Annotated in this window: 44 protein-coding genes (1 of these 44 cut by a window edge); 15 read left to right on the top strand and 29 right to left on the bottom strand. The window is 70.8% G+C overall.

The features are described 5' to 3' along the window. Positions 1-146: 146 nt before the first annotated feature. The 5 genes from ACZ4TG_RS21700 to ACZ4TG_RS21720 are packed head-to-tail and all read right to left on the bottom strand — an operon-like array spanning position 147 to position 4,563. A complete protein-coding gene (locus ACZ4TG_RS21700) occupies positions 147-1,145 on the bottom strand; it encodes an ABC transporter permease (protein WP_468165173.1) in 999 nt (332 codons plus the stop codon). Beyond that, positions 1,142-1,972, bottom strand: coding sequence for an ABC transporter ATP-binding protein (locus ACZ4TG_RS21705; RefSeq protein ID WP_468165175.1), 831 nt, complete (start codon positions 1,970-1,972; stop codon positions 1,142-1,144). Before ACZ4TG_RS21705 ends, ACZ4TG_RS21700 begins: the two co-directional genes overlap by 4 nt. A gap of 9 nt (positions 1,973-1,981) precedes the next feature. Continuing rightward, a complete protein-coding gene (locus tag ACZ4TG_RS21710; RefSeq protein WP_468165177.1) occupies positions 1,982-3,022 on the bottom strand; it encodes an ABC transporter substrate-binding protein in 1,041 nt (346 codons plus the stop codon). Positions 3,023-3,047: 25 nt separating this feature from the next. Beyond that, positions 3,048-3,605, bottom strand: a complete 558-nt coding sequence (gene ssuE, locus ACZ4TG_RS21715) for an NADPH-dependent FMN reductase (protein ID WP_468165179.1) — start codon at positions 3,603-3,605, stop codon at positions 3,048-3,050. Between the two features lie 25 nt (positions 3,606-3,630). After that, positions 3,631-4,563 carry a TauD/TfdA dioxygenase family protein gene (locus ACZ4TG_RS21720; RefSeq protein ID WP_468165181.1) on the bottom strand — a complete coding sequence of 311 codons (933 nt, stop codon included), beginning with the start codon at positions 4,561-4,563 and terminating at the stop codon, positions 3,631-3,633. Between the two features lie 1,539 nt (positions 4,564-6,102). On the opposite strand from ACZ4TG_RS21720, the gene ACZ4TG_RS21725 reads away from it, so the two are divergent. The 4 genes from ACZ4TG_RS21725 (at position 6,103) to meaB (ending at position 12,487) form a co-directional block, all read left to right on the top strand. Further along, positions 6,103-7,296 carry an ROK family protein gene (locus ACZ4TG_RS21725; RefSeq protein ID WP_468165183.1) on the top strand — a complete coding sequence of 398 codons (1,194 nt, stop codon included), beginning with the start codon at positions 6,103-6,105 and terminating at the stop codon, positions 7,294-7,296. 151 nt (positions 7,297-7,447) lie between these two features. Next, the gene (locus ACZ4TG_RS21730) at positions 7,448-9,307 is read left to right on the top strand and encodes a methylmalonyl-CoA mutase family protein (protein ID WP_468165185.1); all 1,860 of its coding nucleotides are present in this window, start codon (positions 7,448-7,450) and stop codon (positions 9,305-9,307) included. Beyond that, positions 9,304-11,493, top strand: coding sequence for a methylmalonyl-CoA mutase (gene scpA, locus ACZ4TG_RS21735; RefSeq protein WP_468165187.1), 2,190 nt, complete (start codon positions 9,304-9,306; stop codon positions 11,491-11,493). Before ACZ4TG_RS21730 ends, scpA begins: the two co-directional genes overlap by 4 nt. A 10-nt stretch (positions 11,494-11,503) precedes the next feature. Further along, complete coding sequence (gene meaB, locus ACZ4TG_RS21740) at positions 11,504-12,487, top strand: methylmalonyl Co-A mutase-associated GTPase MeaB (protein WP_468165189.1); 984 nt, start codon at positions 11,504-11,506, stop codon at positions 12,485-12,487. 73 nt (positions 12,488-12,560) lie between these two features. Here the strand turns inward: meaB and ACZ4TG_RS21745 are convergent, their stop codons facing one another. Continuing rightward, positions 12,561-13,562: an asparaginase gene (locus ACZ4TG_RS21745; RefSeq protein ID WP_468165191.1), complete on the bottom strand. Its 1,002-nt coding sequence runs from the start codon at positions 13,560-13,562 to the stop codon at positions 12,561-12,563. 124 nt (positions 13,563-13,686) lie between these two features. Between ACZ4TG_RS21745 and ACZ4TG_RS21750 the strand changes: the two genes are divergently transcribed. Further along, complete coding sequence (locus ACZ4TG_RS21750; protein ID WP_468165193.1) at positions 13,687-14,142, top strand: Lrp/AsnC family transcriptional regulator; 456 nt, start codon at positions 13,687-13,689, stop codon at positions 14,140-14,142. A gap of 84 nt (positions 14,143-14,226) precedes the next feature. Here ACZ4TG_RS21750 and ACZ4TG_RS21755 read toward each other — a convergent pair whose 3' ends face one another. Together ACZ4TG_RS21755 and ACZ4TG_RS21760 are read right to left on the bottom strand one after the other, a co-directional pair. After that, the gene (locus ACZ4TG_RS21755; protein ID WP_468165195.1) at positions 14,227-15,558 is read right to left on the bottom strand and encodes a class I SAM-dependent RNA methyltransferase; all 1,332 of its coding nucleotides are present in this window, start codon (positions 15,556-15,558) and stop codon (positions 14,227-14,229) included. Between the two features lie 110 nt (positions 15,559-15,668). Then, the gene (locus ACZ4TG_RS21760; RefSeq protein WP_468165197.1) at positions 15,669-17,723 is read right to left on the bottom strand and encodes an APC family permease; all 2,055 of its coding nucleotides are present in this window, start codon (positions 17,721-17,723) and stop codon (positions 15,669-15,671) included. A 209-nt stretch (positions 17,724-17,932) separates the two neighbouring features. On the opposite strand from ACZ4TG_RS21760, the gene ACZ4TG_RS21765 reads away from it, so the two are divergent. After that, complete coding sequence (locus ACZ4TG_RS21765) at positions 17,933-18,601, top strand: potassium channel family protein (RefSeq protein ID WP_468165199.1); 669 nt, start codon at positions 17,933-17,935, stop codon at positions 18,599-18,601. Next, entirely contained in the window at positions 18,598-19,263 is a 666-nt protein-coding gene (locus ACZ4TG_RS21770) for a potassium channel family protein (RefSeq protein ID WP_468165201.1), read from the top strand. The genes ACZ4TG_RS21765 and ACZ4TG_RS21770 overlap by 4 nt, the downstream gene beginning before the upstream one ends. 95 nt (positions 19,264-19,358) lie before the next feature. On the opposite strand, the gene ACZ4TG_RS21775 is transcribed toward ACZ4TG_RS21770, so the two are convergent. From ACZ4TG_RS21775 to ACZ4TG_RS21805, 7 genes are all read right to left on the bottom strand, one after another. Next, positions 19,359-20,081 (bottom strand): DUF3159 domain-containing protein, encoded by a 723-nt coding sequence (locus ACZ4TG_RS21775; protein WP_468165203.1) that lies wholly within the window; start codon positions 20,079-20,081, stop codon positions 19,359-19,361. Between the two features lie 3 nt (positions 20,082-20,084). Continuing rightward, entirely contained in the window at positions 20,085-20,504 is a 420-nt protein-coding gene (locus ACZ4TG_RS21780) for an OB-fold nucleic acid binding domain-containing protein (protein WP_468165205.1), read from the bottom strand. Between the two features lie 24 nt (positions 20,505-20,528). After that, complete coding sequence (locus ACZ4TG_RS21785; protein ID WP_468165207.1) at positions 20,529-21,209, bottom strand: response regulator; 681 nt, start codon at positions 21,207-21,209, stop codon at positions 20,529-20,531. After that, a complete protein-coding gene (locus tag ACZ4TG_RS21790) occupies positions 21,206-23,851 on the bottom strand; it encodes a DUF4118 domain-containing protein (protein ID WP_468165209.1) in 2,646 nt (881 codons plus the stop codon). Before ACZ4TG_RS21790 ends, ACZ4TG_RS21785 begins: the two co-directional genes overlap by 4 nt. A 180-nt stretch (positions 23,852-24,031) precedes the next feature. Beyond that, positions 24,032-24,814: a DUF3710 domain-containing protein gene (locus ACZ4TG_RS21795; protein WP_468165212.1), complete on the bottom strand. Its 783-nt coding sequence runs from the start codon at positions 24,812-24,814 to the stop codon at positions 24,032-24,034. A gap of 1 nt (position 24,815) precedes the next feature. Next, positions 24,816-25,358, bottom strand: a complete 543-nt coding sequence (gene dut / locus ACZ4TG_RS21800) for a dUTP diphosphatase (RefSeq protein ID WP_468165214.1) — start codon at positions 25,356-25,358, stop codon at positions 24,816-24,818. Next, on the bottom strand, positions 25,358-25,942 hold the full coding sequence (locus ACZ4TG_RS21805) for a PaaI family thioesterase (protein WP_468165216.1): 585 nt from the start codon (positions 25,940-25,942) through the stop codon (positions 25,358-25,360). The genes dut and ACZ4TG_RS21805 overlap by 1 nt, the downstream gene beginning before the upstream one ends. A gap of 58 nt (positions 25,943-26,000) precedes the next feature. On the opposite strand from ACZ4TG_RS21805, the gene ACZ4TG_RS21810 reads away from it, so the two are divergent. Beyond that, positions 26,001-26,489, top strand: coding sequence for a DUF3093 domain-containing protein (locus ACZ4TG_RS21810; RefSeq protein ID WP_468165218.1), 489 nt, complete (start codon positions 26,001-26,003; stop codon positions 26,487-26,489). 80 nt (positions 26,490-26,569) lie between these two features. On the opposite strand, the gene ACZ4TG_RS21815 is transcribed toward ACZ4TG_RS21810, so the two are convergent. The 4 genes from ACZ4TG_RS21815 to ACZ4TG_RS21830 all read right to left on the bottom strand — a co-directional run bounded on the left by ACZ4TG_RS21815 (position 26,570) and on the right by ACZ4TG_RS21830 (position 30,101). Next, positions 26,570-27,502 carry a hypothetical protein gene (locus ACZ4TG_RS21815; protein ID WP_468165221.1) on the bottom strand — a complete coding sequence of 311 codons (933 nt, stop codon included), beginning with the start codon at positions 27,500-27,502 and terminating at the stop codon, positions 26,570-26,572. A 12-nt stretch (positions 27,503-27,514) separates the two neighbouring features. After that, entirely contained in the window at positions 27,515-27,811 is a 297-nt protein-coding gene (locus ACZ4TG_RS21820) for a DUF4193 domain-containing protein (protein ID WP_468165223.1), read from the bottom strand. 383 nt (positions 27,812-28,194) lie between these two features. After that, positions 28,195-29,442 (bottom strand): sensor histidine kinase, encoded by a 1,248-nt coding sequence (locus ACZ4TG_RS21825; protein ID WP_468165225.1) that lies wholly within the window; start codon positions 29,440-29,442, stop codon positions 28,195-28,197. Positions 29,443-29,447: 5 nt separating this feature from the next. Next, positions 29,448-30,101 carry a response regulator transcription factor gene (locus ACZ4TG_RS21830; protein WP_030036265.1) on the bottom strand — a complete coding sequence of 218 codons (654 nt, stop codon included), beginning with the start codon at positions 30,099-30,101 and terminating at the stop codon, positions 29,448-29,450. Positions 30,102-30,351: 250 nt separating this feature from the next. On the opposite strand from ACZ4TG_RS21830, the gene ACZ4TG_RS21835 reads away from it, so the two are divergent. Next, a complete protein-coding gene (locus ACZ4TG_RS21835) occupies positions 30,352-30,519 on the top strand; it encodes a hypothetical protein (RefSeq protein ID WP_361599620.1) in 168 nt (55 codons plus the stop codon). 140 nt (positions 30,520-30,659) lie between these two features. On the opposite strand, the gene ACZ4TG_RS21840 is transcribed toward ACZ4TG_RS21835, so the two are convergent. Next, positions 30,660-31,463 (bottom strand): inositol monophosphatase family protein, encoded by an 804-nt coding sequence (locus ACZ4TG_RS21840; RefSeq protein WP_468165228.1) that lies wholly within the window; start codon positions 31,461-31,463, stop codon positions 30,660-30,662. A 72-nt stretch (positions 31,464-31,535) separates the two neighbouring features. Next, positions 31,536-32,696, bottom strand: a complete 1,161-nt coding sequence (locus tag ACZ4TG_RS21845) for a ferrochelatase (RefSeq protein WP_468165230.1) — start codon at positions 32,694-32,696, stop codon at positions 31,536-31,538. Positions 32,697-32,863: 167 nt separating this feature from the next. Between ACZ4TG_RS21845 and ACZ4TG_RS21850 the strand changes: the two genes are divergently transcribed. Continuing rightward, positions 32,864-34,123: an MFS transporter gene (locus tag ACZ4TG_RS21850; RefSeq protein ID WP_468165232.1), complete on the top strand. Its 1,260-nt coding sequence runs from the start codon at positions 32,864-32,866 to the stop codon at positions 34,121-34,123. Continuing rightward, entirely contained in the window at positions 34,068-35,411 is a 1,344-nt protein-coding gene (locus tag ACZ4TG_RS21855) for a D-arabinono-1,4-lactone oxidase (protein ID WP_468165234.1), read from the top strand. The genes ACZ4TG_RS21850 and ACZ4TG_RS21855 overlap by 56 nt, the downstream gene beginning before the upstream one ends. A 7-nt stretch (positions 35,412-35,418) precedes the next feature. Here ACZ4TG_RS21855 and ACZ4TG_RS21860 read toward each other — a convergent pair whose 3' ends face one another. Then, positions 35,419-36,267, bottom strand: a complete 849-nt coding sequence (locus ACZ4TG_RS21860) for a hypothetical protein (protein ID WP_468165236.1) — start codon at positions 36,265-36,267, stop codon at positions 35,419-35,421. Between the two features lie 538 nt (positions 36,268-36,805). On the opposite strand from ACZ4TG_RS21860, the gene sepH reads away from it, so the two are divergent. Beyond that, positions 36,806-37,813 carry a septation protein SepH gene (gene sepH / locus ACZ4TG_RS21865; RefSeq protein ID WP_468165238.1) on the top strand — a complete coding sequence of 336 codons (1,008 nt, stop codon included), beginning with the start codon at positions 36,806-36,808 and terminating at the stop codon, positions 37,811-37,813. Between the two features lie 66 nt (positions 37,814-37,879). Here the strand turns inward: sepH and ACZ4TG_RS21870 are convergent, their stop codons facing one another. Continuing rightward, positions 37,880-38,725 carry a sulfurtransferase gene (locus ACZ4TG_RS21870; protein WP_468165240.1) on the bottom strand — a complete coding sequence of 282 codons (846 nt, stop codon included), beginning with the start codon at positions 38,723-38,725 and terminating at the stop codon, positions 37,880-37,882. 196 nt (positions 38,726-38,921) lie between these two features. On the opposite strand from ACZ4TG_RS21870, the gene ACZ4TG_RS21875 reads away from it, so the two are divergent. After that, a complete protein-coding gene (locus ACZ4TG_RS21875) occupies positions 38,922-39,707 on the top strand; it encodes a VOC family protein (RefSeq protein ID WP_468165242.1) in 786 nt (261 codons plus the stop codon). Between the two features lie 72 nt (positions 39,708-39,779). Here the strand turns inward: ACZ4TG_RS21875 and ACZ4TG_RS21880 are convergent, their stop codons facing one another. After that, complete coding sequence (locus ACZ4TG_RS21880) at positions 39,780-40,544, bottom strand: hypothetical protein (RefSeq protein WP_468165244.1); 765 nt, start codon at positions 40,542-40,544, stop codon at positions 39,780-39,782. Positions 40,545-41,130: 586 nt separating this feature from the next. Between ACZ4TG_RS21880 and ACZ4TG_RS21885 the strand changes: the two genes are divergently transcribed. Next, a complete protein-coding gene (locus tag ACZ4TG_RS21885; protein ID WP_468165246.1) occupies positions 41,131-41,580 on the top strand; it encodes a DUF2690 domain-containing protein in 450 nt (149 codons plus the stop codon). 147 nt (positions 41,581-41,727) lie between these two features. After that, positions 41,728-47,220, top strand: coding sequence for a sacsin N-terminal ATP-binding-like domain-containing protein (locus ACZ4TG_RS21890; RefSeq protein WP_468165248.1), 5,493 nt, complete (start codon positions 41,728-41,730; stop codon positions 47,218-47,220). 177 nt (positions 47,221-47,397) lie between these two features. Here ACZ4TG_RS21890 and ACZ4TG_RS21895 read toward each other — a convergent pair whose 3' ends face one another. From ACZ4TG_RS21895 to ACZ4TG_RS21915, 5 genes are all read right to left on the bottom strand, one after another. Continuing rightward, complete coding sequence (locus tag ACZ4TG_RS21895) at positions 47,398-49,587, bottom strand: AIPR family protein (RefSeq protein WP_468165251.1); 2,190 nt, start codon at positions 49,585-49,587, stop codon at positions 47,398-47,400. 132 nt (positions 49,588-49,719) lie between these two features. Beyond that, positions 49,720-51,150, bottom strand: a complete 1,431-nt coding sequence (locus ACZ4TG_RS21900; protein WP_468165253.1) for an HsdM family class I SAM-dependent methyltransferase — start codon at positions 51,148-51,150, stop codon at positions 49,720-49,722. 163 nt (positions 51,151-51,313) lie between these two features. After that, complete coding sequence (locus ACZ4TG_RS21905; RefSeq protein WP_468165255.1) at positions 51,314-52,888, bottom strand: class I SAM-dependent DNA methyltransferase; 1,575 nt, start codon at positions 52,886-52,888, stop codon at positions 51,314-51,316. Further along, positions 52,885-54,303, bottom strand: a complete 1,419-nt coding sequence (locus ACZ4TG_RS21910; RefSeq protein ID WP_468165257.1) for a restriction endonuclease subunit S — start codon at positions 54,301-54,303, stop codon at positions 52,885-52,887. The genes ACZ4TG_RS21905 and ACZ4TG_RS21910 overlap by 4 nt, the downstream gene beginning before the upstream one ends. Beyond that, a protein-coding gene (locus ACZ4TG_RS21915; RefSeq protein WP_468165259.1) for a DEAD/DEAH box helicase family protein crosses the window boundary here: on the bottom strand, positions 54,300-57,671 show its 3' portion. Its footprint extends 315 nt past the window's final position; 3,372 of the gene's 3,687 nt are visible here — the last part of the coding sequence; the start codon falls outside the window, past its right edge — the gene reads right to left on this strand; its stop codon occupies positions 54,300-54,302. The genes ACZ4TG_RS21910 and ACZ4TG_RS21915 overlap by 4 nt, the downstream gene beginning before the upstream one ends.

Consider the following 57,671-nt stretch of genomic DNA (forward strand, 5'->3'; position numbering starts at 1 on the left):
TTGCCCGGGCGGGGTTGCCCGGGCGGGGTTGCCCGGGCGGGGTTGCCCGGGCGGGGTTGCCCGGGCGGGGTTGCCCGGGCGGGGTTGCCCGGGCGGGGTTGCCCGGGCGGCAGCGCCCGGGCCGGGTCCAGCAGGCCCGCAGGGCGTCAGGCCGGGACGCGCCAGACGCTCAGGCGGCGTTCGATCGCGACGAGGAGCTGGTTGAAGGCCAGCCCGATCGCGGAGATCGTCACGATGCCCGCGTACATCTGGGGGATGGCGAAGTTGAACTGCGAGGCGTTGATCAGATAGCCCAGCCCCGCCTTCGCTCCGATCATCTCGGCGGCGACGAGGACCAGGATCGACACCGCCCCCGCCAGCCGGATCCCGGTGAAGATCGCCGGCACGGACGACGGCAGGATCACCTTCTGGAAGAGCCTCGGGGTCGACAGGTCCATCGACCGGGCCAGTTTCACGAGCGTCGGGTCCGCGTTGCCCACCGCGCTGATGGTGTTCAGCAGGATCGGCCAGACGCAGGCGTAGACGACGATGGACACCTTCGAGGTCTCCCCGATCCCCAGCAGCAGCACGAAGACCGGCAGCAGCGCGAGCGCCGCCGTGTTGCGGAAGACCTCCAGCAGCGGCCCGAGCAGGGCGGCGACCGGCCGGTACCAGCCGATGAGCAGGCCGAGCGGGACCGCGACGACGACCGCGATGCCGAAGCCGCCGAAGGAGCGGGCCAGGCTGGCCTTGGTGTGCTCGGCGAGCTGGCCGTCCCCGAGCAGCTCCCACCAGGCCTTGGCGACCTCGCTGACCGGCGGCAGGAACGTGGCGTCGACGAGGCCGAGCCGGGGCGCCGTCTCCCAGAGGGCGAGCAGGGCCAGGATGGCCGCCGAGCGCAGCGCGACGGCGCTCAGCCCGCGCCCGACGGCGGCCAGCGGGCCGCGCCCGGCACGCCGTACGGGGGCCTTGGCCGCGGCGGGCCCCGGCGTCGCGGCCTCGGCCGCTTCCGGCGCGGCCGCTTCCGGCGCGGCCGCTTCCGGCGCGGCGGGCTCCGGCGTGGCCTGCGGCTCCGGGCGCGCGGGCGCCCGTACGGGATCCGCGACCTCCGGCGGCGGTGTCAGGCCCGCCAGGGCGGCGGCGGTGATGTCGGTTCCGGTGGTCATACGGCGGCCTCCTCCTTCTCCAGTTGCTGGGCGCGGGCCACCTCGTCGTGGAGCAGGGTCCAGATCTCGTGGCGGTAGCGGGCGAACTCGGGGCTGGAGCGCAGGTCCTCGCCCGTGGCTCCGGCGGCGCGGTCCCCGAAGGAGACCGGGACGACCTCCTTGACGCGGCCGGGTCGGGAGGTGATGACGGCGACCTTCTGCCCGAGGTACACGGCCTCTTCGATGCCGTGCGTGATGAACACGATCGTCTTGCCGGTGCGCTGCCAGATGCGGCGCAGCTCGTCCTGGAGGGATTCGCGGGTCTGCGCGTCGAGCGCCGCGAACGGCTCGTCCATGAGCAGCACGTCCGGGTCGTACGCGAGCGAGCGCGCGATCGCGACCCGCTGGCGCATCCCGCCGGAGAGCTCGTGCGGATGCCGGTCCTCGAAGCCGGTCAGGCCGACGAGTTCCAGGAACTCCCGCGCCTTCGCCGTGCGTTGGCGTCGCGGGACGCCAGTCGCCTCCAGGCCGAACTCGATGTTGCCCAGCGCCGTCCGCCACGGCAGCAGCGCGTACTGCTGGAAGACGATGCCCCGGTCCAGGCCGGGCCCGGTGACCGGCTTGCCGTCGAGCAGGATCCGGCCGGAGGTCGGCCGGGTCAGACCGCCGAGGAGGTCCAGGAGGGTCGATTTGCCGCAGCCGCTGGGGCCGACGACGACGAGGAACTCGCCCGCCTCGATCTCCAGGTCGATGCCGTCGAGAGCGGTGAACTCCTCCCTGCCCCTCCTGTTCTTCCTGTCCTTGGTCGGGAAGGTCTTCGTCACGGATTCGAACACGATTTTCGCCATGGCAGCCGGTCAGCCCTTCCCCTGCGCGTTGAACTCGTTGGTGTAGAGGTCCGAGGCCTTGAGCTGGCCCTTCTTGACCTCGCCGCGGTCGCCCAGCCAGTCGAGCCAGAGCTGGAACTCCTTGTCCTCGATCCGGCCGCCGGTCTCGGCGACCCCGTACGAGTGCCAGTACTGGAGGGTCGAGGTGTCCTCGTTGCGCCCCCGCTTCTTGACGATCTCGGTCATCCGGGCGATGACCTCCTCCCGCGGGGTGGTGCGGGACCACTCGATCGCCTTGGCGACACCGGTGGTGAAGGTGCGGGCGGTGTCCGGGTTCTCCTTGATGAAGCGCTGGGTCATCACGTACGTGCCCGCGCTGAAGGCGCCCAGCAGCTCGAAGTCGGTGAACAGGGGGCGGATCCCGCCGGCCGCGAGGGCCTTGTCCCGCAGGACGCCGCCGAGCACGCCCACCTCGATCTGCTTCTGGCGCAGGGCCTGTTCGGTGTTGACGGGCGGGATGACGAGGGACTCCACCTTGCCCGCGTCGGTCTTGGAGAGGCCGTTGCGGCTCAGGTAGATGTCGAGGATGGCCTGGGAGTGCGCGCCCAGGGTGTTCATGCCGACCTTCTTGCCTATCAGGTCGCGGGCGGACCGGATCGGGCTGTCCTCCAGCACGTAGTAGCCGCTGTACGCGTACTGGTCGGAGCCGTAGTAGGAGACGACGGCCTTGATCGGGGCCTTGCTGGCGGCGAGTTTGACGACCGCGCCGTTGAAGGCACCTCCGAAGTGGGTCTGGCCGGTGGCGGCGGACTGGATGTCCTGGGGGCCGCTGATGGTGTTGCCGACCCAGTCGAGGGTGACGTCCCCGAGGTAGCCGAGGTCGGCGGCCAGTTCGGGCAGGGTGACCGCGCCGACCGCGCCCTGGTACTTGAGGGACTTGACCTGCTTGCCGGAACCGCCGGAGCCGCCGGAGGCGGTGGCCGTGCCGCAGCTCACCGCTGCCGCCGAGATGCCGAGCAGGGTCAGGAACTGGCGTCGGGAGGTGGAGCGCGTGGCGAAGGCTGCGGGCATGACGGGTCCTTGTCGGTTACGCGGGTCAGTGAGCGGAGGTGAGGGCGCTGGCCTCGGCGGCGCGCAGCGCGTCGGCGAACTCGTCGACGGCCTGGAAGAGGTCCAGTTCCGCCTCGGGCCTCAGCCGGTCGGGGCCGTCCCCGCGCTCCACGGAGGAGTCCAGGACGAACCGGCCGGCGGTGACGTGCCGGGCGCCGAGCGCGGAGAGGACCGGGCGCAGGGCGTAGTCGATGGTCAGTACGTGCGCGAGGCTGCCGCCGGTGGCGATCGGCAGGACGGTCTTGCCGGCCAGGCCGTCCTGCGGGAGCAGGTCGAGGAAGGCCTTCAGCAGGCCGGTGTACGAGGCCTTGTAGATCGGGGTCGCGATGACCAGGCCGTCGGCTTCGGCGACGGCCTCCAGGGCGCGGCGGATCTCCGGCTCGCCGCGGCGGGCGGAGAGGAGGTCGGCGGCGGGGAGCTCCCGTACGGAGAGGTGCGCGGTGTCGAACCCGGCGTGGGACAGGCGCCGCAGCACGTGGTCGGCGACGACGGCGGTGCGGGAGTGGACGGAGGGGCTGCCGGTGAGGGCGAGCAGTCGGGGCACGGGGCTCTCCTTGAGCGGCGGGTGGTCAGGCGGAGGTGGTGGAGGCGCCGGAGGCGATGCCGAAGGCCGGGTCCGGGACGGCCTCGGGGCTGATCAGCCGGGACGCGGCGCCGTCGGGTCCGACCGGGACGTCGCCGTCGACCGTCACGCGGCGCAGGGTGCGCTCGTGGTCGTCGGAGTCGTCGACGCCGTAGTGCTGGGTGGCGCGGTTGTCCCAGATCGCCACGTCGCCGGCCTGCCACTGCCAGCGGACGGTGTTCTCGGGGCTCTCGATGTGCGCCTGGAAGAGGTCCTGGAGGACGCGGGAGTCGCGGCCGGTGAGGCCCTGGATGCGCTGGACGAAGTTGCCGAGGAGCAGGGTGCGTTCACCGGTCTCGGGGTGGACGCGGACCACCGGGTGCTCGGTGAGGAACTTGGTGGAGGTGAACACCTCGCGGTACTGGGCGAGCGCCTCGGGGAGCGCGTCGGGCCTGAGCGCGGCGTAGTCGTACTCGTTGGAGTGCACGGCGCGCAGGCTGTCGGCCAGGGCGCGCAGCGGCTCGGGGAGGTGGGAGTAGGCGGTGGCGGTGTTGGCCCAGAGCGTGTTGCCGCCGTACGGGGGGATGGTGACGGCGCGGAGGATGGAGAAGGCCGGGTAGGCGGGTACGAAGGTCACGTCGGTGTGCCACTGGTTGGCGCGGGCGCCGTGGTGGGAGTCGATGCCGAGGGCGTAACGGCCGTCCGCGGAGGGCACGGTGGGGTGCGCGACCGGTGCGCCGAGCAGCTGGGCGAAGGCCTCGTGGCCGGCCTCGTCGAGGTGGTCCTGGCCGCGGAAGAAGACCACCTTGTGGGCGAGGAGGGCGGCGCGGATCTCGCCGACGGTCTCGGCCGGCAGCTCGCCGCCCAGGCGGACGCCGCCGATCTCGGCCCCGATCCGGCCGCCGATCTTGCTGACGGAGACAGCGGTGACAGTGGTCATGGGAACTCCCAGGTCAGAGATTTATTTCCGCAGAGGAAGAAATGCCGTGACGAAGACGGCTCGCTGCGCGCGGCAAGGCGGCGCGCACACGGGGAGACGGGCGATCGGCCGAGGCCGGCCAGGGGGTCACTCGACCCCGGGGGCGGCGCTCAGGCGCGGCGGGGGGCCGGACAGCGGCCCTGACACTCGCCCGGCGCGGTACAGAGGCCGGGGGTGTGGAGCCGCGGGGCGAGGTGCTCGATCGCGGACATGGCTCGGAGCCTGTCAGCGCCCCCGCCCGCGGTCAACCCCCGCCGGACTCCCCCCGCCGCACCTCGCCGGCCACCCCCCGCGCCCACCCTGACCAGCCGATTCCCCACCCCGGGAGCCCCCGGCACGACCCCGCCGACGGCCGAAAACCGTGGCCGGATTTCACGCCCCCGCAACGCCACCGCCATGTGCCCTGGCCGGGCGGGGAGGGGAGGGGGTCGGGGTGTCCCCGTGGCCCCGGGACCGTTGCCCTGGCCGGGCGGTTAACGGGTTCGGGTTGCCCCTGCGGGGCGGGGCTCGTTTGCAGCTCGGCTGCTGCGGGGCGCCTCAAGCGCCGGCCGGTGCCCTGGCCGGGCGGTTGAGCTGGTCGCCTGCGGCGCCGTTGCTTCCGGCCCCGGGCTGCGCCCGGGCGCCTCAAGCGCCGGCGGGGCTGGGTTTGGCTGCGGTCTGGGCGGGGTGCCGGTGGCGCCGACCGGGCTGGGTTTGGCTGCGGTCTGGGCGGGGTGCCGGGGACGACGCCGGGGTGGGGTGTGGTCCGGGGCAGGCATGATTTATGGCGCCCGATCCGAGTCCCCAGTCGCGGAGCGGCACAGGGCGCCAACAAATCACGTTTTAGCCCCGGACAACACCCCACCCCGACACCCCCGCCCACGAAGCCCAACCCCCACCGTGAGGGGCAAAGAACACCCGACCACCTGGGTCGGTGACGGGGCCGGGGTGGGGTGTCGACCGGGGCTAAAACGTGATTTGTGGCGCGCAGAAGCCCGAACTTCAAGGCCCTGAACAGGCGCCATAAATCATGCCCGCCCCGGACGACACCCCACCCCGGACCCGGCACCGACCCACCACCCCAGCCCCGCCGGCGCTTGAGGCGACCCGCAGCAGCCGAGCTGCAAACCGACCCGGCCCGGCACGGGCAGCCCGAACCCCGCCACCCGCCCGGCCAGGGCAACGGCAGCCGAGCTGCAAACAGGCCCGGGGCACCGGGGACACCCCGAACCCCGCCACCCGCCCGGCCAGGGCACCGGCAGCCGAGCTACAAACCGGCCCGGCCCGGCACGGGGCAGCCCGAACCCCGTAAACGCCCGGCCAGGGCACCGGCCCCGCCGGCGATTGAGGCGACCACGCTGCCGAGCAGCAGACCAAGCCCGGGGTACCGGGGACACCCCGAACCCCGGAAACCGCCCGGCCAGGGCACCGGCAGCCCGAGCTGCAAACAGGCCCGGCCCGGCACGGGCACCCCGAACCCCCCGTCAACCGCCCGGCCAGGGCAACGGCATGATCGGCCCCATGCCCCCTACCCCCGGCGACAGCCGCGCGGCCGCCAACGCCGCCACCGTCTTGCGGACCGTGCTCGAGCACGGCCCCGTCGCCCGCAGCGGGATCTCGACGCTGTGCGGTCTGAGCCCCGCCGCCGTCTCGCGGCAGACCACCGGCCTGCTCCGCGGCGGCCTGCTGCGCGAGCTCCCGCCCCCCGCCGCAGCCGCCGACACGGCCGGCCGCCCCCGGATTCCGCTCGACCTGCACACCGGCCCCATCGGCGGCCCCCTCGTGGCGGGGCTGCACATCGGCGTGCCGTCCTCCACCTTCAGCCTCGTCGACCTCCGCGGCCGGATCCTGGCCCGCCGCAACCTCCCCCACATCCCCCGCCAGTCCCCCGCTCCCGCCCACCTCGCCGGGGAACTGACCCGCTTCCTCCGCGACTCCGCCGCCCACACCTCCCGCCGCCCCCTCCTCGGCGTCGGCGCCGCCCTCGGCGGCTGGATCCGCCCCGCCGAGGGGGTCGTGGTCCGGCACGAGGCGCTCGGCTGGCACCACAAGCCCCTCGCCGCCGAGCTCTCCGCCGCCCTCGGCCTCCCCGTGCACGTGGACAACCACGCCCGCGCCGTCGCCCGCGCGGAAATCCTGTTCGGGCACCCCGCGGCCCGCCGCAGCCTGGTCCACCTCTTCATCGGCAACGTCGTCGACGCCGCGTTCGGGATCGAGGGCACCGTCCACCAGGGCCCCGGCGCCGCCGCCGGCGACGTCGCGCACCTCCCGGTCCCCGGGTCGCAGGCCCCCTGCGCGTGCGGACGTACGGGCTGCCTCCAGGCGACCGCGTCCGATACGGCCCTGGGAGCCGAGGCCGTGCGCCGCGGGATCGTTCCCGACCCGGCCATCGGTCTGATCGTCGACGCCGCCGCCACGGGCGATCCCCGCGCCGACCGGCTGCTGCGCGAGCGCGCCCGGGCGGTCGGGCGGGCCGCGGCCCTGCTGCTGGACATCTTCAACCCGGCCGTGATGCTGGTCTCCGAGCTGTCGAGCATCCTCCACGACGGCTACCTCGACGAGATCCGCGAGGCGGCGACCGCCCAGTCGCACGTCTGCGACGACCCCGCCCGGATCATCGCCCCGCACGCCGGTCCGGCCGTCCTCTCCGAGGCCTCGGCGACCGTCCTGCTGGGCCCGCTCTTCCAGGACCCCGCCGCCCTGACCGCCCCGTGACCGCCGCCCTGCCGTCGTCCCCCGTCCGCCGCCCCCGCCCCAACCCCTCCCCATACCCCTACCACGGAGTAACTCATAGCCTGACCTGCGAGTGCGAGATCACATCCGGCGGTTATGGTCTCGATTGAGCGGCCCCCCTAGCATTCGAGCCATGACGGTCCTGCCTGACGACGGGCTCTCCCTGGCCGCCGAGTTTCCTGACGCGACACATGAGCAGTGGCAGCGCCTGGTTGAAGGCGTACTGCGCAAGTCGGGCAAGGAAGCATCCGGCGAGGCAGCTGAAGACGCGTTGTCCACCACACTCGAGGACGGGCTCCGCACCCGCCCGCTGTACACCGCGCTCCCCGACGGGGAGGACACCGGATTCCCCGGTTTCGCCCCCTTCGTCCGGGGCGGCAAGCCCGAGGGGACCAGCGCGTCCGGCTGGCACGTCCTGCAGCGGCTCGCGGGTACCGACCCCGTACGGGTGAACGAGGCGGCCCTGGCCGACCTGGAGAACGGCACCACCGCCCTCTGGCTGACCGTCGGCCGCGCCGGCCTCCCGCTGGACGGGCTCGCCCGGGCCCTGGACGGCGTCTACCTCGACCTGGCCCCGGTCACCCTCGACGCCGGCGCCGAGTACGCCGACGCCGCCCGCGCGCTGCTGCGCCTGTACACCGAGCGCGCAGTTGCCCCGGAGGCCGCCCGCGCCTGTCTCGGCGCCGACCCGCTGGGCCACGAGGCCCGTACGGGTGAACGGCTCGACCTCGCCGAAGCGGCCGTCCTCGCGCACGGGACGGCCGAAGCCTGGCCCCACGTACGCACCCTGACGGCGGATGCCCTGCCGTACCACGAGGCGGGCGGCAGTGCCGCCGAGGAGCTGGGGCTGTCCCTGGCCACCGGCGTCGCCTACCTCCGCGCCCTCACCGAGGCCGGACTGAGCACCGAAGCCGCCTTCGGGCAGCTGGAGTTCCGCTACGCGGCGACCGCCGACCAGTTCCTCACCATCGCCAAGCTGCGCGCGGCCCGCCGCCTGTGGGCCCGGATCGGCGAGGCCTGCGGGGTCCCGGAGGCCGGCGCCCAGCGCCAGCACGCGGTCACCTCACCGGTGATGATGACCCGGCGCGACCCGTGGGTGAACATGCTGCGCACCACCGTCGCCTGCATGGCGGCGGGCGTGGGCGGCGCGGATTCCGTCACCGTCCTCCCCTTCGACCACGAGCTGGGCCTGCCGGACGCGTTCGCGCGCCGCATCGCCCGTAACACCTCCACGATCCTGCTGGAGGAATCGCACCTGGCACGGGTGATCGACCCGGCGGGCGGCTCGTACTACGTGGAGCAGCTGACCGACGAACTCGCGCACGCCGCCTGGGAGTTCTTCCAGACCGTGGAAAAGGCCGGCGGTCTGCCCGGCGCGCTGCGCTCCGGTCTGGTCGCCGAGCGGCTGGCCGCCACCTGGGCCGAGCGCTCCAAGAAGCTGGCCAAGCGCCGCGAACCCATCACGGGCGTCAGCGAGTTCCCGCTGCTGGCGGAGAAGCCGGTCGTCCGCGAGCCCGCGCCCGAGGGACCCACCGGGGGCCTGCCGCGCGTGCGGCGCGACGAGGCGTACGAGGCCCTGCGCGCCCGCGGCGACGCCCACCTGGCGGCGACCGGCGCGCGGCCGAGGATCTTCCTGGCCGCGCTGGGTCCGGCGGCCGCGCACACCGCGCGGGCCACCTTCGCCTCGAACCTGTTTCAGGCGGGCGGCATCGAGCCGGTGCACGACCCGGTGTCCGTGAACCCGGAGACGGCCGCCGCGGCCTACGCCGCCAGCGGCGCGGACGGCGTGGCCGTGGTGTGCTCCAGCGACGCGCTGTACGAGGAGCAGGCCGAGGCGGTGGCCGCGGCCCTGCGCTCGGCGGGCGCGACGACCGTGTTCCTCGCCGGGAAGCCCGGCACCGCCGGTCAGGCCGTGGACGAGTACGTCTTCGCCGGCTGCGACGCGGTCGCCGTGCTGTCCTCCGTACTCGACCGGATGGGAGTGGCGTCTTGAGCAGCATCCCCGACTTCTCCGAACTCGCACTGAACGGCTCCGGACCGGCCGCCGGGTCCGAGGAGCAGTGGCGGACCGCCGTCAAGGAGTCCACCGGCACCGGCGTCTCCGACCTGCTGTGGGAGACCCCGGAGGGCATCGGCGTCAAGCCGCTGTACACCGGGCGGGACCTGGAGGGCCTGGACTTCCTGCGGACGTACCCGGGCGTGGCCCCGTACCTGCGCGGCCCGTACCCGACGATGTACGTGAACCAGCCCTGGACGATCCGGCAGTACGCCGGATTCTCCACGGCCGAGGAGTCGAACGCCTTCTACCGGCGCAACCTGGCGTCCGGCCAGAAGGGCCTGTCGATCGCGTTCGACCTGCCGACGCACCGCGGTTACGACAGCGACCACCCGCGCGTCACCGGCGACGTCGGCATGGCGGGCGTGGCGATCGACTCGATCTACGACATGCGCCAGCTGTTCGACGGGATCCCGCTGGACAAGATGACGGTGTCGATGACGATGAACGGCGCGGTGCTGCCGGTCCTCGCGCTCTACATCGTGGCGGCGGAGGAGCAGGGCGTCTCCCCCGACAAGCTCGCCGGGACCATCCAGAACGACATCCTCAAGGAGTTCATGGTCCGCAACACCTACATCTATCCGCCGAAGCCCTCGATGCGGATCATCTCGGACATCTTCGCGTTCACCTCGCAGAAGATGCCGCGCTACAACTCGATCTCGATCTCGGGCTACCACATCCAGGAGGCCGGCGCGACGGCCGACCTGGAGCTGGCGTACACGCTCGCGGACGGCGTGGAGTACCTGCGGGCCGGTCAGGCCGTCGGGCTGGACGTGGACGCGTTCGCGCCGCGGCTGTCGTTCTTCTGGGCGATCGGCATGAACTTCTTCATGGAGGTCGCGAAGCTGCGCGCCGCCCGCCTGCTGTGGGCGCGCCTGGTCAAGCAGTTCGACCCGAAGAACGCCAAGTCCCTGTCGCTGCGCACGCATTCGCAGACCTCGGGCTGGTCCCTCACCGCGCAGGACGTCTTCAACAACGTCACCCGCACCTGCATCGAGGCGATGGCCGCGACCCAGGGGCACACGCAGTCGCTGCACACCAACGCCCTGGACGAGGCCCTCGCCCTGCCGACGGACTTCTCGGCGCGCATCGCCCGCAACACCCAGCTGCTGCTCCAGCAGGAGTCGGGGACCTGCCGGTCGATCGACCCGTGGGGCGGCAGCGCGTACGTCGAGAAGCTGACGTACGACCTGGCGCGGCGGGCCTGGCAGCACATCGAGGAGGTCGAGGCGGCGGGCGGCATGGCGCAGGCCATCGACGCGGGCATCCCGAAGCTCCGGGTGGAGGAGGCCGCGGCCCGCACCCAGGCGCGGATCGACTCCGGCCGGCAGCCGGTGATCGGCGTGAACAAGTACCGCGTGGAGAACGACGAGCAGATCGACGTGCTCAAGGTCGACAACTCCTCGGTGCGCAGCCAGCAGATCGCCAAGCTGCGGCGGCTGCGCGAGGAGCGCGACGAGGCGGTCACGCAGGACACGCTCCGGGCGCTGACGAACGCGGCCGGCCGCGGTGACGGCAATCTCCTCGCGCTGGCGGTGGACGCGGCGCGCGCCAAGGCCACCGTGGGTGAGATCTCCGACGCCCTGGAGAAGGTGTACGGGCGGCACGCGAGCCAGATCCGTACGATTTCGGGTGTGTACCGCACCGAAGCAGGCGAGTCCCCGTCCCTGGAGCGCACCCGTGCGCTCATCGACCGGTTCGAGGAGGCGGAGGGCCGCCGTCCGCGCATCCTGGTCTGCAAGATGGGGCAGGACGGTCACGACCGCGGCCAGAAGGTGATCGCGTCCGCCTTCGCCGACCTGGGCTTCGACGTGGACGTCGGCCCGCTGTTCCAGACTCCGGCGGAGGTGGCCCGCCAGGCCGTCGAGGCGGACGTCCACGTGGTGGGCGTCTCGTCGCTGGCGGCCGGCCACCTGACCCTCGTACCGGCGCTGCGGGAGCAGCTGGCGGAGGAGGGGCGCGAGGACATCATGATCGTGGTGGGCGGGGTGATCCCGCCGGCGGACGTGCCCACGCTGCTGGAGATGGGCGCGACGGCGGTCTTCCCGCCGGGCACGGTGATCCCGGACGCGGCCCACGACCTGGTGACGCGGCTGGCCGCGGATCTCGGGCACGAGCTGTAGGCGGGCGTCGATGCCGAAGATCGACATCGAGGCCTACGCGAAGGGGGTGCTCGACGGGAAGCGCGCGTTCATCGCGCGCGCCATCACCCTCGTCGAGTCCACCCTGCCCGCTCACCGGGCGCTGGCGCAGCAGCTGCTGACGGAACTGCTCCCGCACTCGGGGCGGGCCCGGCGGATCGGCATCAGCGGTGTGCCGGGGGTGGGCAAGTCCACGTTCATCGATGCGTTCGGCACGATGCTGACCGCGCTGGGGCACCGGGTGGCGGTGCTGGCCGTCGACCCCTCGTCGACGCGTACGGGCGGCTCCATCCTGGGCGACAAGACCCGGATGGAACGGCTGTCCGTGGACCCGGCGGCCTTCGTCCGCCCCTCGCCCTCGGCGGGCACGCTGGGCGGGGTCGCCAAGGCGACCCGGGAGTCCATCATCGTGATGGAGGCGGCCGGGTACGACGTGGTCCTCGTCGAGACGGTCGGTGTCGGCCAGTCGGAGACGACGGTGGCGGGCATGGTCGACTCCTTCCTCCTGCTCTCCCTGGCCCGTACGGGAGACCAGCTCCAGGGCATCAAGAAGGGCGTGCTGGAGCTGGCGGACGTACTGGCGGTCAACAAGGCGGACGGCCCGCACGAGCGCGACGCGAAGGCCGCCGCGCGTGAACTGGCGGGCGCGCTGCGCCTGATGCACCCGGCCGACGCGGCCTGGACCCCGCCGGTCCTGACCTGCAGCGCGCGGGAGTCGGCGGGTCTGGACGAGATCTGGAACCGCCTGGAGCAGCACCGCCGCCTGCTGGACGCGGGCGGCCGCCTGGCGGCGAAGCGGGCCGCGCAGCAGGTGGAGTGGACCTGGTCGATGGTCCGCGACGAGCTGCTGGAGCGCCTGCGCGCCAGCCCGGCCGTACGGGAGCTGGCTCCGGACCTGGAAGCCTCGGTCCGCGCGGGCACCCTGACGCCGACCCTGGCGGCGGACCGCATCCTGGGCGCGTTCAGCGGCGCCTGACCAAACACCGGGAACGGCGAAGGGCGGGGACCGGGTCCCCGCCCTCCCCACACCCGGTTCACGCGTCCAGCCGTCAGGCCTCGACGAGCACCGGGCCCTCGGCGGACAGCGTTTCGCGCAGCACCCGTACCCGCTCGCCGGGCTCATCGGCGGCCAGCAGCGCCGCCAGTACGGCGATCCGCGCCTGCCCCGCCCGCAGCGTGCCGGTCGGCACGGCCCCGGCGGCCACCAGGTCCACCGCCCCGCCGTGCGTGTAGATCTCCGTCACCGGGCCGGCCGCGACCCGCGTGGTCAGCGCGACCAGCACGCCCCGCGCCACGGCGCCCCGTACCGCCTCCACGATCTCCGGGGTCGCGTTGCCGGCCCCGGTGCCGATGAGGACGATGCCGCGCGCCCCCGCCTCGACGGCGGCGTTCAGCAGGACCGGGTCGCCGTCGGCGTGGTGCATCACCATGTCCACGCGCGGCGGCAGCTCCGGCATCGCGGGCAGCGCGAGCGGGGCCGGCCGCTGCGGCTTGCGCAGCATGGCGACCTTGCCGAAGCCGATCTTGCCGAGCAGTTCCTTCGAGGGGTCGGCGAACGCGTCCAGGGCCACGGCCTGCGTCTTCACGGTCCCCCGCGCGGCGTGCACCCGTCCGGCGAAGGTGATCAGTACGCCGAGCCCGCGCGTGGTGGCGGCGGTGAGCAGCGCGTCGTAGAGGTTGCCGGGCCCGTCCCCGTCGGCGGAGCCCATGGGCAGCTGCGAGCCGGTGAACACGACCGTGCGCGGGTCGTGGTGGTGCAGGTCGACCAGGAAGGCCGACTCCTCCAGGGTGTCGGTGCCGTGCGTGACGACGATGCCGTCGACGCCGGGGTCCGCGAGCACCTCGTGGACGGTGCGCAGCAGGGTGAGCTGGTGGGCGGTGGTGAGCCGGGGGCTGTTCACGCTGAACAGGTCGACCACCTCGACGCTGATCCCCTCGGGCAGCGGAGCGGTGGCCATCACCTCACTGCCGTCGGCATCGGCGGCGAAGCCGGATCCCTTCCAGCGACTGGCTATCGTCCCGCCCGTGCTGATGACGACGATGCGTCCCATGCCCGCCCTTCCCCTCACGCTACTCGTACAGAATTCCTATATACGGCAATGATAGTGAGATCTACGCGCAATACGATTGCCTCTTTAAGCTCTCACGTAACACTCACTGGGTGATAATTGCGCAATGGACGCCATCGATAGAGAAATCTTGCGCGAGCTCCAGCAGGACGGTCGCCTCAGCAACCAGGAGCTGGCCCAGCGCGTGGGCCTGACCCCCTCCCCCTGCATGCGCCGGGTCCGCCAGCTGGAGCAGGACGGGGTGATCCAGGGGTACCGCGCGGTCATCGACCCCGAGGCCGTGGGCCGCGGCTTCGAGGTCCTGGTCTCGGTCGAGGTGCGCCGCGACCGCGACGCGGTGGAAGCCTTCGAAGCCGCCCTCCAGGACATCCCCGACGTCATCGAGGCCTACCGCCTCTTCGGCAGCCCCGGCTGCCTGCTCCGCATCGCGGTGGCCGACCTGCGCGCGTACGAGCGCCTCTGGATCGAGCAGCTGACCGCCCTCTCCGGAGTCACGGAGGTCAACTCGCAGATCATCATGAAGCGCATCAAGGACCACACGGGCCTCCCGGTCACCACCTGACCGCCCCCAACCACGCAACAGGCCCGGCCGCATCCACAGATGCGACCGGGCCCGCTGAAGGAACGCTCCGCTCACTCAGCCAATTCAGGCGTCCTCGCGCACCGGCTCCAGGATCGCCACGCACTCCACGTGGTGCGTCATCGGGAAGAGGTCGAAGACGCGGAGCGTGCGGACGCGGTAGCCGTTCTCCTTGAAGTAGCCCAGGTCCCGGGCCAAGGCCGCCGGGTCGCAGGCCACGTAGGCGATGCGGCGGGCGGAGAGGCCCGCGATGTGGCGGACGGTCTGCTTGCCGGCGCCGGCGCGGGGCGGGTCCAGGACGACCAGGTCGCACTCGGTGATGCCGGTCTTCGGGAGGATCTGCTCGACCTTGCCCTGCTCGACGCGGACCCGGGGGAAGTCCGCCAGGTTGTGCCGGGCGTCCTCGACCGCGCGCTTCGTGGACTCGATGCCGAGCACCGCGCCCGTGTCGCCGAGGCGCTCCGCCAGCGCGCCCGCGAAGATGCCGACGCCGCAGTAGAGGTCCAGGGCCATCTCACCCTTGCGCGGCATCAGGCCCTGCATGACGGCCTTGATCAGGGTGTCGGCGGCCTGCGGGTGGACCTGCCAGAAGCCGCCCATGCCCACGCGGTACGTACGGCCGTCCGCGCGCTCGCGCACGAAGGGGCGGCCGTGGACCCGGTGGACCCCGCCGTCCTTCTCCTCGACCCGCAGGACCGAGACCGGCTTGTCCAGCTCGACGAGCGGGAGGCGGCCGCCGGGACGGGGAGTGAGGACGACCTGGCGGTCCTGGGAGCCGGTCGCCGCGATCGCCTCGACCGACGCCATCTGGGGCCAGTCCTGCTGCTCGATGCCCAGTTCGCTGACGCCGGGAGCGGCGATCATGCAGCGGTCGATCAGCTCGATGTCGTGCGAGCGGTGCTTGCGCAGGCCCACCCGCCCGTCCTCGTCGATCGCGAACTGGACCCGGGTGCGCCACTGCGGCACCTGCCCGGCCGGGAGCTTGTCGCCCTCGGCCGGCATGACCGTGCCGTCCCAGCCGGCCTCCTCCGGGGTGAGCCCGGCGAGCCGCTTCAGCTGCTCGGCGACGACCTCGCCCTTGAGCCGGCGCTGGGCGCCCGGCTTGGCGTGCTGCCAGTCGCAGCCGCCGCACTTGCCGGGACCGGCGTACGGGCACGGTGCCTCGACGCGGTCCTTGGAGGCGTCCAGCACGGTGATGGCGTCGGCGCGCAGGAAGCGGGAGTCCGTCTCGCCTTCGGTCACGCGCGCGACGACCTTCTCGCCGGGCAGTGCGTGGCGGACGAACAGGACCCGGCCCTCGGCGGTGCGGGCGATGCAGTGGCCGCCGTGCGCGACGGGACCGACCTCGACCTCGTACTCCTCCCCGACCAGTGACTGCTTCTCGTTCTGCTCGGTCATGGTGGGGAGACTCCAAAAAATGAAAAAAGGGAACGGCCGGACGACCGACCCACCAGTTTACGTGGATCTCGTCCGGCCGTTCACCAACCGGGGTGCGGCCTCCGTCCGGGCTACTTGCCCGCGTTGTCCTTCGGCCGCGGCCGCGGGGTGTCCACCGGCCCGCGGCGCACCGCGCCCGGGGCGTTCCACTCCTGCCGCTTCTTCGCCCGCCGCTTGGCGAGCTCCGAGGACTCCAGCTGGTACGGCACCGAGGTGACCATCACGCCGGGCGTGAAGAGCAGCCGGCCCTTGAGCCGCAGCGCGCTCTGGTTGTGCAGCAGGTGCTCGTACCAGCGGCCGACGACGTACTCCGGGATGTACACGCTGACGGCGTCGCGCGGGTTCTCGCTGCGCAGGCCCTTGACGTACTCGACCACCGGGCGGGTGATCTCGCGGTACGGGGAGTCGAGGATCTTGAGCGGGACGTTGATGCCCCGCCGCTCCCACTCCTCGCGCAGGGCCTTGGTCTCGGCCGGGTCGACGCTGATGCTCAGCGCCTCCAGGGTGTCCGAGCGGGTCAGCTTGGCGAAGGCCAGGGCCCGCAGCGTGGGCTTGTGGACCTTGGAGACCAGGACGATCGAGTGGACCCGGGAGGGGCGCACGCTGTCGTCGCTCGGGCCTTCGGCGGCGGCGATCTCCGCGGCGACCCGGTCGTAGTGCTTGCGGATCGCGGTCATCGTTCCGTAGAAGATCACCATGCCGAGCAGGGCGACCCAGGCGCCGTGCGTGAACTTGGTGGCCAGGACGACGACCAGCACCAGGCCGGTGAAGATCGCACCGAAGGTGTTGATGGCGCGCGAGCGGTGCATCCGGCGGCGGGCGGCCTGGTCCCGCTCCGTGCGCAGGTGGCGGTTCCAGTGCCGGACCATGCCGATCTGGCTCAGCGTGAAGGAGACGAAGACGCCCACGATGTAGAGCTGGATCAGCTTCGTCGAGTCGGCGTCGTAGACCCACACCAGCAGCATGGCGGCGCCCGCGAGCAGCACGATGCCGTTGGAGAAGGCGAGCCGGTCGCCGCGGGTGTGCAGCTGGCGCGGCAGGTAGCGGTCCTGGGCGAGGATCGAGCCGAGCAGCGGGAAGCCGTTGTACGCGGTGTTCGCGGCCAGGAACAGGACGAGCGCGGTGGCCGCGGCGAGGACGATGAAGAGGAAGCTGCCGGCGCCGAAGACGGCCTCGGCCACCTGGGAGATGACCGGGTGCTGGACGTAGTCGGGGCCGACCGGGGTGCCGTCCTCCAGCAGGTCGGTGGCGGGGTTCTCCGACATTCGCACGTTGGTGGCCATGGCCAGGCCGATGATCCCGCAGAACATGGTGACGGCCAGGCCGCCCATGAGGGCGAGGGTGGTGGCGGCGTTCTTGCTCTTGGGCTTGCGGAAGGCGGGCACGCCGTTGCTGATGGCCTCGACGCCGGTGAGGGCGGCGCAGCCGGAGGAGAAGGCCCGCAGCAGCAGGAAGACCAGCGCGAAGCCGGCCAGCCCCTCGTGCTCGGCCTTGATCTCCAGATCGGCGGTCGGGGCCTCCATGGTGTCCCCGAGGACGATGCCCCGCCAGGCACCCCAGGCGATCATGACGAATACCGCTCCGACGAAGATGTACGTCGGAATGGCGAAGAGGTTCCCCGATTCCTTCACGCCGCGCAGATTCATCAGCGTGAGCAGCAGAATCATGATCATCGCCGAGAGCACCTTGTGCTCGATCACGAAATCGACGGCCGAGCCCAGGTTCTCCACCCCGGAGGAGATGGAGACGGCGACCGTGAGGACGTAGTCGACGAGCAGGGCGCTCGCCACGGTGAGACCCGCCTTGGGCCCGAGGTTGGTGTTGGCGACCTCGTAGTCGCCGCCGCCGCTGGGGTAGGCGTGGACGTTCTGCCGGTAGGAGGCGACGACGGTGAACATGAGCACCACGACCGCGAGGGCGATCCAGGGGCTGAAGTGGTACGCCGACACACCCGCGATCGACAGGACCAGCAGAACCTCGCCCGGGGCGTAGGCCACGGACGAGAGCGGGTCGGATGCGAAGACGGGGAGGGCGATCCGCTTGGGGAGGAGCGTTTCTCCGAGGCGGTCGCTGCGTAGCGCCCGGCCGATCAGGATCCGTTTGGGCACGTCGGTCAGTTTGGACACGCAGAGGATCGTAAGCGTTCGAAATCTGCCTGACGAACCCCCCGCCCCATTACAAGGCAATCCGCAGCCAATGAGGCGCCACCTGCACCCCAAATGGTCACACCGGTGACCGCCCGTGTGTAGCTTGGGCCATGGTCTGAGACCCTGTTTAGCCAGAGCATGCAATGAGGCTGGTCATCAGCGAGCCGCTGTCAGCCGGAAGGACGGCCGTGCACATCGTCATCATGGGTTGCGGAAGAGTGGGCTCCGCCCTCGCGCAGACCCTGGAACAGCAGGGTCACACGGTCGCGGTCGTCGACCAGGACCCCACCGCATTCCGTCGACTGGGGGCATCGTTCGGCGGCCGCCGCGTCACGGGGGTCGGCTTCGACCAGGACACCCTGCGGGAGGCCGGCATCGAGGAGGCAGGCGCCTTCGCGGCCGTCAGCAGTGGTGACAATTCCAACATCATCGCCGCCCGCGTGGCCCGCGAGATGTTCGGCGTCGAGAACGTCGCCGCCCGCATCTACGACCCCAAGCGCGCCGAGGTCTACCAGCGCCTCGGCATCCCCACCGTCGCGACCGTACGGTGGACCGCGGACCAGATGCTGCGCCGGCTGCTGCCCTCGGGCGCGGAGCCGCTGTGGCGGGACCCGAGCGGCGGTGTCCAGCTCGCCGAGGTGCACACCTCCCCGGCCTGGATCGGGCACAAGGTCAGCAAGCTCCAGGAGGAGACCGGGGTCCGCGTCGCCTTCATCACCCGTCTGGGCGAGGCCGTCCTGCCCACTTCGGCAACCGTGCTCCAGGAGGGCGACCTCGTCCACGTGATGATGCGCACGGACGAGATCGACAAGGTCGAGGCGGCCTTCGCCGAGGGTCCTGAGGAGGCACACGCATGAGGGTCGCTATCGCCGGAGCGGGCGCCGTCGGCCGCTCCATCGCGGGTGAGCTGCTGGAGAACGGCCACGAGGTGCTGCTGGTCGACAAGGCGCCGACCGCCATCTCCGTGGAGCGGGTGCCTCAGGCCGAGTGGCTGCTGGCCGACGCCTGCGAGATCACCTCGCTGGACGAGGCCGCGCTGCAGCGCTGCAACGTGGTCATCGCCGCCACGGGTGACGACAAGGTCAACCTGGTCGTCTCCCTCCTCGCCAAGACCGAGTACGGGGTCCCCCGGGTCGTGGCGCGGGTCAACAACCCGAAGAACGAGTGGCTCTTCAACGAGTCCTGGGGCGTCGACGTCGCGGTCTCCACTCCGCGACTGATGTCGGCCCTGGTCGAGGAGGCCGTCAGCGTCGGCGACCTGGTGCGGCTGCTGCGCTTCAGCCACGGCGACGCCAACCTGGTCGAGCTGACCCTGCCCGCCGACTCCTCGGTCGCGGGTACGCAGATCAGCGAGATCAGCTGGCCCGAGGACACCTCGCTCGTCACGATCATCCGCGGCAACCGGGTGCTCACCCCGCACGGCGAGGAGACCCTGGAGCCGGGCGACGAGCTCCTCTTCGTGGCCGCCCAGGCCCGTGAGGAGCAGCTGGAGGACCTCCTCCAGGCCCGTCACCCGTGACGCGGCGGCACTGACGCGGGAACAGGCGAAGGGGCGGGGCGGCCATCGGGCCGCCCCGCCCCTTCGCGTTGGTGTGCGCGTACCTCCGCCGTCCGTCAGCTCGCGGCGGACTTACGGGCCTTCTCCGCGGCCTCCTCGGCCTCCCACTCCGCGATCACGTCGATCGGCGGCGGCGCCTTCGCCAGGAACACCCACGTGAAGTAGACCGCCAGCACCATCGGCGGCAGCTTCAGCGCGATCAGCACCCAGCCCAGCTGCGTGTCGTCCCCCCACCAGTACAGCGGGAAGAGGATCGCGTACTTGGCGAGGAAGATGAGCCCCCACGCCAGGCTCGCCTTGGTGTACGCCTTCTTGCGCCCGGGGTTGCGGGTCCGCCACGACAGGTTCTCCTTGAACACCGGTCCGAGGATCACCCCCAGCAGCGGGAAGCCCACCAGTGCCGAGATCGTGAACGCGGCGCCCAGACCGACGCCGTAGATCATGCCGGGCAGGTAGAAGCCCTTGGCGCTGCCCGTGAAGAGGGCGAAGGCCACGCCCACGCCCACGCCGAAGACCCCGCTGAAGGCGTGCTTGACGGTGTCCTTGCGCGCGAGGCGCACGATCACCAGCAGCACCGCGACGGCGCCCGCCGCGATGGCGGACCACTGCACGTTCTTGTTGATCGTGTAGATCATCACGAAGAGCAGCCCGGGAAGCATCGTCTCCACGGTGCCCCGGATACCGCCGAAGGCGTCGAAGAGCGCCGCCTGGGTCACTGCCTTCTGGTCCGCCGCGGGTTCCGGCTGCGCCGGCGTGGTCGGTTTGTCGAGTGACGTCACCGGTTACAGCTCCTGTCCGAGCGGTCGGAGTTCGTACTTCGGGTTGAAGAGCACCCGGCGCCCATGGCTCATGGAAATCCGCCCGGAGGCGATCATGCGGCGGCCGGGCTCGATTCCCACGATCGAGCGACGCCCGAGCCACACCACGTCCAGCGCGGCCGAGCCGTCGAACAGCTCCGCCTCCAGGGCCGGGACGCCCGCGCGCGGCCGCAGGGTCACGGTACGCAGGGTTCCCGTCACCTTGACGATCTCGCGGTCGTGGCAGTCGCAGATCCGTCGGCACCCCGCGGCTTCTGCGTCCTCCTGCAGCTCCGCCGAATGCAGCTCCTCCTGGGAGGTGGAAAGCCGCTCTATCATCCGGCGGAACCGGCCCGCCGGCCTGACCGGTTTGGCGGACTTCTCGGGACGCGGTTCAGCACTCATACAGGAAGCGTACCGGCGCCCCCGCTACCTCTCGAAGCGGTATCCCATGCCCGGTTCGGTGATGAAGTGCCGCGGGTGCGAGGGGTCCGCCTCCAGCTTGCGGCGCAGTTGTGCCATGTAGACCCGCAGGTAGTTGGTCTCCGTGCCGTACGAGGGCCCCCAGACCTCCTGGAGCAGCTGCTTCTGGCTGACGAGCTTGCCCCCGTTGCGGACCAGCACCTCCAGCAGGTGCCACTCGGTGGGCGTGAGGCGTACGTCGCGCCCCGCGCGCACCGCCTTCTTGGCGGCCAGGTCCACGGTGAAGCCCTCGGTCTCCACGATCACCTCGTCCTCGCCGCCGGCGGGCTCGGCCCGGCGGACGGCCGCGCGCAGCCGGGCCAGCAGCTCGTCCATGCCGAAGGGCTTGGTGACGTAGTCGTCGGCGCCCGCGTCCAGCGCCTCGACCTTCTCGTCGGAGCTGTGCCGGGCCGAGAGGACGAGGATCGGCACCCGGGTCCAGCCGCGCAGCCCCTTGATCACCTCGACGCCGTCCATGTCGGGCAGGCCGAGGTCGAGGACGACCACGTCGGGGTGGCGGGCGGCCGCCAGTTCCAGGGCGCTCGCCCCGTCGACGGCGGCGTCGACCTCGTACTTGCGCGCCTTCAGGTTGATCACGAGGGCTCGGACGATCTGCGGCTCGTCGTCCACCACGAGCACCCGGGTCATTGAGGTCCTGCTTTCTGTCGTACGGAGAGGTCGACGGGGTGATCCGGCGAGGGAGGCGGTTCCGGGGAACCGGCGTGGTCGGGGCCGCCCGCACCGGCAGGGGCCGCGTCGTCCGCCGGATCGTACGGCGGTGTCCGGCCGCCCCGCGCCGCGCGCAGGGTGAGCACCATGGTCAGCCCTCCCCCGGGGGTGTCCTCGGCGTCGAGGGTGCCGTCCATGGCCTCCGCGAATCCGCGCGCCACCGCGAGGCCGAGGCCCACGCCGGCGCCGCGCGGGGCGTCCCCGTACCGCTGGAAGGGGGCGAAGATCCGGTCCTTGGCCGGATCGGGCACTCCGGGGCCGCGGTCCACCACCCGTACCTCGACCCGGTCGCCGAGGAAGCTGGCGGCGACCAGGACGGGACGGCCCGCCGGGCTGTACTTGACGGCGTTCTCCACCACGTTGGCCACCGACCGCTCCAGCAGCCCGGGGTCCACGGCCACCATCGGCAGGCTCTCCGGGATGTCCAGCAGCACGCTGTCCTCCGGTACGCCTCCCAGCGCCATCGGGACCACCTCGTCCAGGTCGATCTCCCGGATCAGCGGGGTCACGGTGCCCGTCTGGAGCCTGGACATGTCGAGCAGGTTGCCCACGAGGTGGTCGAGCCGGTCGGCGCCGTCCTCGATGCCTTCGAGCAGCTCGGCCCGGTCCTCCTCGGACCACTCCACGTCGTCGGAGCGCAAGGAGCTGACGGACGCCTTGATCGAGGCGAGCGGCGTACGGAGGTCATGGCTGACGGCGGCCAGCAGCGCGGTGCGGATCCGGTTGCCCTCGGCCAGGCGCCGGGCCTCCTCGGCCTGCCCGACCAGCCGCTGCCGGTCCAGCACCACGGCGGCCTGCGCGGCGAAGGCACCGAGCACCCGGCGGTCCTCCGCGGGCAGCACCCGGCCGGACAGGGCCAGGGCCATGTGGTCCCCGATCGGCATGTCCACGTCGGCGTCCTCGGGCCGGGCGACCGGGTGCGGGCCGACGCTCCCGGCCGGGGCCCAGGGCTCCACGTCGCTCTGCCGCTCCAGCAGGGCCACCGACTCCATCGCGAAGGTCTCGCGCACCCGCTCCAGCAGCGCGTCCAGGGTGGTCTCGCCGCGCAGCACGCTGCCCGCCAGGAAGGACAGGATCTCGGACTCGGCACGCAGCCGCGCGGCCTGCTGGGTCCGCCGTGCGGCGACGTCCACCACCGAGGCGACGGCCACGGCCACCCCGAAGAAGACCGAGATGGCCACGATGTTCTTGGGGTCGGAGACGGTGAACCGGTGCACCGGCGGCGCGAAGAAGTAGTTCAGCAGCAGCGAGCCGAAGGCGGCCGAGGCCAGCGCGGGCACGAGTCCGCCGAGCAGCGCCGCGGCCACGGTCAGCGCCAGGAACAGCAGCATCTCGTTGGCGAGGCCGGGGTCCCCGTCGATGTTGGCGAGCAGGGTGGCCAGCAGCGCGGGGAAGAGCACCCCGACGATCCAGCCGGCCACGATCCGGGGCCGGCCCAGCCGGGCGGCCGTGCGGACCACGGGCAGCCCGCGCCCCTTGGCGACCTCCTCGTGCGTGACGATGTGCACGTCGAGGTCGGGCCCCGAGTCCCGGGCCACGGTGGCGCCCACGCCCGGCCCCAGGACGTACTGCCAGGCCTTGCGGCGGCTGGAGCCGAGCACGATCTGGGTGGCGTTGACCCCGCGGGCGAATTCCAGGAGCGCCTCGGGGATGTTGTCGCCGATGACGTGGTGGAACGTTCCGCCGAGGTCCTCGACCAGGGTCCGCTGGACCGCGAGCTCCTTCGGCGAGGCCGCGGTCAGGCCGTCGCTGCGGGCGATGTAGACGGCCATGATCTCGCTGCCGGAGCCCTTGGCGGCCATCCGGGACGCCCTGCGGATGAGCGTGCGCCCCTCCGGGCCGCCGGTGAGGCCGACGACGATCCGCTCCCGCGCCTGCCAGGTGGAGCGGATGTCGTGCTCGCCCCGGTACTGCTGGAGGTACTCGTCGGCCCGGTCGGCCACCCACAGCAGCGCGAGCTCGCGCAGCGCGGTGAGGTTGCCGGGGCGGAAGTAGTTGGACAGGGCCGCGTCGACCTTGTCGGACTTGTATATGTTCCCGTGCGCCATCCGCCGTCGCAGGGCCTGCGGGGACATGTCGACGAGCTCGATCTGGTCGGCCCGCCGCACCACCTCGTCCGGCACGGTCTCCCGCTGCCGCACCCCGGTGATCGACTCGACCACGTCCCCGAGCGACTCCAGGTGCTGGATGTTCACGGTGGACACGACGTCGACGCCGGCCCGGAGCAGTTCCTCCACGTCCTGCCAGCGCTTGGCGTTGCGCGAGCCCGGCACATTGGTGTGCGCGAGCTCGTCGACCAGTGCCACGGCGGGTTTGCGGGCCAGGACCGCGTCCACGTCCATCTCCGTGAACGCGGCGCCGCGGTACGCCAGCTCCTTGCGCGGCAGCTGTTCCAGGCCGTGCAGCATGACCTCGGTGCGCGGCCGCCCGTGGTGCTCGACGAAGCCCACGACGCAGTCGCCGCCCCGCTCCACCCGGCGGTGGCCCTCGGAGAGCATGGCGTACGTCTTGCCCACGCCGGGTGCCGAGCCGAGGTATATCCGTAGCCTGCCGCGTCCCATGCGCCCATTCTCGGGGACGTTCCCGCAGTTCACGCGCCGATGGGGGGCCATCCGGCCATCCCTGACGGATCCCTGACGCGGCGGCCGCGAAGGCCGCCCCGGGGACCGCCTCGAAGACCGGTGGGCCGTACCCCGCGAGGAGTACGGCCCACCGGCCGGAAACCGTCCACCGGTCCGCGGTCAGCGGACCTCGGTGATCTCCGGGCCGCGCTCCAGCTGGCCCATGCCGCCGCCGAAGCGGGAACCCTCGGGCTCCTCCGCCGTCTGCACGCCGTCCGGCACCATCTGGGCGTCGTTCGGCAGCTTCAGGACGATGGGGTCGCGCGGGGCCATCGGGCCGTCGCCGCGGACGACGACGGTGTCCCGGAAGATCTGCTCCAGCACGCCGGCCGACTCCGGGCGCACCGCGCCCTGGCCGGAGATGACACCGCGCAGGAACCAGCGGGGTCCGTCGACGCCGACGAAGCGCACCAGCTGGGCGCCGGTCTGGCCGTCGGGCAGCGGTACGGGGACCTGCGCGCGCAGCTCCCAGCCCAGCGGGCCCTCGACCTCGTCGATGATGCCGCCCTGCTGGGTGATGCCCGTGGCGATCTCGTCGCGGACCTCGCCCCAGATGCCTTCCTTCTTGGGCGCCGCGAAAGCCTGCAGCTGCACGGCGCTGTCGCCGAGGACCACGGTGGCGGCCACGATCGCGTCACCGGCGACCTCGACGCGCAGCTCCATGCCCTCGACACCGGGTACGAGGATGCCTCCGAGGTCGACACGGCCGTCCTCCGGCTTGCCGAGTACCTCGGAGACGTCCCAGGGGCCGTCGGGCCGCGGGGCCGGCGGCAGGTTCACCCTGCGCGGCTTCGCGGCGTCGAGCTCTTCGGCGTCGTCCTGCTCATCGGCGCGCGCGCCGTCGACCTGCTCGGCCGCGCCGCCGTCCTTGACGGAGTCGTTCTTCTTGCGACGTCCGAACACGTCACTGTCCTTCCCGGTCGGTTACGACCGAAGCGTAGCCATTCCCACCCTGCTGACCAGCGCCGGATCCGGCCACGGCCGCATGACCGCCGGTGGAGCCGAAACCCCCCTCGGCCCGGGCCGAGCCGGGAAGTTCCGCCACCTCGTGGAAGCGCACCTTCTCGACCCGCTGGACAACCAGCTGGGCAATGCGGTCGAAACGCTCGAACCTGACGCTCTCGCGAGGGTCGAGATTGACCACGATCACCTTGATTTCCCCACGGTACCCGGCATCCACCGTCCCCGGGGCATTCACCATCGCGAGGCCGCAGCGGGCGGCCAGACCCGAGCGCGGGTGCACGAAGGCCGCGTACCCGTCGGGCAGCGCGATGGAGATGCCGGTGGGCAGCACGGTCCGCTCGCCGGGCGCCAGCTCGGCGGCCTCGGTGGTCACCAGATCGCAGCCCGCGTCGCCGGGGTGGCCGTAGGCGGGCAGGGGCACCTCGGGGTCGACGCGGCGGATCAGCACGTCGAGAGGAGCGTTGTTGGGGTTGTGCAGAGACATCAGGGGTTCACCTCGAAGGCGCGTGCGCGCCTGACCTGGTCCGGGTCGGCCATCGCCGCCCGGATCTCCTCGGGCCGTCCGTTGTCGATGAAGTGGTCGACCTTCACCTCGATGAAGAGGGCGTCGGCGCGTACGGCCACCGGCCCCTGCGGCCCGCCTATTCGGCCGACCGCACAGGAGTAGATCTTCCGCCCGGCCACGGCGGTGACCTCGGCCTCCAGGTGCAGCACCGTGCCCACGGGCACCGGCCGTACGTAGTCGGTCTCCAGCCGACCGGTCACCGCGATGACGCGCAGCAGCCAGTTCAGGGAGCCCAGCGTGTCGTCGAGCGCGGTGGCGAGTACGCCGCCGTGGGCGAGGCCGGGAGCGCCCTGGTGGGCCTCCTTGACGGTGAACTCGGCGGTGACGCTCACACCCTCGCCGGCGCGGGCCGCGAGATGCAGCCCGTGCGGCTGGCTGCCACCGCAGCCGAAACAGTGCTCGTAGTGCGCACCGAGGAGCTCGCCGGGCGCCGGGGCATCGGGGTGCCGGATGGGCGCCGTGGCATCGGCCGGAGGCGTCAACGCTGTGTTTCGTCCACTCACAGCCGCTGACCTTACCCGCGCGGCTACCCGCCGGTCGCCTCGTGGCAGGCTTGGACGCATGCAGCTCTCCTCCGCGCACCACGACGAACGCCTGACCGCCCCCCGCTCCTGGTGGGGCGTCGCCGCGCTCAGCGGCCTGGCGTGCGCGCTGATGCTGCTCCCGCTGGGCACGCTGCCGATGCTGGCCGGTCTGGTGGGGGGCGCCGCGCTGACGGGGATGGTGGTGAGTTCGTACGGGTCCGCGCGCGTGCGCGTGGTGAACGGTGCGCTGGCCGCCGGTGACGCCCGGATCCCGGTGACGGCCCTGGGCGAGCCCGAGATCCTGGACGCGCAGGAAGCCCTCGCCTGGCGCACGTACAAGGCCGACACCCGTGCCTTCATGCTGATGCGCAGCTACGTGCCGACGGCGGTCCGCGTCGAGGTCACCGACCCGGCGGACCCGACCCCGTACGTCTACGTCTCCACGCGCGAGCCCCAGGCCCTGGTGGCGGCCATCCGCGCCGCGAAGAGCAGCCCGGCCGCGGCGTCCGGACCGGCCGGCGCCTGAGGCGGGGGGCCCGGTCGGGGTTCCGATCGGGTCCGGTCGGGGTCCGGTCGGGGTCCGGTCGGCGTCCCTGGGAAGGGCCTTCAGTCCCGCTCGCGCGGATCGGGGCCCTCGATGGCGGCCCTGATGGCCTCGGGAAGGGGCTCAGCGGCCCGCTCAAGGGGCGCAAGTCTCGGCAGGGCGTCCCAGGCCACGGCGCGGGCCCGCAGGTCACCCCGCACCTTCTCGGCGAGTTTGCGGGTGTCCCGGCGGTTCATGACCGCGCCGACGGCCGCGCCCACCATGAAGGGCATCAGGTTCGGAAGGTTGCGGAACATCCGCTTCATGATCTGCTGGCGCAGTTCGCGCTTCATCTGACCGCCCAGCGCCGCGTTCAGCGTCGTCGGCTTGGTCAGGTCGACCCCGCGCTCCTCGGTCCACGAGGTCAGATACGCGAAGCTGCGGTCCTTGAGGCCGCCGGGCGGGCGGAGCCCGTACACCTCGTGGAGCTCGGCGATCAGCTTCAGCTCGATCGCGGCGACGGCGGTGATCTCCGCGGCCAGCTCCGCCGGCATGGCGGGCGGTACCGGCAGCATGGCCGCCGCGCCGATACCGGCGCCCACCGTGGAGGTGGCGTTGGCGGCGCCCGCGATCAGCTTGTCGGCCAGCTGATCGGGAGCGAGGCCCGGGAACTGCGCGCGCAGGGTCGCGAGGTCCCGAACCGGAACGCGCGGTGCGTTCTCGATGACTCGGTCGGTGATGTACAGGGCGACGGCCTTCGCACCTTCGCCGCCCTTGCGCACACCGTTCTTGACGGCTTGCATCCGACGGGCCCCGGACGTGTTCCAGGACCCCTCGTCAGCGTCCGTGGCCGACGGCACCGCTGGGGCGGTGTCGGAGGGCACGGCACTCGTCTCGAAAGCGGGGTCGCCGGGGGCTCCAGGACCCGTTGCCGGGTCCGTGGCTCCCACCTGCGTCTCCGCCGGACCGCCAGATTTCCGGAAGCGTCGCTTCCGAAATGGCGTCGAGCCTGTCACGGCCGAGGCCTTTCAGTCGCAGTCGCGACAGATCGGCTGGCCGTTCTTCTCACGTGCCAGCTGGCTGCGGTGGTGCACCAGGAAGCAGCTCATGCAGGTGAACTCGTCGGCCTGCTTGGGCAGGACCCGTACGGCCAGCTCCTCGTTGGAGAGGTCCGCACCGGGAAGCTCCATGCCTTCCGCGGCCTCAAAGTCGTCCACATCGACGTTCGAGGACGACTTCTCGTTACGCCGGGCCTTCAGCTCTTCGATGCTGTCGTTGTCGACGTCGTCGTCGGTCTTGCGTGGGGTGTCGTAGTCCGTTGCCATTGTTCGCTCTCCCCCTCTGGGATTTAGCGGTGTCTCAGCGCACGTAACGCGCGAGAGGCCGGACTTGTGCCCGACCTGAGGCGGAGATTTTGCCTCACATCAAGGTCTGTTACTCAATCGACACCCAGCGCCACGCCCGAAGGAGCATGTAGCTGGGATGACGACCGGGACCGTACACGGTCCGGGGGCCGTCTTGCACAAACGCCACCCCGTGTATTTCCCGCCATCAGGGGGGCCGGAAACCCGGACTTCCCGGGCTTTCCGGCCTTCCCAGGGTCACTGAACGCACATGCCCCAACACTCGACAATGTGATCGATCACACAGAGTCCGTCTCGTCCACCCTGTGGTGATTCAGCCAACAGCGAACAGACGGGACTCCGGCTCACAGGGGCAGAGTGACACGCATCACGAGGCCACCGCCCTCGCGGGGGGTCGCCTGGATCCGGCCGCCGTGTGCGCGCGCCACAGAGCGCGCGATCGACAGGCCGAGCCCCACACCCTTGTCACTGCCCGTTCGCTCCGTACGCAGCCGCCTGAAGGGCTCGAAGAGGTTGTCCACCTCGTACGCGGGAACAACGGGACCCGTGTTCGATACCAGGAGCACCGCCTGACCGTGCTGGGCCTCGGTGGTGACCTCCACCCAGCCGCCCTCCGGCACGTTGTACCGGACCGCGTTCTGCACCAGGTTGAGGGCGATCCGCTCCAGCAGCACGCCGTTGCCCTGGACGACGGCGAGCGCGCGCTCGCCGCGGATCTCCACGCCCTTCGCCACGGCCTCGCCGCGCGCCTGGTCGATGGCCCGCGAGGCGACCTCCGCCAGGTCCACGGGCTTGCGCTCGATTATCTGGTTGTCGCTCCGGGCCAGCAGCAGCAGGCCCTCGACCAGCTGCTCGCTGCGCTCGTTCGTGGCGAGGAGGGTCTTGCCGAGCTGCTGGAGCTCCACCGGAGCCCCCGGATCGGAGAGGTGCACCTCCAGCAGGGTCCGGTTGATCGCGAGCGGGGTCCGCAGCTCGTGCGAGGCGTTGGCCACGAAGCGCTGCTGGGCCGTGAAGGCCCGCTCCAGCCGGTCCAGCATCTCGTCGAAGGTGTCGGCGAGCTCCTTCAGCTCGTCGTCCGGCCCGTCCAGCTCGATCCGCCGGGTCAGGTCGGAGCCGACCACCCGGCGGGCGGTCCGGGTGATCTTGCCGAGCGGCGAGAGCACCCGGCCGGCCATCGCGTAGCCGAAGGCGAAGGCGATGATGCTGAGGCCGAGCAGGGCCATGAGGGAGCGGCTGAGCAGGTCGTCCAGGGCGTGCTTGCGCTGTTCCAGGACGCACGCGTTGATCGCGGCGTTGAACTGGTCGAGCGGCTGGCCCGTACCGCCCACACCGGGGCAGGTGTTGCTGATGACCTGCACCTCGGAGCCGCCGACGATCTTGAACGGCAGCCCGTTCCCCTCGCGCAGCGCCTGCGCCGCCAGGAGGTAGATGATCGACAGCAGCAGGATGCCGGCGATCAGGAACATCCCGCCGTAGAGCAGGGTGAGCCGTATCCGGATGGTCGGCCGCAGCCAAGGGAAGGGACCCTCGGGCTGGCCGGGGTCCCAGGTCGGTTTCGGTGGCGCCGCCGGTGGCGCCGGGGTCGCTGCCATCCCCGTCAGATCCGGTATCCGGAGCCCGGCACGGTGACGATCACGGGCGGCTCGCCGAGCTTGCGCCGCAGGGTCATGACGGTCACCCGGACCACGTTGGTGAACGGGTCGGTGTTCTCGTCCCAGGCCTTCTCCAGCAGCTGCTCGGCCGAGACCACGGTCCCCTCGCTGCGCATGAGCACCTCCAGCACCGCGAACTCCTTCGGCGCCAGCTGCACCTCCCTGCCCTCGCGGAAGACCTCGCGGCGGTTCGGGTCCAGCTTGATGCCGGCCCGCTCCAGCACGGGCGGCAGCGCCACGGTCGTACGGCGCCCGAGGGCCCGTACGCGGGCGGTCAGCTCGGTGAAGGCGAAGGGCTTGGGCAGGTAGTCGTCCGCTCCGAGCTCCAGGCCCTCGACCCGGTCGCTCACATCGCCGGAGGCGGTGAGCATGAGCACGCGGGTGGGCATGCCGAGTTCGACGATCTTCCGGCAGACGTCGTCACCGTGTACGAGCGGGAGGTCCCGGTCGAGCACGACCACGTCGTAGTCGTTCACCCCGACGCGCTCAAGGGCCGCGGCGCCGTCGTACACGACGTCCACGGCCATGGCCTCCCGGCGCAGGCCGGTGGCCACCGCATCGGCGAGCAGCTGCTCGTCCTCGACGACGAGTACGCGCACGTCGTTTCCTTCCTTCGAGCCCAGAAGGGCACACGTGTATTGCGTCGTCCATCCTGCCCGTTTAAGCCGTAAACCGGCTGTAAGGCGCCCCTGGACCGGGATTCCGGGGTGGAGGTGAGGATTTCCCGGCCTTACGAGGTTTCTGGGCCCAGGGTGCCGGGGAGGACGACTGCACACCCCAACCACTCCCTGACGGCGGACTGCCACGTGCTCACCCGCCGCCGACCCACGAAGAGGGGGCGCACCCACCATGGACGCATTCACCGCGGGTCTTCTGCAGCGCATCAAAGCCACGCAGTCGGACCTCAGCAAGGCCCGTGAGACGGGCGACGACTACCTCGCGGATGTGGAACAGGCCGAGCTGGAAGACCTCCAGCGCCTGGCCGCCGAACACGGCGTACCGGTCACGGCCGCCTGACCCCGTACCTCCGGACCCCGGCTGCCTCCCTCGGCGGCCGGGGTTCTCTCATGCCCGCACGACCTCGTGCCCGTGCCCCCGTGCCCGTGTGCCCCCGCGTCCGCGTGCCCGCGCCCTGGTCGCCCTCCGTGTCAGCCGCGTCAGTCGCGCCAGGCCTCCGCCTCGTCCAGCAGCGGCTGGAGCGAGGCGAACACGGCGGGCGTGGCGGCGATCGCCAGCTCCCCCGAAGCCGGCTGCCCCGGCCGGCCGCCCGTCAGCGCCCCCGCCTCCCGCGCGATCAGCGCCCCGGCCGCCAGGTCCCAGGGGTTCAGCCCCCGCTCCCAGTACCCGTCGAGGCGCCCCGCGGCCACGTCGCACAGGTCCACCGCCGCCGAACCGCCCCGCCGGATGTCCCGCACCACCGGGATGATCCGCTGCGCCACGTCGGCCTGGTGCGCCCGCCGGGTCTGCACGTAGGCGAACCCGGTCGCGACCAGCGCCTGGTCCAGCGGCGCCGCGGGCCGGCAGGCGAGCCGGAGGTCGCCCAGCCACGCCCCGCCGCCCAGCACCGCGTGGTACGTCTCCCCGCGCATCGGCGCCGCGACGACCCCCACCACCGTCTCGCCCCGGTACTCGGCCGCGATGGACACGGCCCAGCTCGGCAGCCCGTACAGGTAGTTGACGGTGCCGTCCAGCGGGTCCACGACCCAGCGCACCCCGCTCGTCCCCGGCGTGTCCGCGCCCTCCTCGCCGAGCAGCCCGTCCTCGGGGCGCCGCTCCGCGAGGATGCCGGCGATCAGCTTCTCCGCCGCGATGTCCATCTCGGTCACCACGTCGATCGGGCTGGACTTGGTCGCGGCCACCGCCAGATCGGCCGGCCTGCCGTCCCGCAGCAGTTCGCCCGCCTGCCGGGCGGCCTCCAGGCCCACTTCGAGCAGTTCGGCGCGCAGTTCCGCAGAAATCATGGTCGTGCCACTCCCTGGAGTCGGGTCCTGTCCGGGTGGGTCTTCGTGGATCGGGCCGCGGCGTCCGGGCCCTCAGGCGTACGGGCTGTCCGCGCCCGCGGCGGCCGGCCGCGGCGCCCGCGCCGGGCAGCAGCCCACCGCGCACAGGTCGTGGCTCGGCCCGAGCAGCCCCAGCGCGCACCGCTCGGCCGGCTCCCCGCGCTCGGTGGCGGCCCGCTCCAGCACGAGGTCACGTACCGCCGCGGCGAACCGCGGATCGGCGCCGACCGTCGCCGAGCGGGCGATGGGCAGGCCGAGCTCGGCGGCCTTGGCCGTGGCCTCCGTGTCGAGGTCGTACAGGACCTCCATGTGGTCCGAGACGAACCCGATCGGCACCATCACCACCGCCGGGGCGCCCGCCGCGTGCAGGGCCTCCAGGTGGTCGCAGATGTCCGGCTCCAGCCACGGGATGTGCGGGGCGCCGCTGCGCGACTGGTAGACCAGCTCCCAGGGCAGCTCGGTGCCCGTCTCGGCCCGCACCGCGTCCGCGATCACCCCGGCGACGTCCAGGTGCTGCTTGACGTACGCGCCGCCCTCGCCGTGCTCCTCGGCCGGCCCGGAGGTGTCGGCGGCCGCTTCCGGGATCGAGTGCGTGGTGAACGCCAGGTGCGCGCCCGCCCGCACCTCCTCCGGCAGGGCGGCGAGCGAGGCGAGGACCCCGTCGATCATGGGCCGCACGAAGCCGGGGTGGTTGAAGTAGTGCCGCAGCTTGTCCACCCTGGGCAGCTCGGCCACGCCCTCCCCGGCCAGCCGGCCGAGCGCGTCGGCGAGGTTCTCGCGGTACTGCCGGCAGCCCGAGTACGAGGCGTAGGCGCTGGTCGCCAGCACGGCGATCCGGCGGCGCCCGTCGGCGGCCATCTCGCGCATCACGTCGGTCAGGTACGGGGCCCAGTTCCTGTTGCCCCAGTACACGGGCAGGTCCAGTCCGTGCTCCGCGAAGTCCTTGCGCAGTGCGTCCAGCAGCTCGCGGTTCTGCCCGTTGATCGGGCTGACCCCGCCGAAGCCGAAGTAGTGCTGCCCGACCTCCTTGAGCCGCTCGCGCGGGATCCCCCGCCCCCGCGTGACGTTCTCCAGGAACGGCACGACGTCGTCGGGGCCCTCGGGGCCGCCGAAGGACAGCAGCAGGAGGGCGTCGTAGGGGGCGGCGAGGCCTTCGGCCGCGGGCGTGGCAGAGGCGCGAAGCTGGTCAGACATGCGTCGAATCCTGCCACTCGGCATCCGCCGGGGAGAACCGGCCCGGTCCCGACGCCACCGCGCGTCACAGGTAAGGTCACCCTAAGTTTCCTGTGTTCTCCCCATGCGGGTGCCTTGCCGGCGGTCGTAACCTGTATGGGCCGATGACGTCCCTTACGGAGGGCACCTTGCCCAGTCCCTACCGCGCGATATTCGCCGCTCCCGGAACCAAGGCGTTCAGCGCGGCCGGCCTCATAGGCCGGATGCCGCTGTCCATGGTGGGCGTCGGCATCCTCACGATGATCTCCGAGATCACCGGCCGGTACGGGCTGGCCAGCGCCCTCACCGGAACCCTCGCGCTGTCCGCCGCCGCGGTCGGTCCCCAGGTCTCCAAGCTGGTCGACCGCTACGGGCAGCGCCGTGTGCTGCGGCCCGCGACGCTCTTCGCGGTCGCGGCGGTGGCCGGACTGCTGCTGGCCGCGGCGAACGGCTGGCCCGACTGGACCCTGTTCCTCTTCTCCGCCCTCGCCGGCTGCGTACCGAGCGTCGGATCGATGATCCGGGCCCGCTGGACGGCGATCTACCGGGACACCCCGAGCCTGCACACCGCGTACTCGTTCGAGTCCGTGATCGACGAGGTGTGCTTCATCTTCGGCCCCATCATCGCGATCTCGCTGTCCACCACCTGGTTCCCGGAGGCCGGCCCGCTGATCGCGGCGCTCTGCCTGCTGGTGGGCGTGTGGTGGCTGACGGCGCTGCGCTCGACCGAGCCGGAGCCGCACCCCCACAGCGAGCACACGGACCGGACTTCGGCGCTCCGCTCCCCCGGCCTCCAGGTCCTGATGGCCACGTTCGTGGCGACGGGCGCGATCTTCGGGTCGATCGACGTGGCGACCCTGGCCTTCGCCGACGAACAGGGCCACAAGCCCCTCGCGAGCGTGATCCTGGCCGTCTGGGCGCTCGGTTCCTGTCTGGCCGGCATCGTCTTCGGGCTGCTGCACCTCAAGGGAACGGCCGAACGCAGGTGGGTACTGGGCATCTGTGCGATGGCCGTGAGTATGATCCCCCTCCTACTGGCCGGGAACCTTCCGTTTCTGGCCGTGGCGCTCTTCGTCTCGGGCCTCGCCATCGCTCCCACGATGATCACCACGATGGCCCTGATCGAGGCGCACGTACCACGCTCGAAGCTGACCGAGGGCATGACCTGGATCAGCACCGGCCTCGCGGTCGGTGTCGCGGCCGGTTCCTCGGTGACCGGCTTGGTCATCGACACGGCCGGCGCCAAGAGCGGGTACGTCGTCTCCATCTCGGCGGGAGCGGCCGCGGCAGCGGTGGCGTTCGCGGGATACCGCCGGCTGACGAAGCCGGCGCAAGGGGAGGAGCCAGCTACCGATGGGGACGGCGACAGCAGGTCAGAGCGGTTCGAGGACACGGGCCACGTGGCATAACTGGGCGGGCAACGTCTCGTCCGCGCCCGCCCGCGTGGTCACCCCGGCCTCGGTCGGGGAGCTTCAGGAGGCGGTCCGCCGGGCCGCCGAGGAGGGCCTGAAGGTGAAGGCGGTGGGCACCGGCCACTCCTTCACCGCGGCCGCCGCCACCGACGGGGTGCTGATACGGCCGCAGGCCCTGGCCGGGATCCGGGCGATCGACCGGGCGGCCGGAACCGTCACGGTCTCGGCCGGCACGGTCCTCAAGGACCTCAACCAGGCCCTCGCGAAGGAGGGCCTGTCGCTCACGAACATGGGCGACATCATGGAGCAGACGGTCTCCGGAGCCACCAGCACCGGCACCCACGGCACCGGCCGCGACTCGGCCTCCCTCTCCGCGCAGATCCGCGGCCTGGAGCTGGTCACGGCCGACGGCCGGCTCCTGAACTGCTCCGCAAACGGAAACGAAGAGGAACGCGCGGTCTTCGCCGCGGCCCGCCTCGGCATCGGGGCGCTCGGCGTCGTCACCGCCCTCACCCTGGCCGTGGAGCCGCTGTTCTTCCTGACGGCCCGCGAGGAGCCGATGCCCTTCGACCGGGTCACGGCCGAGTTCGAGGAGCACTTCGCGGAGAACGAGCACTTCGAGTTCTACTGGTTCCCGCACACCGGCAACTGCAACACCAAGCGGAACAACCGCAGCCAGGGCCCGGCCGCCCCGCCCGGAGCGGTGAGCGGCTGGGTGGAGGACGAACTGCTGTCCAACGGGCTCTTCCAGGCCGTCAACTCACTGGGCCGCGCCGTCCCGGCCGCCATCCCGGGCATCGCCCGGATCGCCAGCCGCGCGCTGTCGGCGCGCACGTACACCGACATCCCGTACAAGGTGTTCACCAGTCCGCGCCGGGTGCGGTTCGTGGAGATGGAGTACGCGCTCGCCCGCGAGCACGTCGTCGAGGCGCTGCGGGAGCTCAAGGCGATGGTGGAACGTTCCGGGCTGCGGATCAGCTTCCCGGTGGAGGTCCGCACGGCCCCGGCCGACGACATCACCCTGTCGACGGCCTCGGGGCGCGAGACGGCCTACATCGCGGTCCACATGTACAAGGGCACGCCCTACCAGGCCTACTTCACCGCGGCGGAGCGCATCTTCACCGCGCACGGCGGGCGGCCGCACTGGGGCAAGGTGCACACGCGCGACGCGGAGTACTTCGCGAAGGTGTACCCGCGTTTCGGCGAGTTCACCGCGCTCCGCGACCGGCTGGACCCGGACCGGGTGTTCGGCAACGACTACCTGCGGCGCGTGCTGGGCGACTGACCCCGGGTCAGGAGGCTCCCGGCGCGGCCGTTCCGGCGCCGGTGCCGGCGCCGGTGCTGTCGGAGCCCGGACCGGGCGTGCCGCCGGAGCCCGTCCCGCCGGCCGCCGAGCGGCTCGGGGTGGGCGTGGGCTTCGGGTCGGGCTTCGGGTCGGGCTTCGGCGGGGTCGGGCCGGGGGTCGGCTCCCCCGAACCGGAGGGGGTCGTCCCGGGGCTCGGGCTCCGGCCGCCGCGGGAGCCCGCGGGGTCCGGGGAGGTGCCGGTCCCGGGACTCTCGCCGCCCTTCCCGCCCTGCTCGCCCTTGTCTCCGGTGCCGGGCCCGTCCTCGGGCGGGGCCGGCCGGTGGTCGGCGGCCTTGCGGGTGCCGCCGGAGAGGATGGTGTCGCCGCCCGAGCTGACCGAGGTGCCCGCGACCGCCTCGTAGGCGCCGAGACCGCCGACGGCTACGGCGAACGCCGCGCCCGAGGCGACCGCCGTCCGCTTCCAGCCGCGCACGCGGGTGCCGTGCACGGTGGCCTCGCCGAAGTCCTCGGACGGCGGGGCGGCGCCGGGCGACAGCGTGCCGTCGGCCGCCTGGTCCTCGTGCACCACCGGCACCTGACGGGCCCTCGGGCGGGAGGTCTCGCGCAGCTGGTCGCCCGTACGCCGGAAGAAGTGCTGGATCACGGGTCCGCCCGCGGTGGCGACCACGCTCACCACGCCCGCGCCGAGGATGGTGCCGTAGACCCCCATCTTCGAGGCGAGCAGGGCCGCCGCGACGGTGGCGAGGGAGGAGCCCGCGATCTGCGCCACGCTCAGATCGAGCTTCTTCTTCTCCGGTTCGTCGTCCTGCGTGCCTCGCGGCGTCTTCTGACCCATCGACATCCCCTGCGTGTCCCGCCTCTCGCGCTTCTCCTCTTCCTGGAGTTACTGACCCCTGAGCGAAACAGATAGTTCCATTTCTGGTGATTCTGTGAAGCAGGACACCCGAAAACGGTCCGGGACGCAGGTCCGCGCGGATACGGAGGGGATTCAGGGCAGCCCAACTCCCGCCGTCGGAGACAAGTTCGGCGGCGCGGCGGTCCACCTGGGTGGCCCGAATGGAGTACTGTGGCGAGCCCTGGGGCCGTCCTTCCTTACGGATGTCCGGACTCGGGAGAGGGGGCCGGACGATGGAGAAACGGCACTCGAGACCGGCGATGCCGCGGTGTTGCACGGGTTCCTGCTGCGCACAGTAATCGTTCGGTCACTGTGCGTGCCCAACAGGTAACCGTGCCATAACGGCGATCAAGGGCGCATGCCCGACACGCCGGTTTAACTCGGCAAGGTTGTGGCAGGCTGCACCCGGGCAGGCCACACTCGACTAGCGGAAGCAGCGACGCACGTGACGTCGGCAGGCACCACCCGGGAGGTCCCCATGCCCGAACTGCGTGTCGTGGCCGTCTCAAATGACGGCACACGACTGGTGCTCAAGGCTGCGGACAGCACGGAGTACACGCTTCCGATCGATGAGCGTCTACGGGCTGCCGTACGCAACGACCGTGCGCGCCTGAACCAGATCGAGATCGAGGTGGAGAGCCACCTCCGCCCCCGCGACATCCAGGCCCGCATACGGGCCGGTGCCTCCGCGGAGGAGGTCGCTCAACTCGCCGGCATCCCGGTCGACCGCGTACGCCGCTTCGAGGGCCCGGTGCTCGCCGAGCGCGCGTTCATGGCGGAGCGGGCGCGCAAGACTCCCGTGCGCCGACCCGGCGAGAACACCGGACCCCAGCTCGGCGAGGCCGTGCAGGAGCGGCTGACGCTGCGCGGGGCCGACAAGGAGTCCGTGCAGTGGGACTCCTGGCGCCGCGACGACGGCACCTGGGAGGTCCTGCTGGTCTACCGGGTCGCGGGCGAACCGCACTCGGCCAGCTGGACGTACGACCCGCCCCGCCGGCTGGTCGTGGCCGTGGACGACGAGGCCCGCTCCCTCATCGGCGAGTCGGACGACCTGCCCGCGACGCCGGAGCCGAGCTTCCCCTTCGTGCCGAGGATCGCGCGCCTGCCGCGCGACCGGCCGCTGGACCGCGCCCTCGACCGCCAGCTGGAACGTCCCGCCCCGCCGCCGGAGCCGGAGGAGGAGCGGGACACGCTGACCAGCCTGCTGGAGGCCGTGCCAAGCTTCCGCGGCGACATGGTGGTCCCGGAACGCACCGACCTCCCCGCGGAGGAGGCGGAGGCGGAGGAGCCGCCCGCCGCCTCGGCGGGAGCCGGTACGGCGTACGCCGATGTCCTGATGCCGCGTACGGTGGCCGGCCACCGCGACCGCCTGACCGGCACCACGGACCGCCAGGCCGAGGCCGACGGGGTCCGCCCGGGCCGCCGCGCGGCGGTGCCCAGCTGGGACGAGATCGTCTTCGGGACCCGGCGCAAGAAGCAGGAGTAGCCCGCGGCGCGGGTGAGCGCCCCGGCGGCTACCGCCGGGGCGCTCACCCGCGCCGAGCCGGCGGCCCTACTGCGGCTGCGGCCCCACCGCCACCGGCCGGTCGGGGTCGGAGGACCAGTCCGACCAGCTGCCCGCGTACAGCGCCGACGGGATGCCCGCCACCTCCAGGGCCAGCACCTCGTGCGCGCCCGAGACCCCCGACCCGCAGTACACCCCCACCGGGACGTCCCCGGCTGCGCCCAGCGCTCCGAACCGCGAGCGCAGCTCCGGCGCGGGCAGGAAACGCCCGTCCGCGTCCACGTTCTGCGAGGTCGGGGCCGACACCGCGCCCGGCACGTGCCCGCCGACCCGGTCGATCGGCTCGACCTCGCCCCGGTACCGCTCCCCCGCCCGCGCGTCCAGCAGTACACCCGAACGGGCCAGTGCCGCCGCTCCGTCCGCGTCGAGCACTCGCAGCGCGCCCGGGTTTGGCTTGAAATCGCCCTCGGTCGGGGTGGGTGCGTCGGCCGTGACCTCGCCACCGGCCGCCGTCCAGGCGGCCAGGCCCCCGTCCAGGACCCGCACCTGCGCGTGACCCGTCCAGCGCAACAGCCACCAGGCTCGGGCCGCGGCCCACCCCTGGCCGCCGTCGTACACGACCACCGGGACGCCGGCCGAGACCCCGGCCCGCCGCATCACCGCGCCGAACGCCTCCGGTTCCGGCAGCGGGTGGCGCCCGCCAAGACCCGTCGCGCTGACCGGACCTGCCAGTTCGCGGTCCAGGTCCACGTACACCGCACCCGGCAGGTGCCCGGCCTCGTACGCGGGCCGCTGGTCGGGGCCGCCCAGCTGCCAGCGGACGTCCAGGAGCACCGGCGGCGCGGTTCCGGCCAGCTCGCTCATCAGTTCGGAAGCCGAGAGAATCGCATTCATGGGGCACATCTTCCTCCCCACCCGGGCACCCTGTGTAACAAGCCGGACATCAACGCGCCGCGACGGGCCGCAGTGATTCGGTCATCTCTGCTCCGCCACCGGGAAACGCGGCGCGGTCGAGGCGCGCCGGGCCTCGCGGAGTGGAACCATCACCCTGGGGCGGGGCGACAGGGATACGACGGAGGAGACGGCTGACATGACCGAGGCAGCGGAAGCGACCAGGCCCGTGCCCGGCACCCCGTGCTGGGTGAGCCTGATGGTGCACAGCCTCGGAACCACCGAGGAGTTCTACGCGGACCTCTTCGGCTGGGAGTACGAGCCGGGCCCGGAGCAACTGGGCCCGTACGTCCGGGCGGTCCTCGACGGCCAAGAGGTGGCCGGCATCGGGGAGATGCCCCCGGACCGGCACCTGCCGGTCGCCTGGACCACCTATCTCGCCACCGACGACGCCGACGCCACGGCCGAGGCGATCCGTTCCTGCGGCGGCACGGTCGCGGTGGGGCCGCTGGACGCGGGCAGCGCGGGCCGGATGGCGATCTGCTCCGACCCGCTGGGCGCGATCTTCGGGGTCTGGCAGGCCGGCGCCCACCTCGGCACCCGGCTGCACGGCGTCCCCGGCACCCCGGTCTGGAACGAGCTGGTCACCCAGGACGCCACCACCGTGGGCAAGTTCTACGAGCACGTCTTCGGCCACGAGGCACGGCAACACCCGGACGTCTCGACGGACTTCGACTACCTGACCCTGAACCTTCAGGGCCGGCCGGTCGCGGCGGTGCACGGAGTCGGCCGGTCGCTGCCGCACGACCGCGGCCCGCACTGGATGACGTACTTCGAGGTCGACGACACCGACGCGGCCGCGACCCGGGTCGCCGACCTCGGCGGGCGGATCGTCCAGCCGCCCCGAGACCGGCCCAGCGGCCGGCTGGCCACGGTCGCGGACCCCGAGGGTGCGGTGTTCACCCTCGTCCACACCCTGGCCTAGCGCGAGCGCGCTCGCGGCCCCTTCGCCGAAGCCCCGGCCGGCCCGGGCCACTTCGGCGAAGGATCCGGGTACCTAGCGGCCGAGCGCCAGCCGCAGGGTGATCCCGTACCGCGCCCGCAGCCGGCGCAGTTCCCACGCCGACAGGGCGGTCACCGACAGCGGCGGACCCACCAGGAACAGGATCCGCACCGCCAACGGGGCGTCCACCGGGACGTCGTCGAAGAGCTGGAAGAAGAACATCACCCACACCACCACCGGCGAGACCAGCGGCGGCAGCACCTCGTGGACGTCCGCGGTGCGGAAGGCGTGGTGCACGCAGAGCACCGCCGAGGCCAGGCCGAACGGCAGCAGGAACAGGCCCAGGAGTCCGGCGAGGAAGCCCAGCCCGTTCATCCCGCCCGCGCCGTGCATCACGGTGACCCACAGCCCCAGCGCGGTGCCGAAGAGCGCGCCCAGCGCGGTCAGCGGGCCGCGCAGCCGCTGCCGGTAGAAGGCGGGGCCCGGCGGCCTGGCGCTCATCACGAACGCGGCCAGCGCGATCGGCCCGAGCACGAGCAACATGCCCGCGCTCACGAGGACTTCACCGAGCTTGTCGTTGACGACGGAACCGGCCGTCTCGCGCAGCGGGTAGGCGAAGAGGAGCCAGCAGGTGGCCACCACGCCGATGGCGGTGCGGGCGATCTGCGCCCGCTCGATGGCCTCGTCGACGATCCGGTCGGGCCGCGCGGGCCGGTAGATCCGGGCGGCCAGCTCGAAGGGCAGCAGCAGGAAGGTCACGCAGCCGTGCCGGCGGTCGCCTCCCGGTCCTGCCGCAGGCCCGCGGGTGTACGTACTCACTGCTCGCTCCCCCGAAACGATGTTGATCAACGAATGATAGGGGGATCTCCCTCCCGCCACCTCGTTGCTGCGCATCTCGGCCAGCGGTGAACGCCGCCCCATGGCGGCGGGAGACGGCGGAAGGCGGCAGGGGCGGCAGGGGCGGCAACGGAATCGGGTTCACCGGCTCGGAACGCGCTCCAATTCAGGTGGAGAACAAGCCATTCCGCTTATGTAGATTCGGAATGCCTCCTCTCGCTTCACCGCGATCGGACCGTTGTGGGGAAGACGCATTTCTCGTCGCTCCAGGCAACCGATTTCTTCGAGCCAACGTTCGCTCCTCCGTAGATCTTTGAGGTGTCGTGCGTTTGGCCGGGCAACTAAGTTGATCTCCACGCGTAGCCATTCCGGCCGGATGCCGGTGCGCGCGCCGACCCATGCCCCGAGGGCGTTGTGGTCACGGGGGGATGTACCGGCACGCCGCACCGTGCCGTCGTCACGCGCGCCTGCGCTCTTCCGTGCCCGCATCACCGCGTGGCCTGCGGTCCGGCTTCCGGCTTGCTGCCCAGCAGTCCGCCTGACCCCTGACACCTGATGAGGAGCAAGAATGAAGAAGGCAGTAGCCCGTGGTGCCGCGATCTCGGCGGCCGTCCTGACCCTGGGCCTCGTCCCGCTCGCCGGGACCTCCTACGCCGCGTCGTGCAGCGGCACCAGCTGTGACAACAAGGGCCCCAAGGGCACCGGCTGTGAGCTGGAGGGCGTCAACACCCAGCGCACCGTGGACAACAACGGCCGCAAGGCTGAGCTGCGCTGGTCCAACGGTTGCAGCGCGGCCTGGGTCCGGGTCACCGACAATTCGAGCAACTCGATCTACAACTCGTACGGTTACATCGAGAAGTACGACTCCGCGGGCAAGCTCATCCGCTCGCTCAGCGTCGAGATCCCGCACAACGGCAGCGACTGGTCGAACATGCTGGGCGGCGCCGGCTACTACTACCGCATCTGCGTGAGGTTCGTGGGCAACGAATACCCCATGGAGTGCAGCACGAAGTTCTAGCACTTCCCTCCCGCACGAGATGACGGATCACGGGGCCACGGCCTTCCCGGGCTGTGGCCCCGTCGTCCTCCCGTCCTTCGGACAGCCCTGCGCCGTCGAGGCCCGCGCGCTACGGTCTGCCTGAGATCGTCATGGAAGCGGGGGAACATGGCCGGTACGGCGCACGAGAACGGCCCGAGCGGGACGTGGTCGTCCGAGCTGTGGGACTACGCCCAGGCCGTGCTCGGGGAGTGGCAGTCCACCAAGGTCTGGCAACCGGCCCAGCAGCTGCGCGCGGCCTCGCACGGCAACGCGCGGGACTACGCCGGCCGCTTCCTCCTGGAGCTGCTGCAGAACGGCCACGACGCCCATCCCCGAGGCCGGAACGACGGACGCGTCCACGTCCTGCTCGACGAGGACGAGGGGACGCACGGGACGCTCTACGTGGGCAACGGCGGAACGCCCTTCACCTGGGCCAGGATCGAGGCCGTGTGCAAGCTCGCCCGGAGCGAGAAGACCGTCGGCGAGGGCATCGGGAACAAGGGAGTCGGCTTCCGCAGCATCCTGGAGATCACGGATGCCCCGGAGATCTACAGCGCCGGCGCGGCCGGAGAGGGCCCGGCCGTGCTGGACGGGTACTGCTTCCGGTTCGCGGTCCGGGACGACCTGCGGGTGCTGCTCGGGGACGAGGACCTCGTCCGCAGGGCGGAGGAGGAACTACCGCCCTTCCAGGTCCCCTTCCCCCTCGCGGACGTGCCCCCGGCCTGCAAGGAACTGGCCGCCGACGGGCACGTGACGGTCATCCGGATCCCGCTGCGCAACGAGGCCTCCCGCCGCGCGGCCGTCCGCCGCCTCGAGGAGCTCGGCACGACGAAGGCCCCGGTGATGCTGTTCCTGGACCGGCTCGACCGGCTGGTCATCGAGCGGCGGGGCGGCGAGAGCCCCCGCCGCACGGAACTCACCCGCCGGGAAACCCCCTTGGGGCCCGCCGAGGTCCGGCCCCCAGGACACGCCGGGCAGGCCGGTGCGGCGGGGCCCGTCCCCGCCGTCTCCCTCGCCCGTGTCGTACTCGGCTCCCTGGGCGCCTTCCTCGTGGCCCGGGGCCGGATCCCCGTGGAGCGGCTGCGCGGCACGATCGACGCCGCGACCGGGCTCGGACAGCTGGACGATTCGTGGGGGGACTGGAAGGAACCGGCCGTGGTCGAGGTGGCGTTGCCCCTCGACGGCGCCGACTCGTTGCGCGGGGGCCGGATCTACACCTTCCTCCCGCTGGGCGAGGACGCCGCCGCGCCGCTGCGCGGGCATCTCAACGCCCCGTTCTTCACGAAGGTGGACCGTACGGCCCTCGACCGGGAGCACCCGCTGAACGCCATGCTCTTCGCGGCGGCCGCCGAGACCTGCCTGGCGGCAGCCGCCCGGCTGCGGGATCAGGGCCGGCCGGCCGACCGCGGGCTGGCGGTCACGCTGGTGACCTGGGAGAACGAGCCGCGCTCCCACAATCTGCTGCTCGAAGCGGCACGCCGGGTCCACGGCGAGGAGTTCGCGGACGTTCCCGTCGTCCCCCTGCTGGACCGGAAAACCCCGCACGGTACCTGGGGCACGCCCCGGAACTCCGTGCTCTGGCCCGAGCACGAACTGTCGGTGCTCACGGCCGAGGCGGCCGAGGCGGCGGGCATCGCCGTGGCCGATCCGGCTGTCGGAACCAAGCCGCTGCAGCGCCTCGCGAGGACGTGCGAGGCGCTCAAGTGCCCGTTGGAGCCCTCCGCGCAGCAGCGCGCGGACCACGCCGAACTGATCGTCAGCACCCTTCCGCTGCCCGCTCCCGGCGCTCCCGTCGACGACTGGAACGGCGTCTACGCCGATCTCGCCCTGCTCTTCAAGGGCGACGGCGGGGTACTGCAAGGCAGGAAGCTGCTGCTGGCGGACGACGGGGAGCTCCGCCGCGCCAACGGCGGCCCTGCCGCGGACAGGAAGGACGGTTCGCGGCGCACGGCGGCCCGGCGGGAGGCGTTCTTCCAGCCGGCGCGCGGCGAGGCGACGGGCGGCGAAGGCCTGGCCGTGCCCGATGCCTTGAAGAAGCGCCTGTTCTATCTGCATCCCGGGCTGAACTGGGTGGAGGAGGAAGGGCACGTACGGCGCCAGGAAGCCCGCCTGTTCCTCGAACGCTTCCGGCTCGTCCGGCGTTTCGACGCCGCCGGTCTTCTCGACCACGTCCGCCGCGCCCTCACCGAGAGCACTTCGGCGCGGCTGCGCGAGCAGGCACTGCGCTTCGTGTTCCGCCTCTACCGGTCGCGGCAGTCCGCACAGTCCCTGCACCTGCGCCCGCTGGGGCTGTACGTTCCCTCCGCCGAGGGCCCTCCCGTCAAGGCGGCCGGCGCCGCCTTCGGGGCCGGATGGACCGGCACCCACGGGGACGAACTCGCCTCCGTCGTGGCCGCGGGGCAGGAGTCCTCGGCCGATCTCCGCCTCATGGCGCAGCGGCTCGTGGCGGGGCCGCAGGAGTTCCTGAGGCGGGGCGAAACGCTGGACGAGTGGCGGGAGTTCCTGACCGACCTCGGCGTCACCGACGGGCTGCTCCCCATGTCATCGCCCGGTGCGGAGACGGAAGCCGAGGGCGGCGAACTGACCACGGGCAACATCATCCGCATGGCCAAGGTGTCCGGCGCGGTCGCCGACCAGTGGCAGCCCTACATCGACCGCGCGTGGAGCGGTGTCGCCCATCCCTACACCCCGTACGTCGGGACCTCCGCGTTCCGGCTGCCGGGCCAGGACATCGCCGGGCGGATGGGCGAGGCGGGCCGGATCGCCTACGCGCGACTGGTCCTGCACGGCCTGGCCCGGTGGAGCGACACCGCCTTCGCCAGCGTCTGGAACCGGGACCGGACCGGCAATCAGGATCTGCAGCACGTCCCGACCCCGCTGGCCGCCTTCGTCCGCGGCCGGCCCTGGCTCCCGGTGCGCGGCCGTGGCGGCACCGTCCGCTTCGTGCGGCCGGACGAAGCGTGGCACGCCCCCGCGACCCTGGAGGAAGAGCCGTCCTTCGCCCCGGCCGTCCTGCGGCAGCTGCGCCCGCTGCTGGAGGACGACCGCGCCCTGCGGCGGCTGCGCGATGCCGGGTTGCCGACCTGGGGCGACCCCAGGGACAGCGCCCGGCTCCTCGCCGCGCTGGGCGAGCTGGTGAAGTCGGATGCCGTGGACGACGGGGACCGGCCCGCCCTGCAGCGCGCGAGCGAGCACGCCTGGCAGAGCCTGGCGGCGCAGGCCGGGGCCGCAGCCCGATCCGGGGTCACACGGGCCGGTGCCGCGCAGGCCGCGGCCGCACGGGCCGGTGCTGCGCAGGCCGGTGCCGCACAGGCAGCCCTGCTCGAACCGCTCGTCGGCTCGGCCCTGCTCGCCGAGCGGGGGAAACGGCTGGTCGCGGTGGACTTCGCCGGGCTCCTCGACGGCTCCGTGCGGCTGTACGTCACGGGAGACCGGGACAATCTCAAGGCCCGCCTGGCCAGGGAGCTCAAGCTCCCGCTGCTCGTGGTGCCGGATGCGGCGGCGGAAACGGCCCGCATCCTGCGCCGGCGCTGCCCGGACGCGATCCGGCATGTCGACGACGCCGACCTGTCGGTCGAGGTCGACGGCCCCTGCGGCCCCTCCGGCCCCTCCGGCACCACCGAGGGCCTCGGATCGCCGCTCGTCGACGAGCTGCCCTGGCTTCCGCTCGCGGTGGGCGTCCTGGCCGACCACCCGACCCGGGGCGGACGTCCGACCGATGCCGAGCTCACCGATTTCGTCGCCGCCGTCCGCCGCATCCGCATCCACCGCTACGCCTCGCTGGAGATCACCCTCGACGGTGTGGCCGTGGAACTCCCGGACCGGCAGGACGGCGTGCTGCCCCTCCCCGGCCCCCGCCACCCGCTGGTCCTCACCCCGGACGTGCCACCCTCCTGGGACTTCGCGGCCCGGCTCGCCTACGCGGTCAGCCAGGTCGTGGACCGTCCGGAGTTCGCCGGCCCGCTCAAGCTCGCCGCCCGCGAACTGGAGCGCGAGCACGCCCCGCTCGGGGAACCGACCGAGCGGCAGCTCGCGGAGGCGCTCGGCCTGTCCGTCCACCAGGTCACGGGCACCGCCCACCGCCTCGACGGCTCCCTCGCGGGCGTACTGGAGCGCTGCCACCCCTTCCTCGTACACGCTCTCGGCGCCGACCGGGCGAGGGAGCTCACGGACCCGGCTCCGGCCGACGCGCGGGAGTTCCGGGCACGCCTCGAACCGTACGAGGCAGCCCTACCGCTGCCCGCCGGGAAGCTCATCGCGGCGGCGCGCGACGCCCGGGACATCGACGGCCTCCGGGCCGTGGCCGAAGTCGACTTCGCGGACCTCAACCGCACCCTGGCCGGCCTCACGCCCCGGTACCGCCCGACCAGCCACGCCGAGGCCCACGACGAGGCCGTACGCCGGCACGTGGATCTCGGTCGCGGCGCTCTCGTCGACCGGCTCCGCTGGGCCCATCTGGCCCGGTTCGACGCCCGGAGGCCGATCGCCGACTGGCCCGCCACCTGCTCGCTGAAATGGGTCACGGCCCCGCAGGAATGGGCGCTCACCGTCGACACCGCCGACGACGGCCTGCTGCGGGCCCTCGTCGAACAGGCGCTCACCGCCCGCCTGGGGGCGCCCGCCCCGGCCAGGGGCGAACGCCTCCCCGCCAGGGACCTGTTGCGCAGCCGCAACCGCGCCCACATAGCCCGGACGGCACCCGACCTGGTCGCCCTGGTCAAGGCCGCGAAACGCCCGCTGCCCACCGCGCTGGCGCATGCGGACCCCGCGCAGGAGATCACCTCCCTGCTGGACGAGGCGGGCGCGCTCGACTTCCGGGACCTGTCGGCCGACGATGTCGTCGGCTGGCTCGCGGCCCTGGGGCAGTGGCCGGCGGGCATGGCCGCCTCCTCGGCGCCCGAGGCGCACGAGCTCACTTCCGCCGACCTGGAACTCGTACGGAACGACACGGAGGTGGCCCGCACCGAACGGGCCAAGCGCAGGCGGATCATCTCCATTGGTGAACGGGACTTCGACATCGAGTCCGGCGACTTCACCGAGCTGGCCTCGGAGCTGCGCCGCGCCCTGGAATCCGGCCCACCGCCGGGCGTCGGCGCCCGCAGGCGCTTCGCCGCACTGAAGCCGATCCCGCCCCGGAGGGCGGCCGGCCCCTCGGGCGGAGCGCCGGGCGGGCGCGTCGACGGGGAGCGCGGGCTGTCGTCGGCCCAGCGCTCGGCGATCGGCTTCGTGGGCGAGTGGTACGCGTACCAATGGCTACGCGAGCAGGACCGGGCGACCGACGAGACGAGCTGGGTCTCGGGCAACCGGGCCCACGTCTTCCCCGGGCCGTCCGGAGACGACGGCCTCGGCTACGACTTCAAGGTCGGCTCCGGCAGGAACCCGCAGCTGTACGAGGTCAAGGCCACCAAGGGGCCGGGCGGCCAGATCGAGCTCGGAGAGACCGAGGTCCGGGCGGCGCAGCGGTACGGCGGCAGTGACCGCTGGAGGATCCTGGTGGTCACCTCGGTGCTGGATCCGGAGCTCCGGCAGCTGCGCATGCTGCCGAACCCCTTCAGCGAGCGCGGCCGCGGACTCTACCGCGAGGAAGGCGGCGCACTCCGCTTCGCGTACCGCCTGTAACGCCGCGTCCGGATCCGGTCCGGCCCCGTTGCCACCGATTCCAGCGTATGGGCCACCACATCGGCTTCGCCATCGGCGGCGCCACCACAAAAAACGGCGACGCACACCGACTCCACAAGGCGGCCCGAAGAAGCAGACCGGTGACCACGGCGGAACCGCGCCAAGGCCAACTTACGATCAGCTTGTCTCCTGCTCGCCCAATCCTTCACCCTCTATGTCTTCGAGGAGTCGCCGAGCCAGGTCAACGAGGGTGTCTCCATCCTCAGTCGCCCAACGGGCCGTGCCCTGGTTGGAGACGGGACGCTCCTCCCATTCAGCGAGTTCCCACATTCGGGCGATGAGGCCGGAGGGCGAGTAGCGGTTGCCGTCGGCGGCCCACAGAAGCGGTTTGGTGTGGTGGTTGACCCACGTGGCTCGCGCGCGCAGTTCATTCGCGGCGAGCCAGGGTTCGAGGGCCCTGCGTTCGGGCTCGATGTATGTGTGCAGGAACATCGGTGCTCCGTCCTTCAAAGCACCCTGACCAACGATGACGTGTACAGCATTGGGCCGACGGCGCTTGCGCTCCTTGGTCGGACGATTGCGGTACTTCTCCGGAAGCTCGCTGCTGCCCGTCACCCCCGAGCCAAGGGTGTCGAGTACGTCCGTCACCAGTGCGCGCACCGACCCGGCATCCGCGCACAAATACTGGATGCGGGAACGTTCGCCGATCGCATCCATGGCCATGACCAGAGCCGGAACCGTACGAGCAAGCAGCTCGGGTACCTGCCGGATCGCCTTCTCCGCCCAAGCAAGCGCGGGATCGGGTTCCTCGATGGTCCCATTGGCTTCGTCCGCGTCACGGAGCTGCCGGAACACCAAGTGGGCGACAAGGTACGTCCCGTGCTCGACGGCGGCGGCAGCCCGACTTGAGTAGTTCTTGCGGAGCTCGGCCAGCCCCGCGCGTACGGCACGCAGTACCCTGACCGCGTTCCACAGTAGGAAGACGCTCGGCTGCGGGCGGAAGAGTGCGTCATACACGCCTTGCCCGCCCCGCTCCCAGAGAACATCCAGGTTCGATGCGATGCGGGCTACGTACTGGCTTCCCGGATGTGCACAGGCAAGGGCGCACGCCGCTTCCACAACGGAGCAGCCGGCGTCCTGCATCGGTTCCAGCTCGCCACGCCGCACCCCGTAAACAAGCCCGAACTCCGCTTCCATCTCCTCGATGAGCGCTGCCTGTACCGGGTCGAGAGAGATGAAGTCTCGTGCCTCTACGCTGTTCTGGCGATTGGTGGCGCGGGTGGCCTGCTTCGCGAACTCCGTCGCCCCACCGGTGACGATGACCCTGATCCCGACGTCCGCCGCATACGCGTCGTTGCCGCCCTTGGCGACGGCATCTGCGATCGAGCGCACCGTCTGGGCACCGTTGACGACGCTCGCGCCACGGATCTTCAGGTTGAGCGGATACCTCTCCGGTACCCCGATCTGCCGGTGCGTCGCCTCCAGGGAATCGCAGAGCACTGTGATCCCGTTGTTGAAGTACCAGAAGTGATTGGGCTCTTCGACGAGCGTGGTGACGAGTTCGTTGTTGATCGAGGTCAGGCCGAGCGGGTTACGGATGTTACGCGCGAAGAGACCGTTGCCTGCCTGCGCCCAGGAAGCGACCTGATCCGCTGACACGACACCCTGATAGGACTCGTACAGGTTGGGTAGCTTGAACCAAGGGCTGAGATCCGCTTCCAAGTCGATCGGCTCGTCTGTTATGTCGTCGCGCACCAGGGCATAGATCTCGCGCGCAAGGATCACCTTGTGGTCCAGCCGGTCACCGTGGTGGTTGAACTCCCGTTCGCCGTTGACCAGAGCCTGGTTCAGTTCGGCCGCCAGCTGATCGGTCCCCATGAGCACGATGACTTGAGTAACCGGGACAGTCCCACTCACCATCAGCCGCTTCGCCTGCTCCGCGAGGAGCCGCCCGCGCGGATTGAACTGAGCGAACTGCTCACTGTCGATCAGCCGCAGGCCGGCGAAGAGGCCGTGGATCACCGGGAGTTTCGCCGTGGCGTTCCCCTTGTTGGACCATTTGCTCTGCACCAGGTAGACGTGTTTGCGGTCGTGGTCCACTGCAATCGCGTCGATGCCCTGGTCCGCTCCGCCGTCGATGACGGTGAGCGCGGCGTCACCCGGGCTCCATCCGGTGACGATCCGTACGGCGTGCGCGGCCAGCGCCCTACTCCGAAAGTTGCTGACCCTGCTGTCCTCGGAGTGATTGGCAAAGTCGCTGACATCGATGAGGTCGGCATAGGTCTCGTCCAGGGCCCGGGCGACCTGACGGACCTGGGTGGGCACATCCTGAGTGGACGGACGAGAAGTGCGGTGCGGTGCGGGCATGTGCGCGGAATCCTCGATCTTCCGGACGACGGCGGGGCGCCGTCGTGTTGCGGTTGTTGCGGCCGATACGGGCAGAGAACCACCCACAGCGGTGCGACGGGTGCAGTTCCCCCGCCGGAGCTTCGACCGGCCTTACCCGAGGTTCGCCGCCACCGTGCGGAAACGCTTGCCTGCCTCGTCAAGGTGTTCGGCGATGGACAGGGCGATCTCTCCTGGGGAACCGAAGTCTTCAAGGGTTGCAGCGATGTTGGCCTTCAAGTCGAGGCTGACACCTGGCCTTTGGAGCAGTTCACTCACCGAATACGAACGAAATCGCGGCGACGGAGTGCGCCCCTGGTGGTTGAGATCGCCAGGCCCGTAGGCGGCGAGGAAGTCCGCGAAATCGGCCTCGGTGAGGGGCCTCCCCGTGTCCGTGTAGTGGTTGTCGGTCCGGGCGTCGTACACCCACAGCTCTCGGGTGACAGGCTCATCGGTCAGCCGGGGGACGGACTTGGTGAAGAAGAGGATGTTCGACTTGGAGTTGGTGCCGTGGAAGATGCCCGTGGGGAGCCGCAGCAGAGTGTGGACATCACAGTTCTTGAGGAGCGCTTCGCGGACAACAGCGGCAGCACCGCTTCCGAAGAGAACCCCGTCAGGGACGAACACGGCAGCCCGGGCGCCCTTCGGCAACGTGATCGCAAGGTGCTGAAGGAAATTGGTTGGCAGGTCGGCCTTCTGCGCCCAGAAGTCGTCGCGTTGGTCGGTGTCGGGGACGACGTCGCCGCTCTTGAACGGGGGGTTGCAGATGGCGACGGTCGCGTCCACGTCCCGGTGGTAACGGTGGACGGGAACGTCCTTCGCCTTGAGGGAGTCGGCGCGCAGAACAGGCGGCATATCCGAGAGGACTCGTCCTGTGTTGAGCAGGATGTTCATAGTGGCGAACCGACACATCTGTGCGTCGATGTCGGCCGCCGCGATAGCGGTCGAGTCGACATAGGTACTGGAGGCGGCCATCTCCCGGTGCGCGGCAATCAACGTGCTACCGAGGCCGCCGGCCGCGTCGATGACCCGGTCTTCCCCGGTGACGGCAAGGGCCTTCGCGACGACGGCAAGGAGTGGCGGCGGGGTGAGGATCTGACCGGTCTGCCGCTTGGTGAGGAAGTCCTCGCGACAGTCGGCGAGCATGGATGAGAAAGCCTCACCGAGGGCGCTCTGCGGCACTGCGGTCCACTGGTACGGGGCGAATTCCTCGACGACGAGCCGCCTGAGCTCGGACATCCGGTCTATGTTCCAGGGCTGGGCATCGTGGAAGAGGACACTCGCAGTGGCCCTGCGCGGATCAGTGGGGTTAGGGGTGCCAAGCCCATTCATGAGGTCTGCGAGGAAGGCATGCAGGTCCTCGCCATTGAGGTCGGTGAGCCTAGGCCAAGTGCCGGCCGGGGCGATGGGCGGTTTGGCGAACCGCCCGGGGCGTTGGGTGTGCTCGTGATCGAGCTTGAGGAAGAGCAAGTAGGCGATGTGCTCGACGAACTCGAGACGGGTCAGGGCCTTGAAGCTGGTCTCTTCCCGATAGAACTTCCACAAGCGCTCTGCGATCCGACTGCTCGTCCAGTTGCGTTCCTGGGGTTCCGCCACCCCACCCCGACCCATGCCCCGCCCGACCGCCATGCTTCGCCCTGCCTTCCGTCGTGCTGCCGAGCGGGCCTGGGCCTTACGGCTCCGTCGACCCGCTCGGGGTGACGCCGGCTTACCGCTCGTGCGCTTCTTCGCCTTCGGTGGTGCTGTCGTCCGCGGTCTGCACACCCGTCTTGAGCGCGCGGGCCACTGCGGTGAACTGGGCCAGGGCCGTCTCCAGTTCGTCCACGATCTCCTGGGCGATCACGTCGGGGGACGCGAAGACCGTGTCGGAGGACGAGGCGGACTGAAGGACTGTCAGATCCAGGTTGACCTTGTCGCGAGCGATCAACTCATCGTAAGCGAACGCACGGAAGCGTTCACTGGGCTTTCGCGCCGAATAGTCGGAACCGCCGGAGTGGTAAGCCGAGACGAAGTCGTCAAGATGCTCGCGGCGCAACTGGCGCTGCTTGAGCGTGAAGCGCTGATCGGTCCGGAAGTCGTAGACCCACAGTTGGCGGGTGCCGGGGCGACCTCCGGAGCGCTGACCCGTCTTGTCGAAGAACAGGACGTTTGCCTTGACTCCATTGGCATAGAAGATGCCGGTGGGGAGCCTCAACAGGGTGTGCACGTTGCACAGATCGAGGAGGTTGCGGCGGATCGTGGTGCCCGCGCCCCCCTCAAAGAGGACGTTGTCGGGCAGGACAAGGGCGCCACGCCCATTGGTCTTCAGCAGGTTGTAGATGTGTTGGACGAAGTTGAGCTGCTTGTTGGTGGTCGGCGCCCAGAAATCCGTGCGGGCGGTATACGCCTCGCCGGTCACCGAGCCCACGCCGAACGGCGGGTTGGCGAGCACGATGTCGTAGTGCTTGTGGATCGGCTTCGCCAGCGAGTCCTGAATGGTGATCAGCGGCTTGGCCTCGGAGGTTCCGATGCCGTGCAGCAGCATGTTCATCAGGGCGAGGCGGGCGGTCTCGCGAACCAGCTCGTAACCAGTGATCGAACCGGTCTGGAGCTTGCGGCCCTCGTCGCCGTACAGCTCGCCCTCGTAGCGGGTGGCGATGTGGGCGTGCGCGGCAATCAGGAAGCCGCCGGTACCGCAAGCCGGGTCGGTGATCGTCTCGCCGATCTTCGGTTGGACGCAGTCGACCATGGCGTCGATGAGTGGGCGGGGGGTGAAGTACTGACCCGCACCGGTCTTACGGTCTTCCGCACCACGCTGGAGGAGGCCTTCGTAGGCGTCGCCCTTGAGATCCTGATTCTCGGTGGTCCAGGTGTGCGGATCGATCAGATCCTTGATCAGACGTTCCAGAACGGCCGGCTCATGGATCTTGTTCGACGCCTTGGTGAAGACCTCCCCAAGCATGGTGCCGCCCCGCTGGCCGAGGTCCTTGAGGATGAACTCATAGTGGTCGAGCAGAGCTTCGGCGGACCGGGTGGTCAGGCTCGTCCAGTCGCGGCCTTCGGGAACAAGGGGTGCCTCGGGGGTGTTGCGGCGGAACTTGGCTGGGCGCTTGGCGCGTTCGTCGGCCATCTTCAGGAAGAGCAGGTAGGTGAGCTGCTCGACGTAGTCGAGCGTCGAGACGCCGGAGTGGCGGAGTAGCTCGCAGTACGACCAGAGACGGTTGACGAGGGTGGAGGTCGGGACCGGGGCGGAGGCAGCCGGGGTCTGAGCGGCCTGCTTGTCGGTACTCACGGCGGTGCTCACAGGGGAAGTTCTTCCTGGCCCGAGGAGGCCGGCTTGCTGGTGATCTTGCGTGGGGTGCGCTTGCGCACGGGCTTGTCGGCAGCCTGACGCTGGGCGCGGATGCGGTCGAGCAGGGCTGAGGCGGGCTCGTCGGTCGGGTCCTGGGGGACGAGGCTGCCGGTGTAGGCGGCATGGAGAAGCGCTCCACGCAGGGCGCTGCTGTCCTCCTGGGAGGACCGCACCGTCGACACCAGAGGAGCCAGCTCTGCCTCAAGTCGCCGAACTTGTTCTACGATGCCGCGTTGCTCAGCTAGCGACGGCAATGGGATTCGCACATTCTCGATCGTCGCTTGATCAATCTTCGGCATTGACCCCGAGAGTCCTCGAGCGTTCTGCCGAAAATATCGACACACCCGACTCGTCCGAAGCACTAGAGCAACATATTCGGGAAGCGCCCGAGCTCGATCTACGCGTACACGAATCAGCAGGTCTGGATAGATTGCCCAATTACTCGACCCTTGATAGAGGGCCGAGGTACCCACCAGCTCAGCCGAATTTGACCTCTGTACGAAAATGTCACCCTTTTCGAGCCACAGCTTCGCAACTCGCCCCGGATCTGCGGTAGTGAGTTTTGTGTAGACATCACTGAACTCACCTCGCGTGACAGCGGTGAGCGTAAGCGTTCTGATTCCCGACCCGTCTACTGTCGCTTTCGCTGAAACACCGTTACGAAGCGGCTCACTCAGAATCGACGATAGCGGAACGGCCGAAACAGATTTAAGTTGATCGATCGGAAAATCAGCGACACAGGCTCCTAGAATATCCGCCTTGGCGACCGCCTGAGCAACGGCAATCTCACCGGCCTCGATGTGGGCCAGCTGTTCACCCAGCTTGAGGACGATTCGACGCTGTTCTGGGAGAGGTGGAACCGGGATTTCAAGGCTCTCCAAGTAAGGGCGAGGGACTCGGCGCTGCCCCACCGCGCCAGACATGTGCTGTTCGGCTACACGTCGCACGTTTCGCTGAAGAAGATAATGCATCAGATATTCAGGGAGAACTCCCCCCATACTGCGAAGCACGTGAAACTCAGTACTTCCCAACGCTCGACCACCAACCAGGCCCTGCGCCTTGGCGATCTTCCCATTTTCCATGCACGGCGTGATCTTGGAGAAGAGAACATCGTTTTCCTGGAACCTGGTCAGCGATTTCTTCTTGAAGTCACCGAATCGCACTTGCGTCGAAGCATCCATTCGACCCGATTCCGCCTCGACAAAGGCCATCGGCACCTGGGAGATCAGGTCATTGTCGTCCGGTTCCTCGTCAAACGCTCGCGGATTGACTTCGCACAGATCACCGATTCGCGCCCGAACCCAGCCCTCCGGCAGCTTCTCCCCCGGCGCGATCGCCACTGAATCCCCCGCGCCCGAGTTCGTCACGCGCCCAGCTCCTTGTCCAGTTCGTCAATGATTTCTTCCGCCCGATTCGCGCCGAATTCGGCGAGGAATCCGTCCGTTCCATTGCGTGTGGTGAACGGGGCGTAGTCAAGGTCGGCGGTGTCGAATCGTACACGCTCGATGGTCGCGCCGACGATGTGGTCAAGCCACCAGCGCTCGCGCGTAGTGAAGCTGACGCCGGACTGTTCCTGGCGGGCAAGCCAGGCTGTATACCGCTCCCGTACTGCCTCTTCGTGGGGGCGCGGAGCCGGGGCTCCGCGCCCCGCACCGCCGGCGAGTTCGTAGCGCAGGAGGGCGAGGAGGTCGGCGGCGGTGCGCTTGGCCCGGGTACGTGCCAGCGCCTCGCCGACATTCTCATATGCCTTCCAGAGAGTGTCGGGGGTCCAGGAGCGCGGTGGCCTTGCAACGCTGCGAGCCACGTCCTGGAGGCGTCGTAGAGCGGCGGCGGGCGGAATGTCCGAGTCGGCCCCGAAGGCGACGGTCAGGGCCACGATCTCGTCGCGGTTGTCATCGATGTACTGCTTCCAGCCGCGGACGGTGTCGTGCGCGCTCTCCTCGTCATCGACAGCCGCGCCCGCCCGGACCAGCGCGTCACGGCTGTTCTCGTCGTACAGGATGTCCTTGGCGCGGCGCATCTCCAGGAGCCTGGTACGCAGAGCCGGTGCGGCGGCAAGTGGCTTCAGAGCACGTTCGATGAGTTCACGGACCGCCCGTTCGGGGTCGCGACCGGCGCGCTCGGCGGCCTCGCGGGCCTCCAGCTGGTCATCAGTCGAGACTGCTTTGACCATGCCGTGGACGATGTCCTTCAGCGGTACGCCACCGCTGATTCTTTCGATCTCGGCGCGCTCCTCACTCGTCATCTGAAGATCGAGTTTGGCGAGACGTGAAGCGAGCGTGGAGACCTCTTCCTCTTCGATCGTGTGCGCGGCGGTCTTGCGGAGCAGTTTCTCCAAGCTGATCTGCTTGTCGCTGTGGCGCTCCAGGGGCGCGGCGTCGACCTTTGGCTTTCGTGTGACACCAACCGCGTCGACCATGACGAAACGGGTCTTGGGACCGACCCCGGGTGTAACCCGCTCGAAGTCGGTAAGAGAGAGCGTGCGCGCGCCCCGGCCCTTCATCTGCTCGAAGTAGGCCCAGCTCTTGACGTCCCGCAGGAAGATCAGGCATTCGAGGGGCTTGACGTCCGTGCCCGTGGCGATCATGTCCACGGTGACCGCGATACGGAGCTGGGGAAGGTTGCGGAAGTCGGCGAGCCGTTCGGCCGGCTTCCGGGCCGCATGCGTGATCTTGGTACAGAAGTCGTTGCCCTTACCGAATACGTCTCGGATGACCTCGACGATCTCTTCCGCGTGGTTGTCGTTCTTCGCGAAGACCAGGGTTTTGGGGACGTACATCTCGTCCCACAGAAGCACACCAGTGTCCGGGGCGCGCTTGGCTCGTTCCGGGAAGATCTCCGTGAAGAGCCGGTCTCTGAAAGTCTGGATGACCGTCCGCAGCTGATCCTTGCTGATGATGCCGACGCCCACCTCCTTCGCTCCGTACGCGATGTCCTCGGCGATGTCCTCGTAACGCTGACGTCGGGTGCGGCGGTCGCGGACCGGAACCGTGCCCTGGGCGATAACCCCGCCCTCGCCTGTTATCCGCGTCTCGATCTCGTACACGGAGAAGTCGACGTTCACTCCGTCGGCGACGGCCTCCCGGTAGGTGTACTCGCTGACCAGGTTGCCGTTGAAGTAGCCGAAGGTTTGGGCGACGGGAGTGGCTGTGAGGCCGACAATCGGGGCGTCGAAGTACTCCAGGACCGAACGCCACTTTCCGTAGATGGAACGGTGGCACTCGTCGACGACAATCAAGTCAAAAGCTTCGGGAGGAATGGTGTCGTTGTAGCCGACCTCAATGTCTACCGGCACGTCGTACGGCAGATCGGATTCATCGCCCTCGCCTTCAGGGGCAGAGTCGGGAAGGCTGTGGCCAGTGAGCTCCATGTAGAGGCGCTGGACGGTGGAAATGACGACCTTCGAGGAGGCGAGCATCCCTTCAGCACCCAGCCGCTGCACGTTGAAGAGGTCTGCGAACTTTCGGTGGGTGTCCGGGGTGGTGAAGTTCTCGAATTCCGCGAAGGCCTGTGCGCCCAGGTTGTTCCGGTCGACGAGGAAGAGCACCCGTTCGGCTCGGGCGTACTTGAGCATGCGATAGGAGAACGTGACGGCCGTGAACGTCTTGCCGGCACCGGTGGCCATCTGGACGAGAGAGCGGGACTGCCCCATACCGTGCTGCCCCCTGCCGAGAGCGACGGAGTTTTCCACCCCCTGGACGGCCGTGACCTGAGCCGGGCGCAGCGGGCGCTCGTCGAGTTCGGGCATCCGCAGCCGCAGCCTGGCCCGGTAGCTGGGGGCCTGTGGGTCCTCGTCGGCTTGGCGCATCCACCGTGCCAAGGTGCGCGGCTGGTGGAAGGAAAAGATGCGGCGGGTGCGGGAGTCGGGGTCGAGGGTGGAACGGAAGCGAGTCTCACCGCCATCGCTCACGTACCGGAACGGCAGCGGGGTGCGCCAGGCCACGAGACGCTGCTGTGCATCGGTGAGGTGGTCGGCATACCCGTTGGCCTGCGTCTCTGCTGCCGAGAGGTCTGCGCCCTCTCGCTTGGCTTCGATGACGCCGACGAGCTTGGCCTCCACATACAAGGCATAGTCGGCGCGGCCGCGTGCGGTCGTCACCTCACGCACGGCGACTCCGCTGCCCCGCCGGTCGCCCGGGACATGAAGGTTGAGGCCCGATGCGGCGTCCTGGACGTCCCAACCGGCCTGCGTCAACATCTCGTCGAGCCTGGAACGGACCTGGGCCTCGGTGAGAGGCTCTCGGGATGCCTGCTCTGCGTTGTCGAGGAGCCGAGCGCGCTCTGCTACCGCGGCGGAGGCAGCGGCCGCGCTGGTGGCGTCGGCAAGGTGCCGGTGAGCACGCTCCTGATGGGCTGTCGTCTCCATAGCCGCCAGCTGGGCCTGCATCGCGGCGACCTGGCGGGCCAACTCCTCGCGTTCGAGCTGGGCTTGGGCGAGCTCGCGCTCGGCAGCGGTGCGCGCAGCCTGTTCGACCTGGGCACGGGATGCCTGGCCCTGGTAGCTGAGCCGGGCCTCCTCGAGGGCCTTGCGGGCAGCGGCAACGTCGTCCGCAAGGCGGGCGTTCCGAGCAGCGGGAGTTCGGTCCGGGCTCGGCGGTACGAAGGTGAGCTGCTCGCGGGAACCGGTGAGCAGACGGTGGTACCAGACACCGAGACGGAAACAGGTACGCAAGGCACGGAAAGCGTCTTCGGCGCTGTCGTGGCCCTTGTGGTTGGCGTCATTGCCGAGTGCGCG

This window comes from Streptomyces sp. NPDC028314, from assembly GCF_055565795.1.

Bases quoted from the DNA above. Each gene is read 5' to 3' on its own strand.
- ACZ4TG_RS21700 (WP_468165173.1), bottom strand. From the start codon at position 1,145: ATGACCACCGGAACCGACATCACCGCCGCCGCCCTGGCGGGCCTGACA.
- ACZ4TG_RS21705 (WP_468165175.1), bottom strand. From the start codon at position 1,972: ATGGCGAAAATCGTGTTCGAATCCGTGACGAAGACCTTCCCGACCAAG.
- ACZ4TG_RS21710 (WP_468165177.1), bottom strand. From the start codon at position 3,022: ATGCCCGCAGCCTTCGCCACGCGCTCCACCTCCCGACGCCAGTTCCTG.
- ACZ4TG_RS21720 (WP_468165181.1), bottom strand. From the start codon at position 4,563: ATGACCACTGTCACCGCTGTCTCCGTCAGCAAGATCGGCGGCCGGATC.
- ACZ4TG_RS21725 (WP_468165183.1), top strand. From the start codon at position 6,103: ATGCCCCCTACCCCCGGCGACAGCCGCGCGGCCGCCAACGCCGCCACC.
- ACZ4TG_RS21730 (WP_468165185.1), top strand. From the start codon at position 7,448: ATGACGGTCCTGCCTGACGACGGGCTCTCCCTGGCCGCCGAGTTTCCT.
- meaB (WP_468165189.1), top strand. From the start codon at position 11,504: ATGCCGAAGATCGACATCGAGGCCTACGCGAAGGGGGTGCTCGACGGG.
- ACZ4TG_RS21745 (WP_468165191.1), bottom strand. From the start codon at position 13,562: ATGGGACGCATCGTCGTCATCAGCACGGGCGGGACGATAGCCAGTCGC.
- ACZ4TG_RS21750 (WP_468165193.1), top strand. From the start codon at position 13,687: ATGGACGCCATCGATAGAGAAATCTTGCGCGAGCTCCAGCAGGACGGT.
- ACZ4TG_RS21755 (WP_468165195.1), bottom strand. From the start codon at position 15,558: ATGACCGAGCAGAACGAGAAGCAGTCACTGGTCGGGGAGGAGTACGAG.
- ACZ4TG_RS21770 (WP_468165201.1), top strand. From the start codon at position 18,598: ATGAGGGTCGCTATCGCCGGAGCGGGCGCCGTCGGCCGCTCCATCGCG.
- ACZ4TG_RS21780 (WP_468165205.1), bottom strand. From the start codon at position 20,504: ATGAGTGCTGAACCGCGTCCCGAGAAGTCCGCCAAACCGGTCAGGCCG.
- ACZ4TG_RS21785 (WP_468165207.1), bottom strand. From the start codon at position 21,209: ATGACCCGGGTGCTCGTGGTGGACGACGAGCCGCAGATCGTCCGAGCC.
- ACZ4TG_RS21790 (WP_468165209.1), bottom strand. From the start codon at position 23,851: ATGGGACGCGGCAGGCTACGGATATACCTCGGCTCGGCACCCGGCGTG.
- dut (WP_468165214.1), bottom strand. From the start codon at position 25,358: ATGTCTCTGCACAACCCCAACAACGCTCCTCTCGACGTGCTGATCCGC.
- ACZ4TG_RS21810 (WP_468165218.1), top strand. From the start codon at position 26,001: ATGCAGCTCTCCTCCGCGCACCACGACGAACGCCTGACCGCCCCCCGC.
- ACZ4TG_RS21820 (WP_468165223.1), bottom strand. From the start codon at position 27,811: ATGGCAACGGACTACGACACCCCACGCAAGACCGACGACGACGTCGAC.
- ACZ4TG_RS21825 (WP_468165225.1), bottom strand. From the start codon at position 29,442: ATGGCAGCGACCCCGGCGCCACCGGCGGCGCCACCGAAACCGACCTGG.
- ACZ4TG_RS21835 (WP_361599620.1), top strand. From the start codon at position 30,352: ATGGACGCATTCACCGCGGGTCTTCTGCAGCGCATCAAAGCCACGCAG.
- ACZ4TG_RS21840 (WP_468165228.1), bottom strand. From the start codon at position 31,463: ATGATTTCTGCGGAACTGCGCGCCGAACTGCTCGAAGTGGGCCTGGAG.
- ACZ4TG_RS21845 (WP_468165230.1), bottom strand. From the start codon at position 32,696: ATGTCTGACCAGCTTCGCGCCTCTGCCACGCCCGCGGCCGAAGGCCTC.
- ACZ4TG_RS21855 (WP_468165234.1), top strand. From the start codon at position 34,068: ATGGGGACGGCGACAGCAGGTCAGAGCGGTTCGAGGACACGGGCCACG.
- ACZ4TG_RS21860 (WP_468165236.1), bottom strand. From the start codon at position 36,267: ATGGGTCAGAAGACGCCGCGAGGCACGCAGGACGACGAACCGGAGAAG.
- sepH (WP_468165238.1), top strand. From the start codon at position 36,806: ATGCCCGAACTGCGTGTCGTGGCCGTCTCAAATGACGGCACACGACTG.
- ACZ4TG_RS21870 (WP_468165240.1), bottom strand. From the start codon at position 38,725: ATGAATGCGATTCTCTCGGCTTCCGAACTGATGAGCGAGCTGGCCGGA.
- ACZ4TG_RS21875 (WP_468165242.1), top strand. From the start codon at position 38,922: ATGACCGAGGCAGCGGAAGCGACCAGGCCCGTGCCCGGCACCCCGTGC.
- ACZ4TG_RS21885 (WP_468165246.1), top strand. From the start codon at position 41,131: ATGAAGAAGGCAGTAGCCCGTGGTGCCGCGATCTCGGCGGCCGTCCTG.
- ACZ4TG_RS21890 (WP_468165248.1), top strand. From the start codon at position 41,728: ATGGCCGGTACGGCGCACGAGAACGGCCCGAGCGGGACGTGGTCGTCC.
- ACZ4TG_RS21895 (WP_468165251.1), bottom strand. From the start codon at position 49,587: ATGCCCGCACCGCACCGCACTTCTCGTCCGTCCACTCAGGATGTGCCC.